Source organism: Plantibacter sp. H53, from assembly GCF_001650455.1.
Classification (GTDB): domain Bacteria; phylum Actinomycetota; class Actinomycetes; order Actinomycetales; family Microbacteriaceae; genus Plantibacter; species Plantibacter flavus_A.
Map to the genome: position 1 here is coordinate 226,984 of NZ_LWCT01000002.1, position 56,665 is coordinate 283,648.

The following is a 56,665-nucleotide window of genomic DNA, read 5'->3' on the forward strand; positions in this document are numbered from 1 at the left end:
ACCGCGGCGGACGTGCGCTCAGCTCGCCGTCTGCCGACGCGCCTCACGTCGGCGCTCGCGTTCGAGGTCGGCGGCTGCAGCCTCGGCAGGCGTGGGAGCCGTTCCGCCCAAGGCGCGAGGTTGCCACCACGCCCCGGTTCCATCGACGGGATAGTCGCGTTGCAGCTCGTCGACCATGCCCTGCAGACGGTCGCGGAGCTGCTCGGTACTCGTGCCGACGTCATCACCGGGCGCGACGATGATGGGCTCGCCGAACGAGAAGTGCACGGGGACCCCGAACCGCTCGCGGAAGCCGACCCGGTGGTTCTTCGTCATGAGGCGATGACCGCCCCAGACCGCGACGGGGATGATCGGCACGCCGGCCTCCTGCGCGAGGCGGACCGCGCCCGACTTGAGCTCGCGGACGGTGAACGAGGCGCTGACACCGGCCTCGGGGAAGACCCCGACCAGCTCGCCGCTGCGGAGCGCTGCGACGGCGTCGGCATAGGCGGCCGCACCGGCACGCATGTCGACGGCGATGTGCCGCATGCTCCGGAGGAGACGGCCCACGATGGGCTGGTCGAAGGCACCCTGCTTGGCCATGAAGCGGATACGGCGGCGGTTGTGGAGCACGGTCGCCCACTCGACGAGTGCGAACTCGAGGTACCCGAAGTGGGTCATCGCGATCACCGCGCCCCCCTCGTCGGGGAGGTGCTCGATGCCGGTGGCGTGACGGCGCAGACGCCAGAAGCCGAAGAGGGAGCGACCGACACCGACAGCGGTGTCGTACACGGGCTCGATGGGGCGTCTCATGGCGACACCGTACGACAGTGACCTGGGGAAGTACCGGGGTGGACACCTGGGGAAGGAGCGGGCTAGGGGTGTCTCGGGGACCCCTTCGTCGTCGGACCACACGCCCGATACGATCGCAGGATGACGGTGACGCAGACGGGCCGCTCCCGCGGCAGCTACGCCAAGACGGCGGCAAGACGTCGGGAGATCCTCGAGGCGGGGATGGACGTCTTCGCCGAGCAGGGGTTCCGCAGTGGATCGCTCCGTGAGGTCGCGGAGCGCGTGGGCATGAGCCAGGCCGGCCTCCTCCACCACTTCTCGACCAAGAACGACCTGCTCGCCGCGATCCTCGACTTCCGCGACGACCGGGATCGCGAGGAGTCCGGCATTGAGATCGGGAGCGGCATCGAAGGCATCCGCGGGCTCCTCCGCCTCGTCGAGCACAACATGCGCGTCCCCGGTCTCGTCGAGCTCCACTGCGTCCTGTCCGCCGAGGCGACCTCACCGGACCACCCGGCACACGAGCACTTCGTCCGGCGGTACAGCTGGTTGATCGACGGGATGACCGTCTCCTTCGAGGTGATGGCGCGTGAGGGACAGCTGGTGGCTGGCGTCGAGCCCGCGAGCGCGGCACGCATGCTCATCGCGATGATGGACGGTCTCCAGTTGCAGTGGCTGCTCGACCGGGATTCGGTGGACATGGCCGAGGAGACCCGCCGTTCGCTGCGGCCTCTGCTGACGGTCGAGCTGTAGCCCGGCACTCCCCCGCCGTGATCGGGAATTCTCCACATCCGACGGCATCCATCGGTCCACAACTCATATCTGATATTAGAGTTGGGGTGGCTGCGGGACAACGCGGAGGGGGAGTCCTTATTTTGACTAATTCAAAACAACTCGGTACGGTTGCTGCATGAACGGATCGGAGGTGGAGTCGGCGACGATCGACTTCAACACGAAGATCCGGGCAGCCGGGCTGCGGGTGACCACGGGACGCCTCGCCGTCCTCGAGATCCTCGCCCGGACACCGCACGCCGATGTGGAGCAGGTGGTCGCGTCCTTGAAGCCGCGAGCCCCGCAGACCTCCCCACAGGCCGTGTACAGCGTGCTCAACGCCTTCGTCGCAGCCGGTCTCGTGCGCAGGATCGAACCGGACGGCCATCCCGGCCGGTACGAGCTGCGCGTCGACGACAACCACCATCACCTGGTGTGCAGCTCGTGCGGCGCCGTGGTCGACGTCGACTGCACGCAGGGTGCGGCGCCATGCATGCACCCCGACGACACGGCGGGGTACGTCATCGACACGGCCGAGATCACGTTCTGGGGCGTATGCCCCGCGTGCCAGGCGGATGCTGCCTGACGCCGTTCCACAGACCACTCGACGGCACCTCCATGCCGATCGTCAGCTGTCACCGCCAAGGTGGCAGTGCTGAATCCATCCGACCGTCCGACCAGCCCCACCCTCGAGGAGAGACATGTCCGAGACCAGCTACACCACCACCAACAGCGGAGCACCCGTCGCGAGCGACGAGCACTCGCAGAGCGTCGGCGCAGACGGAGCGATCGCGCTCCACGACCACTACCTGGTCGAGAAGCTCGCGCAGTTCAACCGCGAGCGGGTGCCGGAGCGCGTCGTCCACGCCAAGGGCGGCGGTGCGTTCGGGCGGTTCGTCACGACCGGTGACGTCTCCCAGTTCACGCGCGCCGCGCTGTTCCAGCCGGGCGTCGAGACCGAGATGCTCGCACGCTTCTCCACCGTCGCCGGTGAGCAGGGCAGCCCCGACACCTGGCGCGACCCCCGTGGCTTCGCGCTGAAGTTCTACACGAGCGAGGGCAACTACGACCTCGTCGGCAACAACACGCCGGTGTTCTTCATCCGCGACGGCATCAAGTTCCCCGACTTCATCCGCTCGCAGAAGCGTCTCCCGGGCTCGCACCTGCGCGACCACGACATGCAGTGGGACTTCTGGACGCTCTCCCCCGAGAGCGCGCACCAGGTTACCTGGCTCATGGGCGACCGCGGCCTGCCGGGCTCCTGGCGGCACATGGACGGCTTCGGGTCGCACACCTACCAGTGGGTCAACGCCGCAGGCGAGCGCTTCTGGGTGAAGTACCACTTCAAGACCGACCAGGGCATCGAGATCCTCACGCAGGACCAGGCCGACCAGATCGCCGGCGAGGACGCCGACTTCCACATCCGCGACCTCTCCGAGGCGATCACCCGCGGTGAGCACCCGAGCTGGACGCTGTCCGTGCAGGTCATGCCCTACGCCGACGCCGCGGGCTACCGCTTCAACCCGTTCGACCTCACCAAGGTCTGGCCGCACAGCGACTACCCGCTCATCGAGGTCGGCAAGATGACCCTCGACCGCAACCCGGAGAACTACTTCGCACAGATCGAGCAGGCGACCTTCGCGCCGTCGAACTTCGTCCCCGGAATCGCTGCGAGCCCCGACAAGATGCTCCTGGCCCGTATCTTCAGCTACGCGGACGCACACCGCTACCGCGTGGGCACTAACCACGCACAGCTGCCGGTGAACGCCCCGCATGCGCCGGTGCACACGTACTCGAAGGAAGGCGCCATGCGCTACACCTTCAACGACGCGGACGCGCCGGTCTACGCACCCAACTCGGTCGGTGGCGCCCACGCCGACCCTGCGCGCGCCGCTGAGTCCAACGGCTGGCAGTCCGACGGCGAGCTCGTGCGGGCAGCCGCGACGCTGCACGCCGAGGACGACGACTTCGGTCAGGCCGGGACCCTCGTGCGCGAGGTGCTCGACGACGCCGCACGCGACCGTCTTGTCGGCAACATCATCGGCCACGTCTCGAAGGTGACGCGAGCGGATCTCCGCGAGCGGGTCATCGCCTACTGGACCGCCGTCGACGGCACGCTGGGCGCTCGCGTCGCAGCAGGCCTCCCGCCGCTCGTCTAGAGCCCGGCGCCCAATGTGCGGAAACGGTCGCCATCCCTCGCGGGTGGCGACCGTTCCTGTGCGTTCGCGGGGTCAGAACCCCATCGGGCCACCGCCACGGCGCGGCACGCCGCCGGTGCCCTCCGCGAGGCCTCTCGCGCGTTCGCGCTCGACCTCCGCGTCGTTGTCGTGCGAGTGGTGTTCGTCGGCCGAACGCGCGGCGCGGTCTCGCCGTGACACGTACCAGACGGCCGCGACCGCCAGGAGGACGAGCGCGGCGAGGATGACGATGGTGCCGATGTCCATGTGATGCTCCTCTCCTCGTCCATCGACCCTAACGAGGCCTCAGATGCACGCAACCCCCTCGCCCGACGGACGAGGGGGTTGCGAAAGGGGCGTGTGATCAGCCGGCGACCTGTTTGGCGCGGGCGAAGACCTTCTCGATCTCCTCGCGACGACCCGGCTGCTTCAGCGACAACGGCGAGGGGTGCGGAGCGTTGAAGGCGCTGTACGTGTTGCCGAGCAGTGGCTCGACGTGCTTCCACCAACCGTCCTGTGCGTGGGGTCCGCAGAGGACGACGACGCGCAGGTTCTTGAGGAGCGGCAGGAGGGCGCGCAGTTCCATCGCGCCCTGGGCGACCTCGGGTGCGTTCGGCTTCTTCCGCCCGGCGCTCAGGTACCACGGGACGATGTTCCACACCATGACGTCGTCGAAGCCGATGTCGTTCCGCAGATTCCAGAGGCTCTCGGCGATCGGGTCGTCGTTGTCGACCGAGGCGAACCCGGATCCCGGAGCGTCGAGGCTGTCGGGGGCGAGGGTCCCCGGGGCGTCGAGGAGGATCAGTGTCTTCGCGTTGACGGCCGCATCGGCCGGGTCGACGAGCGGGAGGACGAGGTCCGCCTGCCGCCGTCCTCTGCGGGTCATCATCGCGTCCGACCAGTCGCGCAGCGGCGCGAGTGCCGGCGACTCGGCCAGCATGCGGTGTCGTTCGGCCAGTTCGTCGGGGTCCTGCAGCCCGCGAGGGGCATCCATATGCATCTTCCGAGCGTAGCCCGTGACGGCTGCCCCGTCATCGTCTGCGCCGGTTCTGAGCCCGAAGATGCTGCACAGGACGGTGGATCCGCGCCCGTCAAGCCGGGGCGGACCGGGTTGACGCGGGCCTAGGCTGGCCAGGATGACTGACGAGCGAACCGCCCCCGACGACCGGACGAAATGGCGCGCGTTCGCCATCTGCGTGTCGGTCGCCGCCCTCACGATCCTCGACCTCTCGAAGGTCAACGTCGGACTGCCGTCGATCGAGCAGGCGCTCGACGCCGGCCCGACCGCCCTGCAGCTGATCGTCGCCGGGTACGCCCTGGCGTTCGGTCTGATCCTCGTGCCCGCCGGGCGCTACGGCGACCTGCACTCCCGGCGTCGCATGTTCATGATCGGCCTGAGCGTGTTCGGAGCGGCCAGTCTCGCCTGCGCCGTCGCACCGAACGTCGGGATCCTCATCGGCGGTCGGATCCTCCAGGGCATCGCCGCGGGCCTGCTGATGCCGCAGGTCATCGGGCTCATCCAGCAGCTGTTCGTCGGCAAGGAGCGTGGCCGCGCCTTCGGTCTCTTCGGAGCCATCATCGGCCTCTCGACGGCGTTCGGCCCGACGCTCGGCGGCCTGCTCATCGCCATCGGCGGCCCGGAGGACGGCTGGCGCCTGCTCTTCTGGATGAACGTCCCGCTCGCGATCATCCTGTTGCCGATCGCCGCGCGACTGCTGCCCAAGCAGCAGCCGCACGAGGCGGGCGCCGGATCGCTCGACCCGGTGGGCATCGTGTTCCTCGGTCTCGCCGTGCTGTCGCTCATGCTGCCGTTCGTCCTGACGACCGGTTCCCCGGGCGACGACCCGGCGCGCTGGTGGCTGCTGGTCGCGTTCGCCATCTTCGCCGGCCTCTTCGCGTGGTGGGAGGGTCGCTATCAACGCGCCGGGAAGACACCCGTCGTCGACTTCTCCCTGTTCAAGCTCGGCAGCTACCGCAACGGCGTCCTGATCTCCACGACGTACTTCGCGGCGATGCCGGCCACCTTCCTCACGCTCACGCTGTTCGTGCAGCAGGGGCTCGGGCTCGAGCCGGTCTTCGCGGGCATGATCACGATCCCCTTCGCCCTCGCCTCGGCCGTCAGCTCGTGGTTGAGCGGTCGGGTCGTCGACCGACTCGGACGCCCCCTGGTCGTCGGTGGGCTCGTGCTGGTCGTGGTGGGGTTCAGTCTCAATTCACTCCTCGCCTTCATCACGCCCCCGGAGATCACGCCGTACGCGATGGGTGCCGCGATGCTCCTCGCCGGCATCGGCGGTGGCGCGGTCATCTCCCCCAACCAGACACTGATGCTCGCGGACATCCCCGTGGCCTCCGGTGGTGTCGCCGGATCGATCGGCCAGCTCGGCCAGCGCATCGGGACCGCGGTGGGGCTCGCCGCCGCGACGGCGACGTTCTACGCGACGGTGTACTCCGAGAACGACGGCGGCGCCTCCGGTGCGTCGCTCGACGTCTATCACGACGCGTATCGCAACAGCACCCTCGTCACGATCGGCTTCGTGGTCGTGGCGCTCGTCTTCGCGTCGCTCGACGCCCGTTCCCGGAAGGTCGCCGCTGCCGAACCTGACGCCTCCAAGTAAGGGTGACCTGAGTTAGGGTAGCCTCAGTCGCGGCTGTCGGAGCCGCCTGAGGAAGGGGCTCGAGTGGCTCGCACGAATGCCGAGACGGCGCGCATCAAACCCGAGGCGGCGACCCTCCTCACGCTGCGGGTCGTCCGCCGCTCGCGCGTCTCACCGAACATCGCCAGGGTCACCCTCGGTGGCGGTGACATCGCCGACTTCACCTTCCTCGGGTACGACCAGTGGTTCCGGTTCTTCATACCGGTCTCCGAGGGCGGTCTCGAGCGGCTGCCGACCAAGCTCGACATGCTGGCCTACGCCAAGTACCTCGCGATCTCCAAGTCCGTGCGACCGGTGCTCAGGAACTACACGGTGCGGGATTTCCGTCGCGACGGCCCCGACGGGCCGGAGTTGGACATCGACTTCGTCATCCACGGGTCGGCCGCCGAGGGGACCGCGGGGCCCGCGGCGAGCTGGGCCCAGTCGTGCGAGGTGGGCGATGCGGTGGGGCTGCTTGACGAGGGGCGCATGTTCAACCTCCCGGCCGACGTGGATCGAGTGCTGTTGGTCTCCGACGAGACCGGGCTCCCCGCCGTCGCAGGCATCCTGACCTCGCTTCCGGCGTCGACCGTCGGGACGGCGATCGTCGAGATCCCCTCCGCGGAGGACGCGCAGGACGTGCGTGTCCCGGACGGGGTCGAGCTGCGATGGGTGGTCCGAGAGGATCCGCACGACGTCCCCGGACGAGCGGCGCTGGCCGCCGCGACGGCCCTCGGGGTGCCGCCCGCCCCGTGCTACGGGTGGGTCGTCGGAGAGCAGTCCCTGGCGGCGAACGTGCGTCGGCTCTGGGTCCGTGGTGGCATGCCCAAGGACCGTGTCATGTTCTGCGGCTACTGGAAGGTCGGCAAGGCGCACTGATCGGCTGACGGTGTCGGCGTCCGGGTCGGCCATGCGGTGAATTGGGTCGATCACCCGAATTCGGGGTGTCACCGACGTGCTGCGCTGACGGCTCCACTAACCTCACGACATGCCCTCTTCCGCCGGTGCGTCCGGAAACACGATCGGTGCGCTGCCGACCGGCGTCGCGACGGGTCTGATCCGGACGGTGACCGGCGGATCGGCCGACCGGGCGTTCGAGGTCGATGTCCCCGAAACGGCCTCGAGCGGTGTGGACACGTCGTCGGACTCGCACGACGCCCTCCGCAGCTGGGACGTCGTCCGCTCCACCTTCGGACCAGGTGAGGCGCTCACCTTCGACGAGCGCTACCGGTACGCCCAGCTCCCCCTGATCGACGCCGACCACCCGCTCGCGCTCGCCGCGAGTCCTGACGGCGTCTACCGTGACGGGCGGTACGACGAGGCGCGCCTGGCGGTCGTCGTCCCCGTCCCGGTCGAACGGCTGTTCGTCGATCCGATCTTCCTGAGCTACGAGGCCGACCTCGCCTCGGCACCCTTCGCACCCAAGCTCGCCCGAGGCATCGAGCTCCGACGCGCACACCGGTTGCACGCGACGCTCTCCTCCATCGACGCGGAATCCGGGTTCCTCGACGGGCTGCGGACGAGCGTCGGCGCGTTCACGCCCTTCCGGGTCAGGCTGGCGGGCCCCGTCATCGGTGGCTTCAACCGCGGACGCTGTTACCTCCCCGCCATCGCGGACGCCTTCGCCCCCATCCAGCGGGCGGTCGGCGGGCGTCCAGCACCGCTCGTCGGGGTGGGCCTGCACCACTTCCGCGATGAGCTCGACGCCGCCGAGACCGCGGCGCTCGCCGCATTCCTCGAGCGTTGGCGCGACGTCACCCTGTTCGAGTGGACGGTCACCGAGCTGGCGGTCACCTCGACCAACGACGACCTCGTGCTGAGCGGACGCACGCTCGCCCGCATCCCGCTCCACGCGGTCGAGTGACGCCCTGGGGCTCCGGGGTCAGCTCGCGGTGAGTCGCCCGACCATCGGGAGGTCGGGCGTCGCCCAGTCCAGCCCGAGGAGCCGTTCGCGGGTGACCCAGCGCAGTTCGTCGTGGTCCGTGCTGTGGACCGGGGGCGCGCCGAGGAAGGTGATTTCGTAGCAGGCGAGGTCGATCACGAGCTCGCCCACGGTGACGGTGGAGCGGTCCAGCAGCGCCCCCACAGCGACGTCGGCGTCGAGCTCCTCGCGCAGCTCGCGTGCCAGCGCGTCCTGCGGCCGCTCGTCGGCCTCGACTTTGCCGCCGGGGAACTCCCACAGGCCACCGGACGCCCGCCCGGGTGCCCGCCGGCACGCGAGCACGGTGTCGTCCTGCGTGGCGACACCCGCGACGACCTGGATCGTGGTGGTCATGATGCACTCCCGTCCCATGGCGTCGTGGTCCGTCTCCAGGCTAGGGGACGCGGGATCGAGCGCGCCCGACGCTGCTCCACAGACGGCTCCCGCTCGGCTGGCCTCACCCTGCGTCCCGCGGCGGCGCTGTGGTCGGTGGGGCGTGCCAGACTGACAGCGATCGGAGGCGGACCTGCCCCCGCAGCAGTCGTCTCGAAAGGCACCCACCGCACCGATGTTCCTCCTCGACGGTTCCGCCATCACGAGCGCCAGCGACCTCTCCAACGCCTCCCACTGCGAGTTCGCGTTCCTGCGCACGGTCGACGCGAAGCTCGGTCGGATCGAACCGATCGTCGAGCCGGAGGACGAGATGCTCATGCGGACCTCCAAGCTCGGCGACCAGCACGAGCTGCGGGTCCTCGAGTCGTACCGCGCCGAGTTCGGCACCGGCGTCGTCGAGCTCGACCGCCCCGACGTCCGAGACACGGTGGCGCTCGCCGCAGCCGTCGATTCGACGATCACGGCGTTCCGCGACGGAGCCCCGGTCGTCTTCCAGGCCGCGTTCTTCGACGGATCGTTCATCGGCTTCGCCGACTTCATCGTGCGCCGGCCCGACGGCCGGTATCGCGTGCAGGACACCAAACTCGCGCGCTCGCCGAAGGTCACCGCCCTGCTCCAGCTCGCCGCCTACGTGGAGCAGCTGGAGACGGCCGGGATCCCGGTCGACGACGACGTCGACCTCATCCTGGGAGACGGCACCGTCAGCACCCACGCGGTGGCCGACATCCTGCCGGTGTACCGTCGCCGTCGTGCGCGCCTGCCGCGGATCGTCGCCGAACGGCTCGAAGCCGACGCTCCGGTGGCCTGGGGCGACCAGCGCTACAGCGTCTGCGGACGATGCGCGTGGTGCGACGCCGAGATCACGGCCTCACGCGACGTCCTGCTGGTGGCCGGGCTCCGGTTGACGCAGCGCGACCGCCTGCTGGCGGCCGGCATCGCCACGATCGACGATCTGGCGTCGCTCACGCTCACCGGGTCGACCGAGCGACCAGGGCCGCACGGGCTGTCGGGTGGCGCCGGCGGGACGGTCGACGGCATCGCCGAGAGCACGCTCGCTGCGCTGCGCGAGCAGGCGCATCTGCAGCTCGAGCCGTCACCAGCCGCCGGCGTGCCGGCGTTCCGTGTGCACGACGCCACGGCACTCGGGCTCCTGCCGCAACCCGATCCCGGCGACGTCTTCTTCGACTTCGAGGGCGACCCGCTGTACACCGAGGGCGAGCCGGGTGACGCCCGCCGGGGCGACCGCACGAGGTGGGGCATCGACTACCTGTTCGGCCTGGTCGACACCGACGGCCGGTTCCGATCCTGGTGGGCGCACGACTTCCATGAGGAGCGGACGGCGCTGATCGACTTCCTCGCCTACCTCGCCGCCCGCCGTGCCGAGTTCCCGGGCATGCACGTGTATCACTACGCCGCCTACGAGCGGACGCACCTGCTCTCGCTGGCCGCCCGGCACGGGGTCGGGGAGGACACGATCGACGACCTCCTCCGCGAGGCCGTGCTGTTCGACCTCTACCCCTTCGTCCGCAAGACGGTGCGTGTCGGATCGCGGTCGTACTCGATCAAGAAGCTCGAGCCGCTCTACATGGGTGAGGAGCACCGCGACAGCGACGTCACCGACGCCGCGGCATCCATCACGGCCTACGCGGAGGCGCGCGAGCTGAGTCGGAGCGACGACCCGGAGCTCGTCGCCGAAGGCGAACGGAAGCTCTCGGAGATCGCCGAGTACAACGCGTACGACTGCGAGTCGACCCGTCGGCTGCGGAACTGGTTGCTCGACCTCGGTGCGGAACGGGGCGTGCTGCCCGGCACCTTCGTCACCGACGCACCCGAGCCCCTGGTGGACGAACCGACGCCACTCCACGACGCGCTGACGGCGTTGGCCGGCGACCCCCTCGACCCCGAACGCTCCGACGACGCCACCGCGTATGCGCTCGCGGCCGCCGCCATCGACTACCACCGGCGCGAGCACAAGTCGTTCTGGCAGGAGCACTTCTCCCGACTCATCGCCGCGCGCGACGAATGGGAGGACACCCGGAACGTCTTCACCGTCACCTCGGGAGTCGTCGAGCGCGACTGGTTCCGCGAGGGACGGCAGCGCAGCGACCGCCGTCACATGCGACTCCGCGGCCGATGGGCCCCCGGCAGCAGTGTGAAGGTCGGCGCCGACCCGTTCGCGGTCTACGACCACCCGGGACCGTACACGCTCCCCCGCGCCGAGCCCGGCTCCCGACCGGCCGGACAGATCACGGTCCTCGAGGTCGACGACGACTCCCTGCTCATCCAGGAGACGCTCAAGACGGATCGTGAGCCCTACACGGAGCTGCCGGTCGCACTCACGCCGTCTCCTCCCCCGCGACCCGGAACACAGGTCGATGCGATCGCCGAGTGGGGGCAAGCGGTCCTCGACACCGCTCCAGGGTGGCCGGACGACGGCGTCGTCGACATCCTGCGGCGACGACCGCCCCGCACGAGCTCGGGTGAGCCGCTCCCCCACCGCGGAGACGGGCGGACGATCGAGGACGTGACCGCCGCGTTGCTCGACCTCGACGACTCGGCGCTCGCCGTCCAGGGGCCGCCTGGAACCGGCAAGACCTACGTCGCCTCGCACGTCATCACGGCCCTCGTGCAGCAGCACGGCTGGCGGATCGGGGTCGTGGCGCAGTCGCACGACGTCGTCGAGAACCTCCTCGAGCGTGTGGTGAAGGCGGGGCTCTCCCCCGCGCTCGTGGCGAAGACCCTGCGATCCGGTGCCGACCCGGATGCTGAGCGCGGCTACACCGTCCTCCCGGCCAATGGTCATGGCGCGTTCATGGCCGAGCAGACCGGCGGCTTCGTCATCGGCGGGACGGCCTGGGACTTCAGCAACCCCAACCGGTTCGACCGGAGGTCGCTCGACCTGCTCGTCGTCGACGAGGCCGGTCAGTTCTCGCTCGCCTACACGATCGCGGCGAGCGTCGCCGCGCGGAACCTCCTGCTCCTGGGCGACCCGCAGCAGCTGCCGCAGGTGAGCCAGGGGACGCATCCCGAACCGATCGACACCTCGGCGCTCGGATTCGTGGCCGACGGGCGTGACGTCCTCCCTCCGGAACTCGGCTACTTCCTCCACGAGACCTGGCGGATGGACGCCGCGGTCACCGAGCCGGTCTCGCGGTTGTCGTACGGCGGCGAGCTGCGCTCGGCAGCGGCCACGACGAAGCGGCGTCTGGAGGGTCGTGTGCCGGGACTGCACGTCGTCCCGGTCCATCACGTCGGAAACGCGACGAGTTCGCAGGAGGAGGCCGACCGCGTCGCCGAGCTCGTCCGGTCGACGATCGGGCTCCGCTGGACCGATCCGGATGCCGGCCGCATCGACGACCCGGTGAGCGAGGCCGACATCATCGTCGTCTGTCCCTACAACGCCCACGTCGCCGTCGTCCGAGCGACGCTCGACGCGGCCGGGTTCGACGCGGTGCGCGTCGGGACCGTCGACAAGTTCCAGGGTCAGGAGGCCGTCATCGCGATCGTCTCGCTGGCCGCGTCCTCCCCCGCGGACGTCCCGAGGGGTATGTCGTTCCTGTTGATGAAGAACCGACTGAACGTCGGTATCTCCCGCGCCCAGTGGGCGGCGTACCTCGTGCACTCCCCCGCACTCACCGAGTACCTGCCGGTCACGCCGGAGGGCGTCGCCGAGCTCAGTGCCTTCATCCGGTTGGTCGACGGCCACTGACCAGTTCTGCGGCCGCAGCGGAGGAACGAGAACTCCGTCGCGCCGCGTCGGCACGACCGTTCTGTGCCGCCTTCGCGAGCCACCGCCGACGCTGCTCCACGGTCGAATCCTTCACCCGACCGAACCGGTTCACGGCGACGGGCTTGACCCCGCAGAACCTGAGGGTGGTGGTGCGGAGTTGCTTCACCGTCGTGTCGCCGACGAGCGGGAGGTACCACCACGGCGAGTCGGTCGTGACCATCACCCGCCCCGAGCGGCCGGCGAGCAGTCCCTCGGGGAGACCGTTGTCCTTGGTCCGGTAGGCGCGACGGGGAAGCAGCAGGCGATCGAAGAACCCCTTGAGCAGCGCCGGCACCGATCCCCACCAGACCGGCGCCACGATCACGAGGTGGTCCGCGGCGAGGATCTGCTCCCACGCTCGTTCGAGGTCGGGCTCCAGGTCTTGACGGCGGGTGTACCCGAGGCGGAGGTTCGGGTCGAACGCGAGGTCGCGCACGGCGAGGACGGTCGCGTCGCCGTGCGCCTCCGCGTAGTTCGCGGCGAGGGCGGCGCACAGAGGCCCGGGGTTCGGGTGTCCGTCGATGACGAGGGTGGGCATCAGTTCTCCATCAGTTGTAGGTCTGGACAGTGCCAAGAATCTGGACACTGTCCACTTTTGGTCGGAACCGACGGTACGGGTAGGATGTTGCTTGTGTCAAGATCGACGACGGCGTACCACCACGGCAACCTCGGGCCGGCGCTCGAGGACGCTGCGCTCGAACTCCTGCGGACGCACGGCCATGCCACGCTGAGCCTGCGAGAGGTCGCACGTCGCGCCGGAGTCAGTCACAACGCGCCGTACCACCACTTCGGCGACCGGACCGCGCTCCTGAAACGGTTGAGCGAACGCGGCATGGCCGAGCTCTTGGACGCCATGCGCGAGGAGCGGCACGCGACGGCGGGTCGAGACCCACAGGAGACGGCCGTCCGGATCGGTTCGACGTATGTGCACTACGCGGCGCAGCATCCGGAGCGGTTCCGCCTGATCTACGACCCCGAAGTCTGTGTCCCCGGCTCACCCAGCGAGGCTATGGCGCCACTCATCGGTGGCGTCGAAGCGCTGCTCGCCGAGACGACGGCGTCGCTGGCCCCCGGCGCCGAGCCGCAGATCATCGCCGCGCTGACCACGGCGGTCTGGGCCGCGGTCCACGGCCTCGCGGAACTCGTCGTCGCCGGACACATCTCCGAGGCTGAGGCCCGACCCGCGCTGGAGGCGTTGCTCACGCGACCCTGAGGTGGTGTCCCGCATGGAGCCTGTACACGATCGTCATCCGGGAAACGGTCGGGAAGCTCAAAGGTCGTTCATGGTCGAACCAGACGATTCACTCGGATTGCGGGAGTCAGATGATCTCAGCACCCCCGCCGAGAGGAACCCCCGTGAACACCACCCCAGACCCGGAACGCCCTGAGCCGCGTCCAACGGACGGCACCCGACCGGCGGAGACGCCGCAGTCGTCCCCCGCTCCCGATCCGTACCAGCCGCCCACCGGCTCGTACCAGCCCCAGCCCGATGTGGACGTCACTCCCCCGGCCGGCTACCCCGGCAACACGGCCGCGGGTGGCCCACGACGCGAGCCGACGACGCCCTTCGGTTACGCGACGGCTCCCCACGCGACGAGCGGTCACGTGCGGCCCGGTCATCACCAGGGCCCGCAGGGTCAGTACGGACCGTACGCCGCCGGCCAGGGCCAGTACGCCCCCTCCGGCACCTGGCAGCCCCGACCGTACGGACAGCAGACGATGCCCCAGCCGCCGTCGACCACCGGCACCCCGGCGAAGAAGCAGCCCATCGGGTGGATCATCGCCGCCGCGACGGCCGCCACGGTCGTGTCCCTCGTGACCGGTGGCCTCGGCCTCGCTTCGCTGGCGGCCGGCGCGTTCCAGAGTGTCGCCGCCTCCTCACAAGTGACGGAGACGGTGCCGGACGAGGGCGGTCAGAGCTTCCGCGCTCCCGGTGGGCAGCCTGGGCCACAGCAGGCGACGCCGGATGCCGCGACGGCGAACACCCGGAGCGCCACCGCCGCGGAGTCCGTGGGTGTCGTCGACATCGACACCGAGCTGGCCTATCAGGGGGCCGCCGCCGCAGGAACCGGGATGATCCTCACCGCGGACGGCCAGATCCTGACCAACAACCACGTCGTCGCGGGAGCGACGAGCATCGTCGTCACCGTCGTGGCGACCGGAGAGCAGTACGACGCGCGCGTCGTCGGGACGGATGCCACGAACGACGTCGCGCTCCTGCAGCTCGACGGCGCCTCGGGGCTGGACACCGTCACGATCGACGACGACGGCGGCGCAGCCGTCGGTGACGCCGTCACCGGGGTCGGGAACGCCGGCGGCACGGGTGGGACCCCCAGCGCTGCGGACGGGTCCGTGACCGCCCTCGAGCAGGACATCACGGTCCAGGATGAGACGACCGAGGCGGGCAAGCAGCTGACCGGATTGATCCAGACGGACGCGGACATCCAGTCCGGCGACTCCGGCGGACCGCTCTACGACTCGGAGGGCGAGGTCGTCGGCGTCGACACCGCTGCCTCCTCCGGTGGGACCGACATCGACGGATTCGCCATCCCGATCGACGACGCGTTGTCCATCGTCGACCAGATCCGTACCGGCGTCGAGACCGACACCGTCTCGATCGGCTACCCGGCCTTCATCGGAATCGGTCTGGCCGCGGCCGGCGCAGCCCAGACCGTGCCGGGTGCCGTGGTCGGTTCGGTGATCGAGAACACGCCCGCGGCGTCGATCGGCCTCGCAGCCGGCGACGTCATCACCGGCATCAACGGTGCCGCCATCGACTCCGCTCAGACCCTGACGGCGACCATGGCCACGCTCGAGCCCGGCCAGACGGTCTCCGTCACCTGGACCACGGCGAGTGGGACCTCCCAGACCGCTGACGTGACGCTGATCGAGGGCCCGGTCGGCTGATCGAGCGCTCGGGAGGCTCGACGGCTCCTCACCTCCGGCCCGCCGCCGGATCCGAGGAGTCGTCGACGTCTGCCCAGTAGGCTCGGGAGGCGGTGCCTCGCCGCATGCACCGGAAGGAACCGCTCGTGACCCGCTTCCTCGGAGTCGACCTCGCCTGGGGCGAGGGGACCGGCTCCCGCGCGGCGAACGAGTCGGGACTGGTGTGCATCGACGAGACCGGGACGGTCATCGAGGCCGGGTGGGCCGTGGGGATCGACGCCGTCGTCGCCTGGATCGTCGCCACCGCCTCACCGGGCTCCGTGATCGCGGTCGACGCCCCTCTGCTCGTCCGGAACGAGACCGGCATGCGTCTCTGTGAACGTGAGGTCGGGCAGCGGTACGGGCGCTGGCAGGTCTCGGCCTACCCGTCGAACCTCGGCCTGCCCGCGCTCGGTGGTGTCGCGCTCTTCACGGCGCTGGAGGCGGCGGGGTTCCAGTACTTCGACGGACTGAGCACGCCGGCGGCGGATGCCGTCGTGTTCTTCGAGGCCTATCCCCACACCACGTTGGTGGGTGCCGAGGAGTTCGGGTACCCGGATGCGCGGCCCCGGTACAAACGCCTCGACCCCGGTCTCCCCGCCGCCGAGCGACGGCGACGCCGCGCGGAGGTCTGTGACGACCTCGTCTCGCGCCTGCAGGCGCTGACCTCGGCGACGCCGCCACTCGACCTCGACACCCACCCGGTGACGGCGCTCCTCGCCGCGGAACCGTCGCCGCTGAAGGAATCGGCGCACAAGCATCGGGAGGACCTCATCGACGCGGCCATCTGCGCGTGGACGGCGTCCGCCTGGTCCCGTTGGGGCCTGGAACGGTTCCAGGTCCTCGGTGCCTCGGATGCTCCGGACGACCGTGGGCGTGTCCCCACGCTCCTCGCCATGGCGCGACCTGAACAGCGCCCCAAGCGGGACATTCCAATATCGGCATATATTAGGTCGGCTCCGCCGCTGGCATCTCCGCCGCTATCGGAGCCCATCGCCCGGCAAGCCACAACAATTCACGACCTCGATGAAGGACATATGAAGAAGAAGGCATACACTCCGGACGACACTCCGGCGGAATCGAACACGATCGAGTTCGTCCCCGGCGGAGCGGCGAACGCCGACGTCTCACCCGCGGCCTCGACGCGAGCGCCCTCCCCCGCTCCGACCACCGTCGAACTCCTGCGCAGTGCCACCTGGCACCTCGAGCATGCCCGGGTGGTGGGCCACCCCGACGACGTCGAGTTCGAAGCGGCGAGGTCGGCGTTGGCCGAGGCCGTCTTCGACCTCGAACACGTCCAGTACGGGGAGACGACTCGCGGCTAGGGCACTGGTCAGGCGGGTCCTGAGTCCGATCGGCGCCGTGTCTCCCGGTCCGCGCGTGCGCGTCGTTCGAGGATGTCGTTGCGAACCCAGCGGATCACCAGCGACATGGCGAGCGACAGGAACAGGAACGCCGCCGCGCCCAGGGCGTAGGAGATGAAGTCCGTCGGGATGAACGTCGTGCCCAGCACGAGCGCCGAGGGCGGCCACTGGTCCGCGAGTGCGGCCGGCACGCCCGTGGCCTGGAAGCACTCGATCGCCGCCGAGAAGCCGAACGCGCCGAGGGCGATCTGCCACAGCGGACGCCGTGGGGCGGCGAAGGCCAGCAGGAGCGCGACGAGGACCGTGTAGAGCGCGTTGGTTACGGGGTTCGCCCAGGCCGCTGCCACCGACCAGTGCACCGTCAGCCCGGCGACGATCGTGATGATGGCTGCGCCGAGGAGCAGCGCGCGCTTGAGCGAGGTGGCGGGGCGTGGCCCCTCATCCGTCTGGTCGGGTGCGTCGGTCATGCTTTCGTCCTCCGGGTGCGTCGTTGTCGCCCACGGGCCCAGTCACGGGCCTCGGTTCCGGAGAGGGCGAGGATGATGGAACAGTCGACCGCGAAGCCGATCAGGTTGGTCTGCAGCGTCAATCCGCCGGCGCCGGCGACATAGCTCGCGGCGAGGGTGGCGATGGACGTCGAGCTGAAGGTCATGGCGAGCAGGCGCGCGAGGTTGCCTCCCCGATGGACCCGCCAGGCGAGGACGAGGTAGCAGAGCGTCACCACGGCCGACAGGGCCAGCACGGCCCCGACGACCCACGGGATGAGGACGACGTCGTCAGCCGTCGCGGCCGTTGCACGGGCCTCCGAGATGACCTGCTTCCAATCGGAGACGAGGATGACGCCGGAGAGCACGGTGGACAGTGCCGCGACGACCATCAGGACCACGCCGACGGTGGTGTCCAGCGGCCGCGGGTCGCCGGCCCGGATGAGGGAGCGCGTCGGGGGAGCGTCGGCGGCCGGCAGGGTCGCCGCCGGCGGGACGACCACCGCGCTGAGATCGATGATCGGCAGGTCGCCGTCGGTGACGATCGCGTCGCCTCCGCCGTTCCGTGAGTGGTAGCCGGTGGAGAAGTTCTCGATCACGGACGTCGTCGCTCCGACGTCCGCTGCCGCGATCGACGCGACGATGTGATCGCGCTCGTCGTCGACGTCGTCGGCGATCCGGTGGGTCACCTGCAGCGTGAAAATGCTGATCCCGACCGATCGGTCGTACGTCCCGGCGGCCAACCAATCCGCCTGGTATCCGCCTGGCAGCAGCCAGCCCGCTGGTGTCGGCCAGAACCGGACGTGGTGCCGCTTCCCCGGACTGCCGTCGACCTCCTGCTGGTAGCAGAACGCCTGGCGGCGACCGAACAGGTAGAGCGACGAGACGGGCGCCTCCGAGTAGCTGCGCCTGGTCAGCGTCGAGGTCACGATCCGCAGGTTCGCGCGCAGCCCGAGGTCGTCGGCGAGCGTCCAGCCCGCCGAGAGCATCGCCATGTGGATCTGCTCCTCCCGACCCCGGAGGCCGAGGTTCACGGGATCACCGAGGATGCCCTCGCGCGTGCGAGTGCGTCCGATGAAGTAGTCGGGCAGGTAGACGCGCGACAGCACGGTGTGCAGGCGGGGGAGGACCAGGTAGGCGATGACGAGGTAGATGACGAGGATGAACCAGGCTTGGGCCCAACCGCGGGCGAACGCCTCGGTGAGCAGCACGTACGCCAGGAAGACGGCCGCAGCCGTGCCGAAGGCGAAGAACCAACCGTCGACGATGCGTGCGATCCGTCCGCGACGATCCTCGGACAGGCCGCTTGCGGGCCTGATGAGGTCGCTGCGGGTCTTCGTCACCCGTCCAGGGTAGGGCCTGGTGCATCCACGTGCCGGGTGCGTGGGTGGTGGGAGGATGGTGGGATGGACTCCGTCGCCCACATCACCGACCTCGCCGACTTCATCGTCGCCTCGCCCACCTCGTATCACGCGGTCGCGGAGAGCGCTCGGCGCCTCACGGCGGCCGGCTTCACCCGGCGGCTCGAGACCGAGTCCTGGGACGGTGGCGTCGGCCGGTTCTTCGTCGAACGCGAGGGTGCGGTGATCGCCTGGGTGCAGCCCGAGCAGGCGCGCGCCACGACGCCGTTCCGCATCCTCGGCTCGCACACGGACTCGCCGAGCTTCAAGCTCAAGCCGAAGCCGACGACCGGCGCCCACGGGTGGCTGCAGGCCGGGGTGGAGGTCTACGGCGGACCGCTCCTCAACTCCTGGCTCGACCGCGAGCTCGAACTCGCCGGACGCCTGGTGACGCTCGACGGGACCGTGCACCTCGTCCGGACCGGACCGTTCCTGCGCATCCCGCAGCTCGCCGTGCACCTCGACCGAAGCGCCAACGACGGCCTCGTCCTCGACCGCCAGCGTCACCTGCAGCCGGTGTACGGGGTCGGTGACCTCGGCCACGCCGACGTGCTCGCGCACCTGGCGTCGATCGCAGGCATCGATCCCACCGCGATCGCCGGGTACGACGTGCTCGTGGCCGACACCCAGGAGCCGCGGCGATTCGGACTCGACGGGCAGCTGTTCGCCGCCGGACGCATGGACAACCTGACCTCGGTCCACGCCGGACTCGCGGCGCTGCTGGCCGCGAGTGACGGGGGAGCGACGGACGACGCCGCACACATCACGGTGTTCGCCGCCTTCGACCACGAGGAGCTCGGTTCGGCCTCGACCTCCGGCGCCAGCGGTCCGTTCCTCGACGACGTCCTCACCCGCATCGGTGCGTCGCTGGGGGCGACGGTGTCCGAACGGCTCCAGGCCTATGCGGCCTCCTGGTGCCTGTCAGCGGACGCCGGCCACGCGATCCACCCGAACTACCCGGAACGCCACGACCCGGCCAACCGGCCGATCGCCGGTGGCGGTCCGCTCCTCAAGATCAATGCGAACCAGCGCTACGCGACCGACGCCCTCGGGGCCGCGCTGTGGGCCCGGAGCTGCGCCGCCGCAGGTGTGCCCTCGCAGGACTTCGTGTCGAACAACACGGTGCCGTGCGGCTCGACCATCGGCCCGCTCACCGCGACGCGACTCGGCATCCGGACGGTCGACGTCGGGACGCCGCTGCTGTCGATGCACTCCGCCCGCGAGCTGTGCCACATCGACGATCCGACCGCTCTGAGCGCGGCGGTCCAGGCGTTCTTCCGGGGCGCCTGAGCACCGCCGCAGCAGGAGATCCGCGCGTGAGCAGGACGCCCGAAGGCGGACGGTCCTGCTGCGAGGCTGATCTCCTGCGGCGGGCCCGGGCTCAACCCAGTTCGCGCAGCCGCAGACGTCGTCCGTCGGGACTCGCGTCCGGGTTCACCTCGACGAGGTCCGAGCGCGAGTTGATGAAGTCGCTGAACGAGCGGTAGCCGAGCGGCTTCTCCTTGAACGCCGGATCCATGCGGATCATCTGGTTCTTCACCTCGGCGTTCAGCAGCCAGTCCTCGTCGTCGTTCTTGGCGTGCACGAGGCGGAGTGCGCGCACCAGGAGCTCCGTCGCCGCGCGCTGTGCGTCGGGACCGGAGGGGTCCGCGGTCTCGTCGTCGGTGTCGTCCAGGTCGTCGGCGTCGCGGTGGCTGAACACCGGCTCGGTGAAGAGGCCGCCGATCCGCGGAGGTGTCTGGGCGGCCGGTGCTTCGGCCGTCGGCGCGGACCCGGACGAGGCGCGACGACGCCCTCCGGACTTGGGTGCGGACTTCGGTGCCTCAGAGGACACCTCCGCCGTGCTCTCGACGGCGGCAGGGGTGCGGGGCGTGCGCGTGACGACCGGGCGGACGATCCCGGGGATGTCGTCGTAGTCGGAGAACTCGTCGCACGCCGCCATGAGCGCACGACTCGTCGCACCGGCGACACCGATCCCGATCACGTGGCGTCCGAGGCGTCGGCAGCGCTGCGCGAGGGAGATGTAGTCCGAGTCGCCGGCGACGATCACGATGTGCGTGAGGTCGGGGAGGCGGAACAGGTCCTCGACGACGTCGACGGCGAGGCGGATGTCGGCACCGTTCTTCATCGCCTTCGTCGTGGGGAACATCTGCGTCAGGTCGACCGCGCGGTCCACGAGGTCCTTCTGGTACGCGGAGTTGACCGGCTCGGACCAGTCGGCGTAGGAACGGCTGATGACGATGTTCCCGAACGACGAGGTGTAGTCGAGGATGGCGCCGACGTCGACGCGAGCGGCCTGCAGGCGCTCGGAGATCTCGTCGCCTTCGGGTGCGGCGGAGGGCACGTGGGACCGCGCGCGATCCCGGCTGAACGCCGCCTTCCCGTAGAGCTGGTTGTAGCGCGAGATGACGATGTTGTCGAAGTCGATGTAGACCGCGACTCTGGGCGTTCCGGTTTCTGCCATGACTCCATCATCCTCTGGTGGCCTGCGAATCGGCGACTTCAGTCCTCCACAGCTCGGCTTGAGAAGCTCCTCTCCATTGCTGCTGCGCGGGCCAGGCCGTGACCGACCTGAGCTGCGTACCATGCGCCCCTGCCCAGTCACGCCGTCGACATCTCCAGCCCAGGGTCGCAACCCGAGTTATACCCGGTTATACTCCCATCTGTGAAGACCGCCATCTCGTTGCCCGACGAACTGTTCACCCGCGTCGAGGCTCGCGCCGCCGAGCTCGGTGTCAACCGGTCCGAGTTCTTCGCGGCGGCGGCGAGTCGGTATCTCGACGAGACCGATGCCGCCGGTCTCACTGACGCAGTGGACACCGCGCTGCGGCATGCGGGAGTCGCTTCAGCGGAGGAAGCACGGGGCGTCGCCGCGGCCGGACGCGACCGCCTTGCCGAACTCACTGCCGGAGACGATTGGTGATCCGCCGCGGTGACATCCGGTGGGTCGATCTCGGCCCTCGCGAACGGGGGAGTGCGCCCGCCGGTCGGCGCCCGGTCGTCGTTGTCCAACATGACGCCTACACGCGGAGCGCACTCCGGACCGTGATCGTCGCGGTCGTCACGTCGAACACGGCGCTCGCCGAGCTCCCGGGCAACGTGTTCCTCCCTGCGACGGCTTCCGGCCTGCCGAAGGACTCGGTCGTGAACACCACACAGCTGCTCACCCTCGATGAGGACGACCTCGGTCCGGCCGCCGGAAGGGTGCCCGTCGCGCTGTCACTGGATCTGGACGCGGGGCTCCGGCGAGTGCTGCACCTCTGAGGTGGTGCCGGAGCGATCGGCTCAGAGGTGGCCGGTGAGCTTCCCGTGGAAGGCCGAGCTGCGTTCGTCGAGTCCGGTGAACGCGACCTGCTTGCCGTGCGCGGCGTATTTCTCCTGCACGGCGTCGAGGACGGCGACGCTCGAGGCGTCCCAGATCTGCGAGGCGGTGAAGTCGACGACGACGTCCGCAGGGTCGGCCGCGTAGTCGAACTGCTCGACCAGGTCGTTGCTGCTGCCGAAGAACAGGGGGCCGATGACGCTGTACCGGACGGAGGTGGCGTCGTCCGCGAGGACCCGGCGGACGCGGATGACGTGGGCCACGCGTCGCGCGAAGAGCACCATGGCCAGGACCGCTCCTGCAGCGACGCCGATCGCGAGGTTGTGGGTGACGACGACCACCGCGACGGTCACCACCATCACGACCGTCTCGGGGATCGGCATGCGTCGCAGGGTCGCCGGGCGCACGCTGTGCCAGTCGACGGTCTTGATGGCGACGATCATCATCACGGCGGCCAGCGCGACCATCGGGATCTGCGCCATCACCGGGCTGAGCGCGGTCACGAGCAGCAGGAGGAAGACGCCGGCGACGAAGGTGGAGATCCTCGTCCGAGCGCGGCCCAGTTTGACGTTGACGACCGTCTGACCGATCATCGCGCAGCCCGCGATCCCGCCGTACCAACCGGCCAGGATGTTGGCGACGCCGAGGGCCCACGATTCGCGCCCCTTCGACGACGTCGTGTCGGTGATGTCGTCGACGAGTTTCGCCGTGAGGAGGGTCTCCATGAGCCCCACGAACGCGACGCTCAGCGCGGTCGGCCAGATGATGCCGAGCGTCTCGAGGTTCAGCGGCACGAGCAGCGCGGTCAACCCGGGGAGGCCGCCGGAGACGTCGCCCTGGTCGCCGACGGTCGGCACGGCGGCGTGCGCGATCATCGTGATCGCGGTGACGACGACGATGGCGACGAGCGGCGCCGGCACCGCGGTGGTGAGCTTGGGGAGCAGCAGGACGATCAGGACCGTGATGACGAACAGCGGGTAGACGAGCCACGGGACGCCGAGCAGGTGGGGGACCTGGGCGACGAAGATGAGGATGCCGAGCGCGTTGACGAAGCCGATCATCACCGAGCGGGGGATGAACCGCATGAGTCGGGAGAGACCGGTGACGCCGAACACGATCTGGATGAGGCCCGCGAGGATCACCGCGGGGAGCAGGTACTCCACGCCGTGTTCCTTGACGAGCGGCGCGACGACCAGGGCGACGGCGCCCGCGGCGGCCGTGATCATCGCCGGACGCCCGCCGAGGATCGACATCGAGATCGCGAGGACCACGGAGGCGATGAGGCTGACCTTCGGGTCGACGCCGGCGATGATCGAGAAGGAGATGACCTCGGGGATGAGCGCCAGCGTCGTGACGATCCCGGCGAGGATCTCGACGCTGAAGGCCCTGGGGTTCTGCAGGGTCGCGAGGACGCCGGGGCTCGGGCGGACGGCGGTGCGCATGGGGGCGTCGGGCTGACTCACCGTGCAAGCCTAGGCTCGTTCGCGACGCAGGACGCACCGGGCGAGTCGCTGGTAGCACCGAACGGAAGGGCCGCGACACGCGGCGACCGTCCTGAGTCGCGAACCGTCGGTCAGCTCCGCAACCAGGCCTCGAGACCGTCCGCGCTGATCGGGAGTGCCGCGGAGAGGACCTCGTGTCCGGTGGCGGTCACCAGCAGGTCGTCCTCGATGCGGACGCCGATGCCGCGCAGCTCCGGCGGCACGGTGAGGTCGTTCGCGTGGAAGTAGAGACCTGGTTCGACCGTCAGGACGGCGCCCGGCTGCAGCGGCTCGTCGAGGTACCGCTCGTCCCCGATGCGGGCGCAGTCGTGCACGTCGAGTCCGAGGTGGTGGCCGGTGCCGCTCGGCAGGTAGCGGCGGTGCTGTTGGCCGTTCGGCGACATCGCCTCGTCGACCGACACCTGCAGGATGCCGAGGTCGCGAAGGCTCGTGGCGATCTGCTCGTACGCCGTGTTCCGCATGTCGATGAACGACCGGCCGGGGCCGACCTGCGACATCGCGGCACGGTGGGCCCGCTCGACGTGGTCGTGGACCTCGCGCTGGGCCGCGGAATACGACCCGCTCGCCGGGAAGGTCCTCGTGACGTCGGCGGTGTACAGCGAGCGGGCTTCGACGCCGGCGTCCATGAGGATGAGGTGCTCGGGGAGGACCGGACCGTCGCAGCGCGTCCAGTGCAGCGTGGGAGCGTGTGGCCCGCTGCCGATGATGGTCGAGTACCCGACACCGTTGCCGAACGTGCGGGCGTGGCGCTCGAAGGTCGACTGCAACCAGCGTTCTCCGCCGAACTCGATGGCGGCGGGCAGTTCGCGCACGACCGAGCGGAACCCGCCGACCGTCGCGTCCACGGCGGCGCGGAGCTGCGCGATCTCCCAGTCGTCCTTGACGAGCTTCGCGGCGGACAGGGCGATGAGGAGCGCTCGCGACGCCGCGAAGCGACCGTCGACCCGGGGCTCCGGGGCGCCTGCGCGGAGTGCGTCGGCGGGCAGGAGCGCGAGGGACTCGTCCAGCACCTCGAGGGAGCGGACCTCGATGCCGAGCGCCTCCGCCCACTGGGGGAGTCCGGCGGACGGGCCGATCCAGAGCTCGCCGCGCATGGCGTCGGCGTAGAACGCCTCCTCACCGGGACCGACGGGCTCGGCGAGGTACAGCGTCGCGTCGTGCCCACCGGCGGTCGGCCGCATCACCAGGACCGCGCCCTCCGCCTGACAGGAGGTGAGCCACACGAAGTCGCTGTCCGGACGGAACGGGAACTCGGTGTCGTTCGCACGCGTCACGGCGCGTCCCGCGGTGACCACGAGCCAGTGGCCGGGGAACTGCGCGCTGATGGCGTCGCGGTGACGTCCGGCGGCTGCGCCGGCACCCTCGGCGAGGTCCACTGAGCGGTCCACCGCACCCCAGCCCGTCGCGAGGTACTCGCGGAACGCGTCGTCCCGGGGGAGTGGCTGGGTGCGGGGGTCGCGGAACTGCAGGCTGTCTGGACACATGGACATCAGTAAGCCACCCTCGGTGGACGCCGTCAAGCTGCGACCTCCGGAGCCAGCGGAACATCCCGCCCATGGGGTCCGATCCGTCGTTTCGTCCTGTGGGACCGGCTCACAAGATAGGTGGGATGGACGGATCGTCGGCAGGTTGACACCTGTTCGGACGCCTCCGCAGAATGACGACATGACAGGAACCGCCGACACCGGCACCAGCGCCACGCTCGACTTCAACCTCGACGCGAAGGTGTTCGACATGGTTTCGTCGTCCGCGAGCGTCGTCGACGCCGACGCGCCCACGCGATTCGTCTACCACGAGACGCACGGCGTGCTGTGGGGCGAATACGTCGGTGACACCGTCTCCGTCGGACGGTTCTGCGGGGTGCGCACCGGCGAACGCATCGACATCTCGTTCGTGCACCGCAACCGTGCCGGCGACCTGACGACGCGCGGCGAAGCGAGCTCGATCATCTCCCGCGCCGAGGACGGCTCGTTCATCCTCACCGAGGACTTCATCGGTCCGGACGGACAGGCTCATGTCAGTATCTGTCGGGAGATCGTCGCCGCCTGAACCGGTCGGGGGTCGGCACGCCACCGCCGACGGGTCAGCGTCCGCGTCGCTCCGGCACCCGCTGGGCGCGCTCGTCGCTCGTCCGGACGAATCGGGTCATGCCGAAGCGCTCGCCGGAGTCCTCGACGCTCGTGCGCTCGGACCTCGTCATGCGGAGCGACACGTTCGACCGCTCCTCGTCCATGAGGAAGACGGTCGTCGTCGCCTTGATGGACGGCCACTGTGCGAGCCGGGTGGCGACCAGTTCGTGGATCGCCGCCACGTCGGGGGCCCGGATCAGCATCATCGCGTCGTGCTCGCCGGTCGTCACTGCGAAGTACTCCAGCTCCGGGACCGAGGAGAGCCGTGCGCGGAAGTCGGCCCACTGGCTCTGGCGCAGCGTGATGAAGACCATCGCCGCGACACCGAGCCCGACCGTGGCCGGCTCGATCTCCGCGTGGACCCCCTTCAGGACGCCGGCGCGGAGCATCGCCTCGTAGCGCGAGTAGGCGTTCGAGCGGGAGATCCCGAGCTCCTCCGCGAGAGCGGCGACCGAAGCCCGCCCGTCCTCCCGGAGCAGCTCCAGCATGCGGATGTGGGTGTCGTCGAGTTGCATCGATTGCTCCAAACGTCCAGATTCGGCGGTGGTCCTGGCGGTCGATTGAGAGGATATGGCAGATTCACCGCGAAATCGAGACATTTCTTCTTTGGTAACGGCTTGTGGATTGACGAATGATCGCGTATCGCACTACTTTCAGCTCATCCCTCCAACCAGATAAGGAGCTCCACCTTGTCACGATCCTTCAGCCGCACCAGCCGGCGCGGCATGGCGGCCCTCGGCCTCGCCCTCGCCGCCGGCCTCGCGCTCAGCGCCTGCTCCTCCTCAGGTGGCTCCGATGACAGTGCGGGCAAGTCGCTCGTCGTCGACGCGTCCTTCGACCTCAAGACCGCCGACCCGAACCGCGAGTACGAGACCACCGGCTCGATCGTCGCGAAGGCGCTCTACGAGACCCTCCTCACCTTCAAGGACGACGACGTCACCGCCCCCGTCGACGGCCTCGCGAGCTACGAGATGAACGCCGACAACACGGTGATGACCCTCACGATGAAGGACGGCAAGAAGTTCTCCGACGGCTCCGACGTCACCGTCGACGACGCGGTGTTCTCGCTGCAGCGCGTCCAGGGCGTGAAGGGAAACCCGTCCTTCCTGCTCGACGGCGTCACGATCGAGAAGACCTCGGACACGACGCTCACGCTCACCTCGGCGACGCCGAACCCCGCCCTCCCGTTCATCCTTCCGAACCCGGCCCTCGGTGTCGTGAACAAGAAGGTCGTCGAGGAGAACGGTGGCACCGCGACCGCCGACGACGCGGCCGAGTCGTTCCTCAACACCACGTCCGCGGGCTCCGGCCCGTACAAGCTCGAGTCCTTCGACGCCGCCTCGCAGGTCGTCTTCACCGCGAACCCCGAGTACACGGGGACCAAGCCCGCGTACGAACGCGTCGTCCTCCGCAACGTGCAGGGCCCGACGCAGAAGCTCAACGTCGAGGCCGGTGACTCGCAGGTCGCCCTCGACCTGAACCCCGACCAGGTCTCCGAGCTCGACGACTCGAAGGTGAAGATCATCGCGAACCCCTCGCGCTACATGATCTTCCTCATGCTCAACCAGGACCCCGCGATCAGCGACATCACGAGCAACCCGAAGTTCCTCGAGGCCGTCAAGCTCGGCATCGACTACGACAAGATCGTCGACCTCGCGGGCGACGGTTCCGTCCGTCCCGGTGGCTTCATCCCCTCGATCTTCAACGGGGCGCTCGACGCCGCCGACGGCAATCAGTTCGACGCCGATGCGGCGAAGGCTGCGCTCAAGGAGTCCGGGTACGCCGGCGAAGCCGTCACCCTGAACTTCCCGAACGACATCACGGTGCAGGGGCTGTCGCTCCAGAGCATCGCCGAGTCGGTCCAGGCGCAGCTGAAGTCGGTCGGCATCACCATCACGCTGGCCCCGGCTCCGGTCGCCACCGAGCTGGACGCCTACCGCGACGGCAAGGAGACCGTGGGTCTCTGGTACTGGGGCCCGGACTTCCCGGACCCGTCGAACTACCTCGCGTTCACGCCGGGTGAGCTCGTCGGCCTCCGCGCGGGCTGGCCGGCAGGCGCCGACCCGACCGTGACCGACCTCGCGAACGCGGCGCTCGCCGCGACCGACACGGACGCCCGTGCCGCCGCGTACCAGGACCTCCAGAAGGCGCAGAACGCGAGCGGACCGTTCATCCCGCTCCTGCAGCCGGCGCAGAACGTGGTCACCGCGACCACGATCACCGAGGTTCCGCTGAACCCGACGTGGACCGTCGACCTTGCCGGAATCAAGTAGCGTCGCACCGACGACGTCCAGCGCGCGAGCGGGTCTCCACCCGCTCGCGCGCTACCTCGGCATCCGGCTCGGACTCACGGTCCTCCTGATGTTCGGGGTGACGCTCGTCACCTTCACGCTGACCAACCTCGTCCCCGCGGACCCCGTGCAGGCGGCGCTCGGTGAGCAGGCCGCAGCGGATCCGACGATCGTCGCGCAGTTCCGCGAGAACGCCGGCCTCGACAAGCCATTGCCCGTCCAGTACGTCACCTACGTCGCGAACCTGTTCCAGGGCGATCTCGGGACCTCGCAGCAGACCCGGGGCGCCGTCGCGGACGAACTCGGTCGCGCCTTCCCGGCCACGGCCGAACTGGCGCTCACCGCCATCGTCATCTCGATCGTCATCGGCGTCGGCCTCGGCATGTGGGCCGCGCTGCGCCGGAAGACGATCACCGACCAGGTCATCCGGGTCGTGAGCCTCATCGGCATCTCGGTGCCGTCGTTCTGGCTCGCACTCGTCGTCTACTTCGTGTTCTTCTCCCAGCTGCACTGGTTCCCGGGCTCCGGGCGACTCTCACCCGCGGCGATCCCGCCGCCGAAGGTCACCGGGATGTACACGATCGACGCGTTGCTCGCCGGCCAGTGGTCCACCTTCGGCGACGCCATGGCCCACCTCATCCTGCCCGCCTCCGTCCTGGCGCTCTACACGATCGGCCTGCTCACCCGGTTCGCGCGGTCGGCGATCCTGGAGGTGCTCGACCTCGACTACGTGCGGGCAGCGCGGGCGAAAGGCCTTCCCGGCCACGTCGTCGTGACCCGGTACGTGCTCCGCGGTGCGCTCGTCCCCATCATCACCGTGCTCGGCGTCGCCTTCGGATCGCTGCTGTCCGGAACGGTCCTCGTCGAGAAGGTGTACTCGTGGCACGGCCTCGGCGAGTACGCGTACTCCGCGGCGACCAAGCTCGACCTGCCCGCGATCATGGGCGTCGGGCTCATCGTCGGCTTCGTGTACATCGGCCTGAACTTCCTGGTCGACGTGCTGTACGGCTTCATCGACCCGAGAGTGAGGGTGGCATGACCGACGTCCTCGCCGTCCAGACCAAGCGCAGGGGCCGCCTCCGCATCTCGAAGCAGTTGCGCACTCCGCTCGCCGTCGCGGGTGGTGTCATCGTGCTCTTCTGGCTGCTCGTCGCGCTGCTCGCGCCGTGGATCCGGCCGTTCGACCCGCTCGCCCAGGACTTCGACCGGCTGCAGGCCCCGAGTGCCGCGCACTGGTTCGGCACCGACCAGGTGGGCCGCGACGTCCTGTCCCGGGTCGTCAGCGGCGCGCAGGTCTCGATCCCGCTCGCCCTCATGCTCGTGATCTTCGCGATGCTCATCGGTTCGCTGCTCGGCGCGATCGCCGGCTACTTCGGCAAGGCACTCGACGAGACCATCATGCGGATCGCCGACCTCGTGTTCGCGTTCCCGACGATCATCCTCGCGATGGTCATCGCCGCAGCGCTCGGCCCGAGCCTCACGAACGCCGTCATCGCGATGCTCATCGTGTCGTGGCCGGCGTACGCCCGCGTGACGCGTTCACTCGTCATCGGAGCCAGGGGAGCCGAGTACGTCATCGCCGGTCGTCTGCTCGGCAACGGGCCGTTCACCTCACTCGGCAAGGACATCCTGCCGAACGTCGTGTCGCCGGTCGTCGTGCTCGCCACGCTCGACGTCGGCACGGCCATCCTGCTGCTGTCGGGTCTCTCGTTCCTCGGTCTCGGTGCCGTCCCGCCGACGCCGGACTGGGGTGCGATGGTGTCCGACGGGGTGCAGAACTTCTCGTCGTGGTGGATCGCGGTCTTCCCGGGACTCGCCATCCTCACGGTGGTGCTCGCCTTCAACTTCCTCGGCGACGCCCTTCGCGACGCCCTCGACCCCCGGTCGCAGGAAGCCGTGCAGGGGCGCGCACTGTGAGCGGCGCACGCGGTGCGAGCGACCCGAAAGGACGCGACATGACGCAGGCAGCAGGCGGTGGCGGCGGGATCGTCATCGAGGGGCTCACGCTCGGCTTCGGTCGCGGCGCCGCCACCAAACAGATCCTCCGCGGCATCGACCTCGAGGTCCCCGCCGGTCGCATCACCGGACTGGCCGGTGAGTCGGGGTCAGGCAAGACTATGACCGGGCTCGCGATCTGCGGGCTCCTGCCGGCCGGAGCGGACCTCGGCGGCAGCATCCGCTTCGACGGTACCGAGCTGGTGGGCCTCAAGCAGCGCACCATGAACCGGTACCGCGGCACGGAGATCGCGATGATCTTCCAGGACCCGACCGCGAGCCTGCACCCCATGCTCACGGTCGAGGCCCAACTCGTCGACCACTACCGGCACCACACGGGAGCCTCGAAGGCGGCCGCCCACGCGCGGGCGCTCGAGATGCTCGGTCTCGTCGCCGTCCCGAACCCGGAGGCGGCGTTGCGCAAGTACCCGCACCAGTTCTCGGGCGGACAGCTGCAGCGCATCGCGATCGCCTCGGCGCTCATGTGCGAGCCGTCCGTGCTCATCGCCGACGAACCGACCACGGCCCTCGACGTCACGGTCCAGGCCGGCATCCTCCGCCTGCTGCGGAAGCTGTGCGACGAGCTCGGGATCGCGATCATCCTCGTCACCCACGACCTCGGGGTAATGTCGGCGCTCGCCGACACGATCGCGGTCATGCGGCTCGGCGAGATCGTCGAGCACGGCAGCCGGTACCAGGTCATCACCGCTCCGCAGCACGAGTACACCAAGGCGCTCATCGACGCGCTGCCCGACACGGGAACGGAGGCTGCGTCATGACGCTGCTGCACCTCGACGACGTCCATGTGACGTACAAGCTGCCCGGTCGCGGCACGCTGAACGCGGTCGACGGCGTGAGCTTCGACCTCGAGCCGCGACAGGTGCTCGGCCTGGTGGGGGAGTCGGGCTGCGGCAAGTCGACCCTCGCCCGAGCGGTCTGCGGGCTGGAACCGACCTCGGGTGGCGCGATCACGTTCAACGGGACACCCATCGGCAAGCTGGGTCTCCGGAAGCGCGCACCCGAGCTGCTGCGGATCCAGATGGTCTTCCAGAACCCGTACGCCTCGCTGAACCCGCGCCGCACGGTCGGGAGTCAGATCGAGGACGGCCTCCGGGTCAACCCGGTGCGCGACGCGTGGGATGTCGGTCAGCTGCTCGAGCACGTCGAGCTCGACGCAGCCAGCCGCACCCGCTATCCGCACCAGTTCTCGGGCGGCCAGCGGCAGCGCATCGCGATCGCCCGGGCGATCGCGGCGGGTCCCGAGCTGCTCATCGGTGACGAGCCGATCGCGTCGCTCGACGCCTCCCTGCAGGCACGCGTGGCGAAGCTCATGCGGAAGCTGGCGGTCGAGACGGGCGCGGCGCTCCTCTTCATCAGCCACGACCTGTCCGTCGTGCGGGTCATCGCGGACGACGTGGCGGTCATGAGCGCCGGTCGCATCGTCGAACACGGTCCGGTCGACCGCGTCTGGTCCGACCCGCAGGACGCCTACACGCAGCGGCTGCTCGCGGCGATCCCGGTCGTCGACGGACTCGGCACCCTCCCCGGCGCCTGACCGGACCCCTGCTCCGTCCCTGTCTCAGGAGCGTCTCGGCGTGTCGGGTCCCCCGCGCTCGACACGCCGAGGCGTTCCTGAGACAGGGAACCGGTCAGCGGAGGGTCGGCGGGCCGACGGGGCCGGGGGAGTCGTCGATGAACGGACGGTCGATCGTCTCCCGGACGAGCAGTTCGAGGAGGCGGAACGCGCCGACCGCCGCGAGGTGGACGAGGAGGAGCGGCCCGAGGAGCGCACCGGCGTAGGGCAACCAGACGAGGAGTCTCCGTTCCTCCCGCCAGCACACGGCGAGGACCGCGGGTGCCATCGCGAGGCCGAGCCACCCGGGCGTCGGAGCGCCGAGCACGGGCGTGACGAGTCCGATCGTCGCGACCCAGACGGCCAGGACCCCGAGGACCGACTGCCCGATCAGCACGGCGGCGACGCCTGGAGCGTGCCTGACGTACCGCTCGACCGACACGACGGCCCACATGAGCCAGGCCCGGAGGAGCGGCACCCGCTGCTGGCGGAGTCCGACGCGGAACTGTCGGTCGTCCTCGAACCGCTGCTCGAGTGCCTGGTCCGCCGGGAGCCCCAGTGCGAGGAGCGCGCGGTGGTCGTGCACGACGGCCGGCGCGGACTGTCGGCCGTAGCTGCCGATGAAGCTCCACAGGACGCCCGGGACGGACGCGAGGTCGGTCCAGCCCTCCGCGCGGTCGCCGTCGCGGCCGTCGTCGGACGCCGGTGCCCACACGACGGGACCGTCAGGGGCGTGCTCCTGGAACCCGATCCGCCGCTCAAGTCGGAACCGGCGTCCGGTCGGGGGGATCTGCGCCAGATCGATCCGCTGCAGCGGCTGCTCATCGTCGTCGAGGTAGGGCATGCGGACATCCTCCCGCAGCCCACCGTCAGGTGTGAGTCCCCTGGATGTCGGCTCCTGACCTTGCTCACGAGTTTCCCGCGTCGTAGCGTGGCGTTCCGTCGCCGTTCAACCGAGTCTGGTCAGATGGTCAAACAGCTGCGATGCGGTTCGGAGAGCATCGCTCGAACGAGAGTTGTCACGTGAGTCTTCGCACGGCCGAGTACCCGAGGCCCGATCACTTCCTGCTCCATGTGAGCGACACGCACCTCCTCGCCGGCGGGGGGAGCCTCTACGACAGTGTCGACAGCGAGACGCACCTGCGTCACCTGTTCGCCGAGTTCGAGGCGTCCGGCGGTCGGCCCGAAGCGATCGTCTTCACAGGTGACCTCGCGGACAAGGGCGAACCCGACGCGTACGACCGCATCCGCTCCATCGTCGAGCCGGTCGCCGAGCGCCTCGGATCGCAGATCATCTGGGTGATGGGCAACCACGACGACCGCCAGGCGTTCCGAGCCGGGCTGTTCGGAGAGGTGCCGACGACCCGCCCGGTCGACCGCGTCTACGACGTCAACGGCCTCCGTGTCATCACCCTCGACTCGAGCGTGCCCGGGCAACACCACGGTGAGGTGTCGGACGAGCAGCTCGACTGGCTCGCCGAAGAACTCTCGACGAAGGCGCCCCACGGCACGATCCTCGCGATGCACCACCCGCCCGTCCCGAGCGTGCTCGACCTCGCCGTGAGCGTCGAGCTGCGCGACCAGGCGAAGCTCGCCGAAGTGCTCGAGGGGACCGACGTCCGGAGCATCATCGCCGGGCACCTGCACTACTCGTCGACCGCGACCTTCGCGGGTATCCCGGTGTCGGTCGCCTCGGCCACGTGCTACACGCAGGACCTCAACGTGCCGGTCGGCGGGACGCGTGGTCGCGACGGCGCACGGGCGTTCAACCTCGTCCACGTCTACGGCAAGACGGTCCTGCACTCGGTGGTGCCGCTGGGGGAGACCCCGCCGCTGCACTACATCGACGCCGAGGAGAGTGCGCGCCTGCTCGCTCGCGACGGCATCGAGCTGCCCGTGTCGGACACGGTGCCGGTGCAGCCGGAGCCGCCGCTGACGATGCCGATCGGCGTCCTCGTCTGACGACGACCGGTCCCTGAGCTCGCCTCCGGTCCGGTCCCTGAGCGTGTCGAAGGGCTGCGCCCGGGCAGGGTACCGCAACCCGGCGGGTCCGCCGTTCCGGGAGTCTCCCCGGTCGGACGCGCCTATCGTGGACGGATGACCTCCCCAGAAGCACCCCGCACCGCACTCGTCGTCGGCGCCAGCGGCATCACCGGATCCGCGATCGTGTCGCAGCTCCTCGAGGACGGCGGCTGGCGGATCCTCGCCCTCTCTCGCCGCGCGCCCGCGGCCCACCCGCAGGTCGAACACGTCGCGGCCGACCTCCGGGACGCGGCCGACCTCGCGCGCGCCCTCGGCGGCACCGGTGTCACCCACGTCTTCTTCACCGCCTGGTCACGTCAGGACACCGAGGCCGAGAACATCCGGGTCAACGGCGGTATGGTCCGCGATCTGCTCGCCGCCCTCGCCGCCGAGCCCGTCCAGCACGTCGCCCTGGTCACCGGCCTCAAGCACTACCTCGGCCCGTTCGAGGCCTATGCGGCGGGGGAGATGCCCGACACCCCGTTCCACGAGGACGAGGAGCGACTCGACACGCCCAACTTCTACTACGAGCAGGAGGACGAGCTCTTCGCCGCGGCTGCGCGAGCGGGCTTCACCTGGTCGGTGCACCGTTCCCACACCGTGATCGGACATGCGGTGGGCAACGCGATGAACATGGCGTCCACGCTCGCGGTGCAGGCGGCGCTCTGCAAGCGACTCGACCGACCGTTCGTGTTCCCCGGTTCCGAGACCCAGTGGAACGGCCTCACCGACATGACCGACGCCGGACTCCTCGCCGAGCAGATGCTGTGGGCGGCGACCTCACCGGACGGTGCGGACGAGGCGTTCAACATCGTCAACGGCGACGTGTTCCGCTGGCGCTGGATGTGGCCGCGACTGGCGGCGCACCTCGGCGTCGAGCCGGAGGGTTTCGACACCGCGCCGCGTCCGCTCGAGCAGCAGATGGCGGGCGTCGAAGGCACCTGGGCCGAGGTGGTGGCCGAACACGGTCTCGTCGAGGCCGACCTCTCCCGCGTGGCGTCGTGGTGGCACACCGACGGCGACCTCGGCCGGGACATCGAGGTCGTCACCGACATGAGCAAGAGTCGACTCGCCGGCTTCACCGGCTACCGGCGGACGCTGGACGCCTTCACCGCGATCTTCGACCGACTCCGCGCAGAGCGCATCGTCCCGTAGCGGTCCCGGAGCACCCCTCCGGTCCCGGAGCTCCACTCCGGTCCCTGAGCCTGTCGAAGGGCGGTCAGCTGAGCTTGGCGGGCTCGATCTCGAGCGCGTTCGGCACGGCCGCCTCGCGCTCCCACGGCGCCGGGAACGGGAAGTACCGCTCGAGGAAGTCGATCACGGCGGTGGTGCGCTGCTCCACCGAGATCTCCGGCCGGCTGCCGTCGTTGAGGCAGAACATGTCCTGGTCGCGTCGCTTGAGGAGTCGCTCCATCTGCCCGAGCGACTGCTTGAGCGTCGTCTCGATGTAGCGGACCTTCGCCTGGGTCTGCTGGACCGCGCGACCCGTCATGAGGCCGTAGTAGTGGTAGAAGGAGTTGGTCACCGAGATGTTGTCCGCAGCGCGGAAGGCGCTGTGGGCGGTCGCGCGGAACTCCTCGGCGAACTCCCGCTCCATCTCCGCCATGATGCTCCGGCGGAGGGGGGCGGCGCAGTGCTCGAGGTGGCGGGTGGTGACGCGTCCGAAGCGCTCGTGCAGGAGCCGACGGTTCACGCGGGCCGCGTTCTCGAAGCCGCTGCGCGAGGGGTCGTTCGCCCCGAGGCCGATACGGGTGGTCGCCTCCACGAACTTGCTGATGCCGCCCGGTGAGAAGAACAGTTCGGGACTGATCGGTCGGCCGAGGAACATGTCGTCGTTGGAGTAGAGGAAGTGCTCCGACAGCCCCTCGATGCGGTGGAGCTGGCTCTCGACGGCCATGGAGTTGTGCGTCGGCAGGGCGTCGAGATCGCCGAAGAACTCCTCGCTGCGCACGATGGTGACCTTCGGATGTTCCGCCAGCCATTCGGGCGCGGGGGAGTCGGTCGCGATGAAGATGCGTCGGATCCACGGGGCGAAGGTGTGCACGCTGCGGAGGGCGTACTTGAGCTCGTTGATCTGGCGGAAGCGGGCGTCGGAGTCGTCGCCGTCGCCGACGACGTAGCTCTGCATCCGCTTGGCGCGGGCGCGCTGGAACTCCTCGGAGGAGCCGTCCACCCACGAGAAGACGAGGTCGATGTCGAAGGTGACGTCGCTCGCGAGTGCGCCGAACATGTGCTCGAGCGTCCGCCAGCTGCGGCCGTAGCGTTCGACGGTCGTCTCGACGGCCTCCGTCCGCGGCATGTACGTCCGCATGAGGACGTTCTCCACGGGCGCGGTGATCTCCTCGTCGCCGAAGCGCCAGAGTTCGAGCTGCAGGGCGGTCTCCATGCCGTAGCGGAGGCGGCCGAGCGGTTCGATGCGCGGCCGGTACAGCCGGAACACCTCAGCCTTGCGGGCACCGGTGAGCAGGCCATCGGAGAGGAGGTGCGGATCGCCGGCCGGCTTCACCGTCGACATGCGTGCTTTGAGCGGCACGCTGTAGAAGGGCTCGTCGGCGAACGCCTCCGCGAGTGCGGTCTGCAGGCGCTTGCGCAGGGAGCGGTCGACGACGATGACCGGGCGGTCGTGCTCGCCCCGGATGAGGAGGTACTCGATCTCGGCCGCATCGAGCACGTCGGCGACGGCGAGCAGGTCCTCCACCATCGACTGCTGTGGGGTCAGGTGACCGTTGATCAGGGTGTAGACGCCCTTGCGCTGCACGACGTCCGGTCGGTCGAAGCGCTGGGACCGTGAACTTCCGGTCACGAGGACGAGTTCAGGGGCGGTGGTGAACGGGAGTTCCGGCGGAATCGGGTCCTTCACGGTACTGGTGAAGGCCGTCGGTGCCTGAGTGCCGACGGTTGGCCGCTGGTCGTCGAGTTCGTTCGTGATCGTGTCCGCCTCTGGTCTGCTGGGGAGTGGGTTCCTCGTTATTGTACGGCCGTCGCCCAGGAGCGCTCGCGGCTTGACGGCGACGGGGTCGCGGGCGGCGTCCGGGTACGATTGACCCCATGGTGAGCGTGGCGGAATCCTTGGTGCGCCTGCAGGACCTGGCCTCGTCGCCCGTGGTCGCTCGGGTGGCGTCGGCGTTCGCCGAAGCCGGGTACGAACTGGCCCTCGTCGGCGGACCGGTCCGCGATGCGATGCTCGGTCGCACGGTGAGTGACCTCGACTTCACGTCGAACGCCTCGCCCGACCAGATCCTCGCGGTCCTCAAGCCGATGGCGAGCGCCTGGTGGGACGTCGGCCGCGACTTCGGCACGATCGGTGCGAAGGTCACCGTCACCGACGACGACGGCGTCGAGCACGCCGACACGGTCGAGATCACCACCTATCGGGCCGATGCCTACGACGGCGTGACCCGCAAGCCGGTCGTCGCGTTCGGTGACACCCTCGAAGACGACCTGCGTCGGCGCGACTTCACCGTCAACTCGATGGCGCTCCGCATCCCCGAGATCACCCTCGTCGACCCCTCCGGCGGCGTCGAGGACCTCGTCGCCCACCTGCTGCGGACGCCGAGCTCGCCCGAGGTGTCCTTCGGCGACGACCCGTTGCGCATGCTCCGGGCCGCGCGGTTCGCTTCGCAACTCGGCTTCCGGCCTGCCGACGACGTGATCGAGGCGATGGAGGAGCGTCGCGAGACCATCTCGATCGTGAGCCCCGAGCGCATCCAGGCCGAGCTCGGCAAACTGCTCGCGACGGACCACCCGCGCGCCGGCCTCGAGCTGCTCGTCGACACCGGCATCGCCGACCTGGTGCTGCCCGAGCTGCCGGCACTCCGGCTGGAGCCCGACGAGCACCATCACCACAAGGACGTCTACCAGCACTCGCTCACGGTGCTCGAGCAGGCGATCGGCTACGAGCACTCGCGGCACCCCGGTGAGGCGCCCGATCTCGTCCTGCGCTGGGCCGCGCTGCTCCACGACATCGGCAAGCCCGCGACGAAGAAGACCGGCCCCGGCGCAGCCGTCACCTTCTACCACCACGACCTCGTGGGTGCGAAGCTGGCCAAGAAGCGCCTCACCGCGCTCCGGTACGACGGCGACACGATCAAGAGCGTCGCGCGGCTCGTCGAACTGCACATGCGGTTCTTCGGCTACTCGGAGGGCGTGTGGGCCGACTCCGCGGTGCGGCGCTACGTCCGCGACGCCGGTCCGCTGCTCGAGCGACTGCACATGCTCGTCCGTGCCGATGTCACGACCCGCAACCGGCGCAAGGCCGACCGCCTCGGCTTCGCCTACGACGACCTCGAGCAGCGCATCGTCGAGCTCCAGGAGCAGGAGGAGCTCGAGTCCGTCCGGCCCGACCTCGACGGCAACCGCATCCAGGAGGTGCTGGGCATCGCACCCGGTCGCGAGGTCGGCGAGGCGTACCGCTGGCTGCTGGAACTGCGTCTCGACGAGGGCCCGCTCGGCGAAGAGGAGGCGACGCGTCGCCTCCTCGACTGGTGGTCCTCCCGGTGACGCCCCCACCTGCCCGCGAACTGTCACGAACGCACAGTCCGACGGCGTCACACTGACCGTTTCTGACAGCTCGCGGGCGTTCAGACTGAACTGCTAGCCTCCCTGAGGTTCACGGAACGAAGGATTCTCATGCTCAAGAGACACGCCGCCCTCGCGATCGCGGCCGCCTCCGCCCTGATGCTGAGCGGTTGCGCCGCCGGATCCACGGAGCGCACGACGGTCACCGTGCGTGTCTGGGATTCCGCCGTCGCCGACGCCTATGAGACCTCGTTCGCCGCCTTCGAGCGCGAGAACCCCGACATCCGCGTCCGCGTCGACGTCGTCGAGTGGGCGGACTACTGGACGAAGCTCCGCACCGACGTCGCGGCGGACAGCGCTCCAGACGTCTTCTGGTTGAACAACTCCTATCTCGCCGGGTACGCGGACAGCGGGAGCGTGCTCGACGTCGGTCAGACGCTCGGCAAGGACGCCTCGAAGGACTGGGCACCGAGCGTGGTCAGCCAGTTCACCCGGAACGACAAGCTCTGGGCCGTTCCGCAGCTGTCCGACGCCGGTATCGCGGTCTACTACAACGCCGACCTCCTCGACGCGGCCGGCGTGAAGCCCGCCGAACTCGGGGAGGCGACCTGGTCGCCCGATGCGACGAAGGACACGTTCCTGCCCTTGGCGAAGAAGCTGACGAAGGACGCGGCCGGGGTCTCGGCCGACCAGCCCGGCTTCAACCCCGCGGCGCCCGCGACCTACGGCACCGGCCTCGGGTACGACCTGCAGGCCGTGCTGCTGCCGTTCATCGGCTCGAACGGCGGGAAGTACCAGGACGGCGACGACTTCGCGTTCAACGACCCGAAGACGAGCGAGTCCGTGAGCTACCTCGTGAACGCGATCAACGGCGCCAAGGTCGCCCCGCCGGCCGCCTCCACGAACGCCGACGGTGACTTCGCCCGCGACGCCTTCATCCAGGGCAAGGTCGCGATGTTCCAGTCGGGGCTCTACAGCCTGAAGGCCGTGCACGACGGCGCCGACTTCCGCTGGGGTGTCGCCGAGCTCCCGGCCGGCCCCGCGGGCAAGGTCAGCGTCACGAACGGGATCGCCGCAGCGGGCAACGCGGCCACCAAGCACCCCGACCAGGTGAAGAAGGTGCTCGCCTGGCTGGGCAGTTCCGAGGGTAACGCGCCCGTCGGTGCATCCGGCTCGGCGGTCCCGGCCGTCACCGCCGCTCAGAAGCAGTACTTCGACTACTGGAAGGGCCAGGACGTCGACGTTCAGCCCTTCTTCGACGTGATCGCCGACGACGCGAAGACCATCGCACCGCCGACGGGTGCCGGGTATGCGAAGGGACTCGCCGCCTACGACCCGATCTTCAAGGAAATCTTCGCCGGCACGACGCCCGTCGCCGACGGCCTCAAGAAGGCGCAGGAGGCGGCCAACGCCGCCATCAACGACTGAGTCGGCACCGGGCCGGGCGCACGTCGAGCGCTTCCGAGTCCTGACGGGTCACCGCGCCCGAGGGCTCACACCGGTTCGACGACCGCTCCGTCGCTTGCAGCAGCGCGGGCGTCTCCGGCCAGTCGTTCGCTGACCCGCCCGTACCCGGAACCGATGTGCCGCTCGATGGTCTCGTCGATCGCACCCGAACGCCGTTCGACGAGCAGGTCGAGGAGTTCGGTGTGCTCCTGCACGATGATGCTGTGGTAGTCGTCCACCTTCACACGCCGGGTGAGCAGGAAGAGCGCGACCTGCCACTTGATGGCCTGCCAGGCGGTGTAGAGCCGTGAGTGGTCGGCGAGGAGGAACACCTGGTCGTGGAAGTCGATGTCGAGTCGGACGAGCTTCGCCTTCTGGTCCGTCTCCACGGCGACACGCATCTCCTCGATGATCGCGCGCATGGCCGCGACCTCGTCGTCGCCGGTGCGTTCGATCGCACGCGACCAGGCGAGCCGTTCGAGGGCGGTGCGGAGCGTGGACAGCTCGAGGAAGTCCTGTGGTGACAGCGTGACGACCGACGCTCCCTTGTACGGGAGAGACACGACGAGCCCCTCCTGCTCGAGGTGGAGGAGGGCTTCTCGCACCGGGGCGCGGCTGACGCCGAGGGTGGTCGACAGATTGACCTCGCTGAGGCGTTCACCTTGGACGAGGCGACCCTCGAGGATCGCCTCCCGCAGCTCGTTGACCGCGGCTCCTGTCAACCCGGTTCGTTCGAGAGTTTCCATGCCCGAATCCTAGCCCAAACGAATCGGTGTTGTCGATTGTCGACAGTGTGCAGTCTGTGATATCGTCCACCAACAGCACACGAACGTTCCGTCGGCGGCTCGCTTCCTCAGGAGGTCCGGCACAACCCTGACAGGAGAACTCAGTGAAGAAATCACTGCGAGGCGCGCTGCTCGGAGCAGCGCTCGCGGTCGCTCTGACGGCGTGCAGCGCTGGCGGTGCCGGCGGCGGCAGCACCTCCGCCACCGGTGGCGACCCCAAGTACGGCGGCACGATCACCACCGCCGCGGCGTCCGACCCCGAGACCTTCGACCCGGCCGTCTGCACGGGAGCGACGTGCTGGAACATGATGCGGATGATGTTCGACCGCATGTACGACTACGACCGCGACACCAGCGAGCTGAAGCTCCAGGCGGCCGAGTCGTTCCCGGAGGTCAGCGACGACGGGCTCACCTACACGATGAAGCTCAAGGAGGGACTCACCTTCAGCAACGGCGACCCGCTCACGGCCAAGGACGTCGCCTACTCCTACGCCCGGGTCCTCGACCCCGCGACGAAGGCGGGTCTCGCCGAGTTCTGGCGCGGTATCGCCGGCGCCGAGGAGTACGCGGCGAACCCGACCGGACTCCCGACCGGCATCGAGGTCGTAGACGATCAGACCCTGAAGATCACGCTGACGACGCCCAACTCCTCGTTCAAGTACATCCTCGCCATGCCCGCGGGCTCGATCATCCCCGAGGGCAGCGGCGGCACCGTCGCGACCGAGCCCGTCGGCTCCGGGCCGTTCACGTTGAACACCTTCAGTGCGGGCAAGGAGATCACGCTCGACCGCAACCCCGACTATTGGGATTCCCCGCGTCCGTACGCCGACCACATCCGCATGATCCTCGGCGTCGACCCCGACAACCAGGTGCTCATGCTGCAGAAGGGCGACATCGACCTGATGGGCAGCCCGATCCCGCCAGCCAAGTTCATCCAGGTGACCTCGGACCCGAAGCTCAAGGATCAGCTCGTCGAGATCGAGAAGCCGAGCACCTACTACCTCACGATGAACGTCAACACCGCCCCCTTCGACAACCCGAAGGTGCGTGAGGCCGTCTCCCTCGCCTTCGACCGAAAGGCGCTGCTCAAGCTCGTCAACGGCCAGGGCTCTGCGGCGACCGAGTTCATCCCACCGAAGGTCCTCGGCTACACGGGCGACGAGATGACCCACGAACAGGACGTCGAGAAGGCCAAGCAGCTGCTGGCGGAGGCCGGGTTCGCGGACGGCATCACGACCGACATGTACGCCTGGAACGTCCCGCCCTTCTCGGCCCTGGCGCCGCAGATGCAGCAGGACCTCAAGGCCATCGGCATCGACGTCAACCTCCAGACGCTGGCCCCGAACACCTTCAGCGAGTTGGCGGGAGCCGGCAAGGCGCCGCTCGCCCTCACCTTCTGGGTGGCCGACTACCCCGAGGGCTCGGACTTCCTGCAGGCGCTCATGTCGTGCGCCTCGGCGGTCCCGCAGGGCCACAACTACGCGTACTACTGCAACCCGGAGATGGACGACCTCGTCGCCCAGGCGCTCGCCGAGACCGACCCGGATGCGGCGACCGCGAAGTACGAGGAGGCGTCGAAGCTCATGCTCGCCGACAACCCGATCGTGCCGCTGTACTTCGGTACCAAGACCGAGCTCCACAGCACCGGCATCGAGGGGTACTTCCCGCAGCCGATCTGGGGCTGGGACATGGCCGAGTACTGGAAGTCAGACGGCACCGCCAAGCGGTAGCCACCGGATACGCATCACCCGGCGCACCGGCGCGCCACCCGCATCACCGCACCACGGAACCCGAACCGCGGGTGGTCCCTCGACGGACCACCCGCGGCGCCCCCACCGAAAGGACGCGACATGAGTGCGCTGCTCGACGTCTCCAACCTCGTGGTCGACTTCCCGACCTCCTCGGGGGACCCCTTCCACGCCGTCGACGGCGTCTCATTCCAGGTGTCCGCGGGTGAGCGCGTCGGCATCGTCGGGGAGTCGGGTTCCGGCAAGTCCCTGACGTCGCAGGCCGTGATGCGGCTCGTGTCGGACCCCGGTGTGATCGCCGGCGGATCGGTGCGGTTCGGCGGGGAGGACGTCCTCGCCTACTCCGACCGGGCGCTGCAGCAGTGGCGCGGTTCGCAGGTCGCGATGGTCTTCCAGGACCCGATGTCGAGCCTCAACCCGCTCATGCGGGTCGGCCGGCAGATCACGGAGTCGCTCGAGACGCACCTGGGCATGGGCCGCGTCGCCGCTCGCGCCCGCGCCGTCGACCTGCTGCGCCGGGTCGGGATCCCCGACGCGGAGGCGCGCATGAACGACTTCCCCGGGGCGTTCTCCGGCGGGATGCGGCAGCGCGTCTGCATCGCCATCGCGACCGCCTGCTCACCGAAGCTGCTGATCGCGGACGAGCCGACCACGGCGCTCGACGTGACTGTGCAGGCCCAGGTGCTCGACCTGCTCGACGACATGGTCTCCGAGCAGGATACGGGCGTCATCCTCATCAGCCACGACCTCGGTGTCATCTCCAGCTTCTGCGACCGCATCCTCGTCATGTACGCGGGGCGCATCGTGGAGGAGGGCACGGCCGAGCAGATCGTCGGCGACCCGCAGCACCCGTACACGCACGCGCTGCTCGGCTCCATCCTCAAGTTGTCCGAGCCGATCCCGCCGCGGCTCCGCACCATCTCCGGGGCGCCACCGACGGCCGGCCGTCGGCCGAGCGGGTGCGCGTTCGCGCCGCGTTGCCCAGCGGCCGTCGACGCGTGTCTGACGAACGACCCGGCGCTCGTCCAGGCGCCGCTCGGCGGTGTCGGGCAGCGGGTCGCGTGCGGCGTCGTCGCACCGGAGGCCTTCGTGGTCGAGCAGGAGTCGGCCGCATGAGCCGGCTCGACGGTTCGGACCTCGTCAACGGTCCCAGCAGCCGCTCGCGGGCCGGCGAGGCGCTGCTCGAGGTGCGGGACCTCGAGGTCACGTTCCGCCGCTCCGGTGGTATCGGTCGACGGGCGTCCCGCGTCCCCGCCGTGCAGGGCGTCAGTTTCCAGCTCCGTGCCGGCGAGACCCTCGGCATCGCCGGCGAGTCGGGCTCCGGGAAGAGCACCATCGCCAGGACGCTCATGGGCATCAACCAGGCCTCCGCCGGCAGCATGCGGCTGAACGGTGAGAACGTGGGAGCGCTGCGAGGACGTCGGCTCGCGGAGTACCGCCGCACGATGCAGATGATCTTCCAAGACCCCTACGACTCGCTCGACCCGCGGATGAAGGTGGGGGAGACCCTGCTCGAGGCGATCTCGCTCCGGACCACCAAGCCGACCGACCCGAAGCGAGCGGTCGAGGGCATCCTCGACCAGGTGGGCCTATCGCGGAGCTTCATCGATCGGCGTCCGCGCGAGCTGTCCGGCGGACAGCGGCAACGCGTGTCGATCGCTCGCGCGCTCTGCGTCGATCCGCGCCTCATCCTCTGCGACGAGGCCGTCTCCGCGCTCGACGTCTCGGTCCGGGCGCAAGTGCTCAATCTGCTCAAGGACCTGCAGGAGGAGCTCGGTCTCGCGTACCTCTTCATCTCGCACGATCTGTCCACCCTCCGATTCATGGCGGACCACGTCGGCATCATGTACCTCGGACGTCTGGTCGAGATCGGGACGCGCGACGAGATCTTCGAGAACCCGCAGCATCCGTACACGAGAGCCCTGCTGTCGGCGGTGCCGGAGCCGATCGTCCGCGATCGCTCGACCCGCCTGCCGCGCGTCCGTCTCACGGGCGAACCGCCGAGCGCCGCGAACCCGCCGAGCGGGTGCAGCTTCCACCCGCGGTGTCCGATGGCCCAGGAGGTCTGCCGGACCGTCGCCCCGCCGCTGCGGACCACGACATCGGGGCAGGACGCGGCGTGCCACTTCGCGGATCCCGTCCTGGTCCCGGAACCCGCTCGGATCGGAGCCGACGCATGAGTGAAGCGCTGCCTCCCGTCATCGGCCAGGGTGTCGACCTGGCGGCGACCGACGATGACCGACCGATGCGCGCCCGCGAGGTGCTGCGCAGTCTCCGACGCGACCCCGCGGCGTTCGTGTCGCTCATCGTGCTGCTCCTCATCGCGCTCATCGCGGTGCTGGCTCCGCTCATCACGCCCCACGACCCGTTGCAGACCTACAACGACATCGGACTCGGGCCGCAGGGGCAGCCGCTCCCGCCCGGGACGCCCGGGTTCCTCCTGGGGACCGATGCGCTCGGTCGCGACGTGCTCTCGCGGCTCATCTCGGGCACGCAGGTGTCCCTCGTGATCGGGATCGTGGCCAACGGACTCGCGACCATCGTCGGGGTGACGGTCGGGGTGATCGCCGGCTACTTCGGCGGCATCGTCGAGGCGGTGCTCATGCGCATCACCGACGTCGTCATCTCCTTCCCGATCCTGCTGCTCTGCACCGCCCTCATCGCGGTCACGACCCGGAGCACCACGAACGTCATCATCGTCATCGCCCTCATCTACTGGACGACGCTCGCCCGCATCATCCGCGGCATGGTGATCTCCCTGAAGCACCGCGAGTTCGTCGTTGCGACCAGGACGCTCGGTGTCGGGCACCTCCGCATCATGTGGAAGCACATCATCCCGCACCTGCTGCCGGCGATCATCGTGTACGCCACGCTCGGCGTCGCCTCCTCGATCCTCATCGAGAGCGCCCTGTCGTTCCTCGGCATCGGCGTCCCGATCCCACAGGCCTCGTGGGGGCAGATGATCTCCGACGGGAGCACCTACTTCCAGATCGCCCCCTGGATGCTCTTCATCCCCGGCATCTGCCTGATCGTGACGGTGATGGCGTTCAACCTCGTCGGCGACTGGTTGTCCGAGATGCTCGACTCAGCTGCACCGATGGCGAGGTAGACCGTGTTCTGGTGGCTTGCACGACGACTCGGCCAGATGGCCCTCGTCCTCTTCGGGGTGGTCAGCCTCGCGTTCCTCCTCGTCTACGCCGTCCCCGCGGACCCGGCGGCGACCCTCGCCGGGCCGAACGCGAGTGCCGAGACGATCGCATCCATCCGCGCACAGCTCGGCCTCGACGCCCCGCTGTGGGAGCAGTACCTCGGGTTCATCGGCCGGCTCCTGAGCGGCGATCTCGGCACCTCGTACGTCCTGCGGGAGACGAGTGTGTTCGAGCGGATCGTCTCCGCTCTGCCGACGACGGTCCTCGTGGCGATCGGCGGGCTCGTCTGGCAGATCATCCTCGGTGTCCCGGCCGGCATCTACGCCGCCTACCGTCGCGGTGGTTGGGTCGACCGCACGGTGACCTTCGTCTCGCTGATCGGACTGTCGGCGCCGTCGTTCTGGCTCGGCCTGCTCCTCATCTACTACTTCGCGTTCAGTTGGGGACTGTTCCCGCTCAATGGGCTCGGTGACCCGATCATCTGGTACCTCGTGCTCCCGACCTTCACGCTCGGGTCGGGCGGCGGTGCCTGGTACGCCCGCATGACGCGGACGAACATGATCGAGACGCTCGACTCGCCGTTCGTCCGGATGGCCAGGGCGAAGGGCATGCCCGAGCGGACCATCCTCTGGCGCCACTGCTTCCGGCACGTCGCGATCCCGCTCGTCACGATGATCGGACTCGACTTCGGATACTTCCTCGGAGGCGTCGTGATCGTCGAGACCGTGTTCGGACTGAACGGCATCGGCCGGCTCGCCTTCGACGCGATCTCCAACCTCGACACCCCGATGATCGTCGGCACCGTGCTCTTCTCGGCCCTCTTCATCGTGGTCGTCAACTTCATCGTCGACCTCCTCTACTCCGTCATCGACCCACGCGTCCGCCTGCAGCGCGCGTGACCTGAACCTCCGACCGATCCCACCACCGTCCGCGCATCGCACGATGCCGGCACCCGCAGAAGGAGAACCACCATGTCCGAGTCCGATCGCAAGCTCCGAGTCGCCGTCGTCGGTGCCGGCCGCTGGGCCGTCCGCTCCCACATCCCCGGCTGGCAGCGCGACCCGCGTGTCGAGGTCGTCGCGCTCGCCGAGATCGACGAGGAGGCGCTCGCGTCGGCGGCCGCGGAGTTCGGCGTCGAGCGTGCCGTGACCGACTACCGCGAACTGATCGACGACCCCGACATCGACGTCATCGACGTCGCGACCGGCAACGCCATGCACTTCGAGATCTCCATGGCGGCCATCGCGGCGGGCAAGCACGTCCTCTGCGAGAAGCCCGTGAACAGCGACTACACCGAGACCCGGCGCGCCGCGGCGCTCGCCGCCGAGCGTGGTGTCAAGACGAAGCTGGGCTTCACCTTCCGCTTCGCCCCCGCCATCCAGTACGCGAAGCACCTCATCGACCAGGGGTTCATCGGCGAGCCCTACATTTTCAACGGCTACGAGCAGAACAGTCAGTGGATCGATCCGAAGACGCCGCTGCGTCAGGTGGACCCGGACGCGGACCCCGAGGTCATCGCCGTCTCCTCCATCGAGGGCTACGGCGCGCCGATCATCGACATCATGCACTGGTGGCTCGATGCTCCGATGACGAGCGTCGTCGGGACGATGCGCAACTTCGTCCCGGAGCGGATGGTCCGCGACACGGGCGCGATGCAGCGGATGAACATCGACGACGGCGACATGTGGATCGCCGAGTTCGAGCAGGGCCGTCTGGCGTCGATCCAGTCGTCCTACGTCACCGTCGGCAACTTCCCCGGCATCGAGGCCCGCATCTACGGTTCGGAGGGCGCGATCATCGTCCGCCTCGTCGAGGAGGCGGGTATCTGCCAGACGATCAAGGTCGCGAAGAAGGACCAGGTCGAATTCGAGGAGCTCGAGATCCCCCAGGAGTTCTTCCCCGAGGGTGGGGCATCCACCGAGCCCTGGCCGTTCCTCTTCTACTCGAACCTCTGCAAGGACTTCGCCACCGAGATCCTCTCCGGTGAGGACTTCAACCAGGGCAACTTCGACCAGGGCGCGCTCGTCCAGGAGACGATCAACGCGTTCGAGCTGTCGTTCCGCACCCGCGCCTGGTGCGACTTCCCGCTCGCGCTCGCCCCGTCGGATGCGAACGACGCCGAGGCGGCCCGCGCGTGACGGACGCCGAGACGGTCGCGCCGCTCGCAGCGGTCGACGCGGCGGCCCACGCCTGGGGCGAACTCGCCGACGATCAGGCGGCGGCGACGATGCTCACCAGGGTGCTCGCAGCGGTCGACGTCCCGGGCGTGAGCTACGCCGACGCCCGGCTCATCGAGGCCGAGGAGGTGCGCCTGTACTCGACGCTCGAGTCCGGACTCGACGAGCGGATCGAGCACAACCTCGGTGTCGGCGTGCGTGTGCTCTTCAACGGCAGCTGGGGGTTCGCCTCCGTTCCGATCGACGACGCCGACGACCTCACGCTCGCGGCTCATCGCGCGCTCGCCAATGCACGCAACGCCGATCGGGTCTCCGACGCGCACCGCACGGAACTGCCGCCGATGCCGGCGGTGAGCGGCCGGTACGCGACCGACGTCGTGCTCGACCCCTTCGCGGTGTCGGCGTCGACCCGGCAGGCGCTGCTCGGCGACATCCTGAGCGCCGCGAGCGCGCCCGTCGAGGTGGTGATGGCCCAGGCCGGCCTGAACGCCAAGCGACAGCACCGGCACTTCGCCAACACGGAGGGCTCGATGCAGCACCAGCACCTCATCGAGAGCGGGGCGATGGCGCTCGTGAACGCGGTCGGCCACGGCACGATGCAACGGCGTTCCTTCCCGAACTCCTTCCACGGCAACACCGCGCAGGCGGGGTGGGAGTACGTCGAAGGCCTCCGGATGGTCGAGGAGGCCGATCGGATCGGGCGGGAGGCCGTGGAGCTGTTGACGGCGCCACTCGCGCCGCAGGGCACGGCCGACGTCATCATCGGCCCGGCGCAGATGGCCCTCCAGATCCACGAGTCGACGGGTCACGCCCTGGAACTCGACCGGATCCTCGGTGACGAGGCGAACTACGCGGGCACCTCGTTCATCGGGCCCGACGCGGTCGGCTCGCTCCGATACGGCTCCGAGGCGGTGAACATCACCTCCGACCCGACGGTGCCCGGCACCCGAGGCTCCTTCGCGTTCGACGACGAGGGTGTCCCGGCGTCGCGCCAGCCGCTCATCTCGGAGGGGATCATCCGCAACTTCCTCTCGACGCGCGACTCGGCCGCCCGGATCGGGGTGCCATCGATCGGCGCAGCCCGCTCCGACGGCTGGGGGTACATACCCGTGTGCTTCGCGACGAACGTGTTCCTCGAACCCGGCAGCGGGTCGACAGAGGAACTGCAGGAGCGTCTCGGCGACGGCTACTACATCGACGACAACCGCAGCTGGTCGATCGACGAGCGTCGACACAACTTCCAGTTCGGCACCGAGGTCGCGTACGAGGTGAAGGACGGCGTCCGAGGCCGTCTGCTCCGCGGCTTCTCCTACGGCGGCACGACGCCCGAGTTCTGGCAGTCCGTCGAGGCGGTCGCCGGGCCGGAGGAGTTCAAGGCCTTCGGCATGCCCTGCGGCAAGGGCGAACCCAAGCAATGGGGCTTCCTCGGGCACGGCGCCTCGCCGACGCTCGTGCGGAACCTTCGGATCGGAGTGGACCGATGAGCGACACCGACAGCACGACCACGACCGCCTTCGAGCCCGTCGTCGGCGGCGAGCGAGCCGCCGAGGCGCTCGAGGCAGCCCTCCGCGACGCCCCGGCCGACCGGATCGAGGCGTTCCTCACCGGGCGGCGCGGCGACTTCACCCGCTTCGCCGGTCGCCGGGTGCATCAGAGTCAGGCCATCGACGAGGTGCAGATCATGGTCCGCGCCGAGGTCGACGGGCGGGCGTCGCTCGCCGCGGCCAGCTCGATCTCCGGGCTCGGCCGGGCGGTCGCGAACGCCAGCGCCGCCGCGCGCGAACAGGCCAGACAGGGGCTCCCCGCCGCGCCACCGCGAGCCGAACCGGGCCCTGTCGACGAGCCGGTCGTGTCCGGTCGCACCGCGTCCGGCGCCCTGCTCTGGGGCGAGGACACGGCGGCCTGGGACGTCGGCGAGCACGTCGCCCTCGCCGACCGGGCGATGGCGGAGGCCGATCGCGCCGGTGGTGTGGCCGCAGGCATGTTCGGCCGGGCGGTCACGGAGGTCGCCTTCCACGACCGCGAGCGCGGGACCTCCCGGTACGCCGCGGCGACCGAGGCGCAGGGTTCCCTCACCGTCCGCATCGACGACGGTTCCTCCCACTGGAAGGACCTCTCCCGGTCGTCGGACCGCCTGCTGGCGGCGGAGTCCGTCGAGCGGACGCTCTCGGAGGCGTCCGCCACCCGGGGTCGCGCCCCGCTCGCCCCCGGCGAGTACGACGTCGTGCTCGGGGCGCTCGCCGCCGGAGAGTTCCTCGACTTCTTCGGCGCCTTCGGGTTCACGGGCGGAGCCCTCGCCTCGGGATTCGGCACGGCCGCGACCCGCGCCGGGGAGCAGGCGGCCTCGTCGCTCGTCTCGGTGCACGACGACGCGACGGCCGACCTCGGACTGCCGTTCCCGTTCGATTTCCAGGGCACCACGAAGCGCGACGTCCCGTTCCTCGACCGCGGACGGGTCGCGGAGGTCGTCACCGACCGGGAGACCGCCTTCGCGCTCGGGACCGCGTCGAGCGGCAACTTCCACATCGCTCGCGAGGAGGCTCCGCACGCCATCCCGATGAACGTCATCCTCCGCGCGGCCGACACGACCGAGCTCGACCTCATCGCGGGCGTCGAGCGCGGGGTGTACCTGCAGCGCTTCTGGTACACGCGCACCGTCGATGCGGTCCGCTCCACGATCACGGGGGTCACGCGCGACGCGTGCTTCCTCATCGAGAACGGTCGCATCACGCGGCCGGTCGAGTCGCAGCGCTTCACGGTGAGCGTGCTCGACAGTCTCGCGCGGGTCGACGGCGTCGGATCGGTCTCACTGAGCCAGCCGCTCATGAACGTGTTCAACGGTGCCGCGACCGCGCCACCACTCCGCATCCGCGGCTTCGCCCTCGGCACAGCCCCGGCCCCGAAGGGAGCGACGGCATGAGCCTCAGGACCAACGAGGACCGCCTGGTCACGCAGATTCTCACCGGAGAGGTCTGGCCACCCCAGGCCGACCGGCACGGCTACCGGGTCGACCCCGACGGCCACCCCTTCATCCTGCCCGGCATGGGCGGGGTCACGATGGGTGCGCACGTCGGAGAGGCCGCCACGGGGCACGCGAGCGACCATCTCGAACCCGGGCTGTCGATCCGGCACGCGGGTGCCGAGGCGAACGCCGCACTGCAGTTCCTCAGCTGCGTCGGCAACGTCGTGACCGTGCGCTCGGGGGCGGCGGCAGGAGCCGAGGGTGTCGTCATCGGCCAGCACGCCTACGTCCTCGCCGACTTCGCCGACGGGGCGCTCCGCCAGGTGACGACCGGCGACGCCGTGAGCGTCGAGGCCCGCGGGCAGGGCCTGCGCCTCCTCGACCACCCGGACGTCCGGGTGAAGAACCTGGACCCGCGGCTCCTGCCGCACCTGCCGTTCTCGACGGCGGCCGACGGCACACTCGAGGTCGGCGTCGCCATGCGCGTCCCGGCCGAGGCGGCGGGTGCAGGAGGCGGCATGCTCTCCGAGTTCGCCAACACCGATCTGATGGGTGCCTACCCCGGTCTCAGCGAGGACCTGTCGCTCGGCCTGGAGTCGCTCCGCATCGGCGACATCGTCGTGCTCGAGGACCAGGACCACTCCTACGGACGCGGCTACCGGCCCGGTTGGATCACCATCGGCGTCATCTCCACGGGGGAGTGCCGCCTCTTCGGGCACGGCCCCGGCCCGTCCACCCTGCTGTCGGGACCGGCGTCGGCGTTCACGGTCGTCGACGACCGGGCCGCCAACCTCGGCACCGCGCTCGCCGGCATGGGCCGGGCGACGACCACCACCACGACCACGACGGAGACGGCCGCATGAGCTCGATCATCGCCAACAACCTGCTCGGCTTCGTCGAGCACGCCGGCCTCACCCCCATGGTGTCCTACCGGATCGACCGCGACGGACACCCCTACGTGCCGATCGGCGACGGCGGGGTCGTCCTCGGCGTGCACCTGGGAGACTCGGTCTTCGCCTCAGACACCGACCACGTCGCACCCGGGGTCACGCTCGTGCACCCGGACGCCGGGTCGCGCTTCGGACTGTCGTCCTTCGCCTGCATCGGGAACCGCGCGACCGTCCGGTCCGGCGCGGCGACGGGGGCGACGGGGTCCGTCGTCGGCAAGCGCGGCGAGGCGGGCCGGGTCATCGTCTCCTTCGACGACGAGACGATGGCCGCCCTGCTGCCCGGGGACCGGATCGCGGTGCACGCCATGGGTCAGGGGCTGCGCCGCGAGGACCTGCCCGAGGAGATCGTCCTGCTGAACATCGACCCCGCCCTGCTCGACGCGCTTCCACTGCGCGTCGAGGACGGTGTCGCCGGCTTCGACGTGGTCGGGGTGCTGCCGGGCAAGGTGGCCGGGAACGGTATCGGCCGACCCGCGCACCAGTGGGACGTCGACCTCGCCGTGGTGCCGGAATCGCCCGAACTCGCCGGGGTCGACATGCGGCTCGGGGACCTGTTCGCGGTCGAGCACCTCGACGTCCGCCACAACATGGGGTACCGGCGCGACTGGATCACCGTGGGGATCATCGTCCACGGCGGCTCGCCCATGCCCGGTCACGGTCCCGGATTCGTGCCGATCGCCTGCGGTCCTCGATCGGTCCTCCAGCCCCGGATCGTCAGCGAGGAGGCAGGCGGTGTCCGGCCTGCGCTCACGGCGGAGCGGCTCGCGGCGGTCGCGCCCTGGCCGACCGACTGACCGACCGAAGGAACGCGCGACGCACCGCGCCGCGACCGACGCATCGCCGCACCCGCGGCAGGATGGACCATCATGCAGATCCTCATCGCCAGCCACCTCGAAGCCGAGCACGTCGAGGCGATCCGCGCCTCGCACCCGGACGTCGAGGTGCTCTACGACCCGTCGCTCATCGGCGTCCCGCAGTACGTGGCCGACCACCACGGTCCGACGCCCCGGCTCTCCGCCGCTGAGCAGCAGCGATGGGAGGACATGCTCGCGCGGGCCGAGGTCGCGTTCGACTTCGACTGGCAGGATCCAGCGGCCCTGCCGCAGCGGGCGCCGAACCTGAAGTGGATCCAGGCCACGAGTGCGGGCATCGGCGCGTTCATGCGTCGCACGGGTCTCGACCGGAGCGGCATCGTCGCGACGACGGCCGGTGGCGTGCACGCCGTGCCGCTCGCCGAGTTCGCCCTGACCGGCGCGCTCTTCGTCGTGAAGGGCCTGCCGTACCTGCAGCGTCAGCAGCGCGAGCACCGGTTTGAGCGGTACACCACGAGGCAGCTCGCCGGCATGCGCGTCGCGGTCGTCGGCGTCGGCGGGATGGGCTCGAACGTGGTCCGGACCTTCGACGCGATCGGTGCCCGCGTGACCGCGGTGGGTCGCGTGGGCGGGAGCTACGAGCTGCCGGAGGGCGTCGAGCTGAGCGATGTCGACCGGCTCGACGAGGTGCTGCCGGCCACGGACGTGCTGGTGCTCTGCACGGCGCTCACCCCCGAGACCGAGAACCTCATCAGTGCGGACCGGATCGCGCTCCTCCCCGAGGGGGCCGCCGTCGTCAACATCTCGCGCGGTCAGGTGATCGACGAGGACGCCCTCATCGAGGCCCTCCGCTCGGGTCGACTCGGCGGTGCCGCCCTCGACGTGTTCCGTGAGGAGCCCCTGCCCGCCGACTCGCCCCTCTGGGACCTCGACAACGTGCTCATCTCACCGCACTCCGCGTCCACGGTGGAGAGCGAGAACGCGACGCTCACCGCGCTCTTCATCGAGAACCTCGCCCGGTACCGCGCGGGGGAGCCGCTGCTCAACCGCTTCGACGCCGACCGGGGCTACTGACCCGTCGACCCACGGTCACCGCTCGCGGATCGCCCGCCAGTCGTGCCGCGCGGCGAAGCGGCCGTCGATGAACACGTCGATGTAGCGTGCGCCACCGTCGATCGGTTCCTGGATGATCACCCGAATCGACACCATGTGTCGTTCCTGCACCCCGACCTCGACGTCGAAGACGTTCGGCATGATGCGCCCCAGATTGCCCCCGCTGTCGGCCGCCAGCCACCCGTCGACCTCGATCGTCACCCGGTTCCGGATCCCGGCGACCCGCACGGTGACGTGATGGGGCTCGTCGACCCCGACGGTGAAGCTGAATGAGACGGCCATGACCACCATCAGACCACACGCGTCGACCGCTGGGCGCTGATCAGGTGATCGGCCCGCCGGTGCATCGCGCGACGAGCTGGATCTCGACGGGTGCATCGCCGGGAAGCGCGGCGACCCCGAGGGCAGCACGGACGGGGAGCTCGGCGTCCGGGAACCGTTCGACGACCACGGCGCTCGCCGCGTCGGCGATCTCACTCAGCCGGACGAAGCCGTCGGCCACGGCGAGGTAGACGGTCAGGGAGACCACTTCGGTGAGGAAGGCACCCTCGGGGACCGCGTTCGCAGCGGCAGCGAGCGCCCGCTCGGTCGCGATCCGGGTGGCGGACAGCGCCTGGGCGTCGTCGAGTTCGCGACCGATCCGGCCGGTCGCCACGAGCGCGCCGTCGACCCGCGGGGTCATGCCGGCGGTGTGGACGAGCTCGCCGACGAGGCGTGCGACGGAGTATGCGCCGGCCGGCTGGAGCCTCGCGTCGCGAGGCACGCCGTCGGTCACGCGTCGATACCGGCTGCGGTCGCGAGGCCGGTCAGGCACACGACCATCCGCTCGAGCGCCGCAGCCCACTCCGTCTCGTCGCGGGCGTAGCAGATCCGGAAGTGCCCGCTGCCGGAGGGGCCGAACTGGTACCCGGGCGAGACGACGACCTGCGCCTCGCGCTGGAGGGCTCCGGCGACCTCGACGTCCGACACCCCGAACGCCGAGACGTCGAGGAACAGGTATGCGGTCCCGTCCTGCGGCGTCATGCGTAGGCCGGGGACCCGCGACAGGCTCTCCACGGTGGTGCGCTTGATCGCCTCCAGGTCGGCGATGCGTTCGTGGAGGAAGTCGTCGTCGTCGACGAGCCACCGGGCGAGCATGCGCTGCGCGTAGGCGGGGGCGCGGAGCGAGGTCATCGCGAGCGTCTGCTCGACCGACGCGATGACGTCCTCCGGGGCGACCACGACGCCGATCCGGAAGCCGCTCATGGACTCGGTCTTCGACGGGCCGAGCAGGGTGATGGTGCGGTCGGCCATGCCGGGCTCGGAGCGGAGGTGCGGGAACGGGGTGTCCGTGTAGAGCAGGCGACTGTACAGCTCGTCGACGAGCACGCGGAAGCCGCCGGCGACGGCGAGCTCGGCGACGCGGGAGATCATCTCCGCGGGATAGACGGCGCCGGTCGGGTTGTTCGGGTGCGAGAACATGAGCAGCTTCGGCTGCTCGGGCAGGAACCGTTCGACCACGTCGAGGTCGAGGCCGGGGCGCTCGCCGTCGAGGATGAGCGGGATGCGCTCGACCCGTGCTCCGAGGAACGCGAGGATCCGCTCGCAGAACAGGTAGTCCGGGTCGGCGAGGAGGACGAGGTCGCCCTCGTCGACGATCGAGGACAGTGTCGTGAACAGGGCGCCCTGCGTCCCGGGGGTCAGGGCGAGGTTGCCGGGACCCACCGGGCTGCCGAGGAAGCCGCTGATCGCCGAGGCGAGGTCGGTGAGCACGCCGGGGTCGCCTCGGTACGGGGTGTACGCCCATTCGCCGGTGGCGACGGCCTCGCGGATGGCCTGGTCGGCCCAGGCCGGTGGTGGGAAGCGGACGGTGTCGAAGTGCGTCGTGTCGAGGAGCCCGTGACCGCCGCCGTCGAGTCTGAGCGACAGGTCCGCTGCACGGACGGAGAGCCCGGGAGCCGCCTCCCGATAGGTGAGGTGCGTCCGCGCCACGCGAGCGCTCTGCGCCGGGCGCAACTCGGGAGCGGCGGGCGTGTCGCCGCCCAGCTGGGCGGTGGTGGCCGCAGGCGGGTGCACAGACATACGAGCTCCTCAGAGTCTTGAGGTCCGCCTCATCCGGACCTGTCATCTGTAGACTGTATACTATCGACAACCGGTGATCCATGATCGGTGCGAGATGGCGAGTTCCACGGAGTGCGGGCCAAACGCGCGGTCCTTGCGCGACAGCTGCCGCATGCGCACGTTTCGTGCTCGTAACGAATCAGCACCGGAAGCCTTCTGGGTTTGAGGGATTTGTTCGGAGCGTGCTGTAATCCTCTACAAGCACGTGCGAAGAACCTGCACACAGCCGTGCCGTCTCTCACACACAGAAAACGAGGTCGACATCAATGTCATCCCCACGTAGCGGATTCCGGAAGAGCGCCGTCGCGCTCGCGGGTCTCTCCATCACCGCCCTCGCCCTCGCCGGCTGCGCCGCCGGCGGCGGGAGCGGCTCCAGCAGCGGCGCCAGTGGCACGATCGTCATCGGCACGACCGACAAGGTCACGACGCTCGACCCGGCCGGATCGTACGACAACGGCTCCTTCGCCGTCATGAACCAGGTCTTCCCGTTCCTCCTGAACACGCCGTACAACAGCCCCGACGTCGAGCCCGACATCGCCGAGTCGGCCGAGTTCACCTCGCCGACCGAGTACACGGTGAAGCTCAAGAAGGGCCTCAAGTGGGCCAACGGCAACGACCTCACCTCGTCCGACGTGAAGTTCAGCTTCGACCGTCAACTCGCCATCGCGGACGACAACGGACCGTCCTCGCTCCTCGGCAACCTCGAGAAGACCGACGCGCCCGACGACCTCACCGTCGTCTTCACGCTGAAGACCGAGAACGACCAGACCTTCCCGCAGGTGCTCTCGAGCCCCGTCGGCCCGATCGTCGACGAGGACGTCTTCTCCGCCACCGAGATCACCCCGGACGCCGACATCGTCAAGGGCAAGGCGTTCGCCGGCCAGTACACGATCGACAGCTACAAGTTCAACGAGCTCATCTCGTACAAGAAGTACGCCGACTACCAGGGCCTCCTCGGCGCGGCGAAGAACGACACCGTCAACGTGAAGTACTACACCGACGAGTCCAACCTGAAGCTCGACGTCAAGCAGGGCAACATCGACGTCGCGTCGCGCAGCCTCTCCGCGACCGACATCGAGGACCTGAAGAAGGACAAGAACGTCAAGGTCGTCGACGGCCCCGGTGGCGAGATCCGCTACTTCGTCTTCAACTTCGACACGATGCCCTACGGTGCGACCACCGCCGACGCCGACCCGGCGAAGGCGCTCGCCGTCCGCCAGGCCGCTGCCGACCTGATCGACCGCGCCGCGATCGCCAAGGACGTCTACAAGGACACCTACACCCCGCTCTACTCCTACGTGCCCGCCGGCCTGACCGGTGCCACCGAGTCCCTCAAGGGTCTCTACGGCGACGGCGACGGCGGCCCCGACGCCGCCAAGGCGAAGGAGACCCTCGAGGCTGCCGGCGTGACCGTCCCGGTCGCGCTCAACCTCCAGTACAACGGTGACCACTACGGTTCCGG

The 56,665-nt window shown here is 69.5% G+C and carries 52 protein-coding genes (1 of these 52 cut by a window edge); 35 read left to right on the forward strand and 17 right to left on the reverse strand.

Annotated elements, in window-relative coordinates:
• Window positions 1–18: 18 nt before the first annotated feature.
• A complete protein-coding gene (locus A4X17_RS02470) occupies window positions 19–792 on the reverse strand; it encodes a 1-acyl-sn-glycerol-3-phosphate acyltransferase (protein ID WP_064294064.1) in 774 nt (257 codons plus the stop codon).
• Window positions 793–912: 120 nt separating this feature from the next.
• On the opposite strand from A4X17_RS02470, the gene A4X17_RS02475 reads away from it, so the two are divergent.
• The 3 genes from A4X17_RS02475 to A4X17_RS02485 all read left to right on the forward strand — a co-directional run bounded on the left by A4X17_RS02475 (window position 913) and on the right by A4X17_RS02485 (window position 3,701).
• Complete coding sequence (locus A4X17_RS02475; RefSeq protein ID WP_064294065.1) at window positions 913–1,524, forward strand: TetR/AcrR family transcriptional regulator; 612 nt, start codon at window positions 913–915, stop codon at window positions 1,522–1,524.
• Between the two features lie 157 nt (window positions 1,525–1,681).
• Complete coding sequence (locus A4X17_RS02480; protein WP_064294066.1) at window positions 1,682–2,128, forward strand: Fur family transcriptional regulator; 447 nt, start codon at window positions 1,682–1,684, stop codon at window positions 2,126–2,128.
• Between the two features lie 115 nt (window positions 2,129–2,243).
• Complete coding sequence (locus A4X17_RS02485) at window positions 2,244–3,701, forward strand: catalase (RefSeq protein WP_064294067.1); 1,458 nt, start codon at window positions 2,244–2,246, stop codon at window positions 3,699–3,701.
• A 72-nt stretch (window positions 3,702–3,773) separates the two neighbouring features.
• Here the strand turns inward: A4X17_RS02485 and A4X17_RS02490 are convergent, their stop codons facing one another.
• Window positions 3,774–3,986 (reverse strand): hypothetical protein, encoded by a 213-nt coding sequence (locus A4X17_RS02490; protein ID WP_064294068.1) that lies wholly within the window; start codon window positions 3,984–3,986, stop codon window positions 3,774–3,776.
• 97 nt (window positions 3,987–4,083) lie between these two features.
• Window positions 4,084–4,719 (reverse strand): uracil-DNA glycosylase, encoded by a 636-nt coding sequence (locus tag A4X17_RS02495; protein ID WP_158596626.1) that lies wholly within the window; start codon window positions 4,717–4,719, stop codon window positions 4,084–4,086.
• Window positions 4,720–4,855: 136 nt separating this feature from the next.
• On the opposite strand from A4X17_RS02495, the gene A4X17_RS02500 reads away from it, so the two are divergent.
• From A4X17_RS02500 to A4X17_RS02510, 3 genes are all read left to right on the forward strand, one after another.
• Window positions 4,856–6,334: an MFS transporter gene (locus A4X17_RS02500; protein WP_064294069.1), complete on the forward strand. Its 1,479-nt coding sequence runs from the start codon at window positions 4,856–4,858 to the stop codon at window positions 6,332–6,334.
• Between the two features lie 63 nt (window positions 6,335–6,397).
• Entirely contained in the window at window positions 6,398–7,231 is an 834-nt protein-coding gene (locus A4X17_RS02505; RefSeq protein ID WP_064294070.1) for a siderophore-interacting protein, read from the forward strand.
• 109 nt (window positions 7,232–7,340) lie between these two features.
• Window positions 7,341–8,216 (forward strand): hypothetical protein, encoded by an 876-nt coding sequence (locus A4X17_RS02510; protein ID WP_064294071.1) that lies wholly within the window; start codon window positions 7,341–7,343, stop codon window positions 8,214–8,216.
• 18 nt (window positions 8,217–8,234) lie between these two features.
• On the opposite strand, the gene A4X17_RS02515 is transcribed toward A4X17_RS02510, so the two are convergent.
• Window positions 8,235–8,627 (reverse strand): (deoxy)nucleoside triphosphate pyrophosphohydrolase, encoded by a 393-nt coding sequence (locus tag A4X17_RS02515; RefSeq protein WP_064294140.1) that lies wholly within the window; start codon window positions 8,625–8,627, stop codon window positions 8,235–8,237.
• 214 nt (window positions 8,628–8,841) lie between these two features.
• Between A4X17_RS02515 and A4X17_RS02520 the strand changes: the two genes are divergently transcribed.
• Window positions 8,842–12,375 (forward strand): bifunctional RecB family nuclease/DEAD/DEAH box helicase, encoded by a 3,534-nt coding sequence (locus tag A4X17_RS02520; RefSeq protein ID WP_064294072.1) that lies wholly within the window; start codon window positions 8,842–8,844, stop codon window positions 12,373–12,375.
• Here the strand turns inward: A4X17_RS02520 and A4X17_RS02525 are convergent.
• Window positions 12,350–12,973: an NAD(P)H-dependent oxidoreductase gene (locus A4X17_RS02525; protein WP_064294073.1), complete on the reverse strand. Its 624-nt coding sequence runs from the start codon at window positions 12,971–12,973 to the stop codon at window positions 12,350–12,352. The genes A4X17_RS02520 and A4X17_RS02525 overlap by 26 nt on opposite strands.
• A 93-nt stretch (window positions 12,974–13,066) precedes the next feature.
• Here A4X17_RS02525 and A4X17_RS02530 point away from each other — a divergent pair, with 93 nt between their 5' ends.
• The 3 genes from A4X17_RS02530 (at window position 13,067) to A4X17_RS02540 (ending at window position 16,685) form a co-directional block, all read left to right on the forward strand.
• Window positions 13,067–13,648, forward strand: a complete 582-nt coding sequence (locus A4X17_RS02530) for a TetR/AcrR family transcriptional regulator (RefSeq protein WP_064294074.1) — start codon at window positions 13,067–13,069, stop codon at window positions 13,646–13,648.
• Window positions 13,649–13,791: 143 nt separating this feature from the next.
• A complete protein-coding gene (locus A4X17_RS02535; protein WP_064294075.1) occupies window positions 13,792–15,342 on the forward strand; it encodes a S1C family serine protease in 1,551 nt (516 codons plus the stop codon).
• 125 nt (window positions 15,343–15,467) lie between these two features.
• Window positions 15,468–16,685 (forward strand): DUF429 domain-containing protein, encoded by a 1,218-nt coding sequence (locus tag A4X17_RS02540; RefSeq protein WP_082915880.1) that lies wholly within the window; start codon window positions 15,468–15,470, stop codon window positions 16,683–16,685.
• A gap of 8 nt (window positions 16,686–16,693) precedes the next feature.
• On the opposite strand, the gene A4X17_RS02545 is transcribed toward A4X17_RS02540, so the two are convergent.
• Window positions 16,694–17,191: a DUF2809 domain-containing protein gene (locus A4X17_RS02545; RefSeq protein WP_064294077.1), complete on the reverse strand. Its 498-nt coding sequence runs from the start codon at window positions 17,189–17,191 to the stop codon at window positions 16,694–16,696.
• The gene (locus A4X17_RS02550; RefSeq protein ID WP_231884270.1) at window positions 17,188–18,552 is read right to left on the reverse strand and encodes an LssY C-terminal domain-containing protein; all 1,365 of its coding nucleotides are present in this window, start codon (window positions 18,550–18,552) and stop codon (window positions 17,188–17,190) included. Before A4X17_RS02550 ends, A4X17_RS02545 begins: the two co-directional genes overlap by 4 nt.
• 63 nt (window positions 18,553–18,615) lie before the next feature.
• On the opposite strand from A4X17_RS02550, the gene A4X17_RS02555 reads away from it, so the two are divergent.
• The gene (locus A4X17_RS02555; RefSeq protein WP_064294078.1) at window positions 18,616–19,899 is read left to right on the forward strand and encodes a M18 family aminopeptidase; all 1,284 of its coding nucleotides are present in this window, start codon (window positions 18,616–18,618) and stop codon (window positions 19,897–19,899) included.
• 91 nt (window positions 19,900–19,990) lie between these two features.
• Here A4X17_RS02555 and A4X17_RS02560 read toward each other — a convergent pair whose 3' ends face one another.
• Entirely contained in the window at window positions 19,991–21,073 is a 1,083-nt protein-coding gene (locus tag A4X17_RS02560) for an NYN domain-containing protein (RefSeq protein WP_064294079.1), read from the reverse strand.
• Between the two features lie 201 nt (window positions 21,074–21,274).
• Between A4X17_RS02560 and A4X17_RS02565 the strand changes: the two genes are divergently transcribed.
• Window positions 21,275–21,532, forward strand: coding sequence for a CopG family ribbon-helix-helix protein (locus A4X17_RS02565; protein ID WP_064294080.1), 258 nt, complete (start codon window positions 21,275–21,277; stop codon window positions 21,530–21,532).
• Window positions 21,529–21,873 (forward strand): type II toxin-antitoxin system PemK/MazF family toxin, encoded by a 345-nt coding sequence (locus tag A4X17_RS02570; RefSeq protein WP_304440857.1) that lies wholly within the window; start codon window positions 21,529–21,531, stop codon window positions 21,871–21,873. Before A4X17_RS02565 ends, A4X17_RS02570 begins: the two co-directional genes overlap by 4 nt.
• A 21-nt stretch (window positions 21,874–21,894) precedes the next feature.
• On the opposite strand, the gene A4X17_RS02575 is transcribed toward A4X17_RS02570, so the two are convergent.
• Together A4X17_RS02575 and A4X17_RS02580 are read right to left on the reverse strand one after the other, a co-directional pair.
• Entirely contained in the window at window positions 21,895–23,373 is a 1,479-nt protein-coding gene (locus A4X17_RS02575; protein WP_064294082.1) for a SulP family inorganic anion transporter, read from the reverse strand.
• Window positions 23,374–23,504: 131 nt separating this feature from the next.
• Window positions 23,505–24,923 (reverse strand): aminopeptidase P family protein, encoded by a 1,419-nt coding sequence (locus A4X17_RS02580; protein ID WP_079003726.1) that lies wholly within the window; start codon window positions 24,921–24,923, stop codon window positions 23,505–23,507.
• A 175-nt stretch (window positions 24,924–25,098) separates the two neighbouring features.
• On the opposite strand from A4X17_RS02580, the gene A4X17_RS02585 reads away from it, so the two are divergent.
• A complete protein-coding gene (locus tag A4X17_RS02585; protein WP_082915870.1) occupies window positions 25,099–25,482 on the forward strand; it encodes a hypothetical protein in 384 nt (127 codons plus the stop codon).
• Window positions 25,483–25,516: 34 nt separating this feature from the next.
• Here the strand turns inward: A4X17_RS02585 and A4X17_RS02590 are convergent, their stop codons facing one another.
• Window positions 25,517–26,077 (reverse strand): Lrp/AsnC family transcriptional regulator, encoded by a 561-nt coding sequence (locus A4X17_RS02590; RefSeq protein ID WP_079003723.1) that lies wholly within the window; start codon window positions 26,075–26,077, stop codon window positions 25,517–25,519.
• Between the two features lie 174 nt (window positions 26,078–26,251).
• Between A4X17_RS02590 and A4X17_RS02595 the strand changes: the two genes are divergently transcribed.
• The 5 genes from A4X17_RS02595 to A4X17_RS02615 are packed head-to-tail and all read left to right on the forward strand — an operon-like array spanning window position 26,252 to window position 31,403.
• Window positions 26,252–27,835: an ABC transporter substrate-binding protein gene (locus A4X17_RS02595; protein ID WP_197478998.1), complete on the forward strand. Its 1,584-nt coding sequence runs from the start codon at window positions 26,252–26,254 to the stop codon at window positions 27,833–27,835.
• Window positions 27,819–28,892, forward strand: coding sequence for an ABC transporter permease (locus A4X17_RS02600; RefSeq protein WP_064294084.1), 1,074 nt, complete (start codon window positions 27,819–27,821; stop codon window positions 28,890–28,892). The genes A4X17_RS02595 and A4X17_RS02600 overlap by 17 nt, the downstream gene beginning before the upstream one ends.
• Window positions 28,889–29,770 carry an ABC transporter permease gene (locus A4X17_RS02605; protein ID WP_064294085.1) on the forward strand — a complete coding sequence of 294 codons (882 nt, stop codon included), beginning with the start codon at window positions 28,889–28,891 and terminating at the stop codon, window positions 29,768–29,770. Before A4X17_RS02600 ends, A4X17_RS02605 begins: the two co-directional genes overlap by 4 nt.
• 38 nt (window positions 29,771–29,808) lie before the next feature.
• Window positions 29,809–30,627 (forward strand): ABC transporter ATP-binding protein, encoded by an 819-nt coding sequence (locus A4X17_RS02610; protein ID WP_064294086.1) that lies wholly within the window; start codon window positions 29,809–29,811, stop codon window positions 30,625–30,627.
• Window positions 30,624–31,403, forward strand: a complete 780-nt coding sequence (locus tag A4X17_RS02615) for an ABC transporter ATP-binding protein (RefSeq protein ID WP_079003721.1) — start codon at window positions 30,624–30,626, stop codon at window positions 31,401–31,403. Before A4X17_RS02610 ends, A4X17_RS02615 begins: the two co-directional genes overlap by 4 nt.
• Window positions 31,404–31,497: 94 nt before the next feature.
• On the opposite strand, the gene A4X17_RS02620 is transcribed toward A4X17_RS02615, so the two are convergent.
• Window positions 31,498–32,265: a DUF1353 domain-containing protein gene (locus tag A4X17_RS02620; RefSeq protein ID WP_064294087.1), complete on the reverse strand. Its 768-nt coding sequence runs from the start codon at window positions 32,263–32,265 to the stop codon at window positions 31,498–31,500.
• 179 nt (window positions 32,266–32,444) lie between these two features.
• On the opposite strand from A4X17_RS02620, the gene A4X17_RS02625 reads away from it, so the two are divergent.
• Both A4X17_RS02625 and A4X17_RS02630 read left to right on the forward strand, forming a co-directional pair.
• Entirely contained in the window at window positions 32,445–33,383 is a 939-nt protein-coding gene (locus A4X17_RS02625; RefSeq protein WP_231884271.1) for a phosphodiesterase, read from the forward strand.
• A gap of 135 nt (window positions 33,384–33,518) precedes the next feature.
• The gene (locus tag A4X17_RS02630) at window positions 33,519–34,598 is read left to right on the forward strand and encodes an SDR family oxidoreductase (RefSeq protein ID WP_064294089.1); all 1,080 of its coding nucleotides are present in this window, start codon (window positions 33,519–33,521) and stop codon (window positions 34,596–34,598) included.
• A gap of 64 nt (window positions 34,599–34,662) precedes the next feature.
• Here the strand turns inward: A4X17_RS02630 and A4X17_RS02635 are convergent, their stop codons facing one another.
• Complete coding sequence (locus A4X17_RS02635) at window positions 34,663–36,303, reverse strand: stealth family protein (protein ID WP_369808441.1); 1,641 nt, start codon at window positions 36,301–36,303, stop codon at window positions 34,663–34,665.
• Window positions 36,304–36,491: 188 nt separating this feature from the next.
• On the opposite strand from A4X17_RS02635, the gene A4X17_RS02640 reads away from it, so the two are divergent.
• Together A4X17_RS02640 and A4X17_RS02645 are read left to right on the forward strand one after the other, a co-directional pair.
• Entirely contained in the window at window positions 36,492–37,943 is a 1,452-nt protein-coding gene (locus A4X17_RS02640; RefSeq protein WP_064294090.1) for a CCA tRNA nucleotidyltransferase, read from the forward strand.
• Window positions 37,944–38,072: 129 nt separating this feature from the next.
• A complete protein-coding gene (locus A4X17_RS02645) occupies window positions 38,073–39,389 on the forward strand; it encodes a sugar ABC transporter substrate-binding protein (RefSeq protein ID WP_064294091.1) in 1,317 nt (438 codons plus the stop codon).
• Between the two features lie 65 nt (window positions 39,390–39,454).
• Here the strand turns inward: A4X17_RS02645 and A4X17_RS02650 are convergent, their stop codons facing one another.
• Entirely contained in the window at window positions 39,455–40,153 is a 699-nt protein-coding gene (locus A4X17_RS02650) for a GntR family transcriptional regulator (RefSeq protein WP_064294092.1), read from the reverse strand.
• Window positions 40,154–40,296: 143 nt separating this feature from the next.
• Here A4X17_RS02650 and A4X17_RS02655 point away from each other — a divergent pair, with 143 nt between their 5' ends.
• The 11 genes from A4X17_RS02655 (at window position 40,297) to A4X17_RS02705 (ending at window position 53,064) form a co-directional block, all read left to right on the forward strand.
• Window positions 40,297–41,922 carry an ABC transporter substrate-binding protein gene (locus A4X17_RS02655; protein ID WP_064294093.1) on the forward strand — a complete coding sequence of 542 codons (1,626 nt, stop codon included), beginning with the start codon at window positions 40,297–40,299 and terminating at the stop codon, window positions 41,920–41,922.
• 120 nt (window positions 41,923–42,042) lie between these two features.
• Entirely contained in the window at window positions 42,043–43,056 is a 1,014-nt protein-coding gene (locus A4X17_RS02660; protein ID WP_064294094.1) for an ABC transporter ATP-binding protein, read from the forward strand.
• The gene (locus A4X17_RS02665) at window positions 43,053–44,120 is read left to right on the forward strand and encodes an ABC transporter ATP-binding protein (RefSeq protein ID WP_064294095.1); all 1,068 of its coding nucleotides are present in this window, start codon (window positions 43,053–43,055) and stop codon (window positions 44,118–44,120) included. The genes A4X17_RS02660 and A4X17_RS02665 overlap by 4 nt, the downstream gene beginning before the upstream one ends.
• Entirely contained in the window at window positions 44,117–45,049 is a 933-nt protein-coding gene (locus tag A4X17_RS02670) for an ABC transporter permease (protein WP_197478999.1), read from the forward strand. Before A4X17_RS02665 ends, A4X17_RS02670 begins: the two co-directional genes overlap by 4 nt.
• 3 nt (window positions 45,050–45,052) lie before the next feature.
• A complete protein-coding gene (locus A4X17_RS02675; protein WP_071262055.1) occupies window positions 45,053–45,988 on the forward strand; it encodes an ABC transporter permease in 936 nt (311 codons plus the stop codon).
• A gap of 72 nt (window positions 45,989–46,060) precedes the next feature.
• Window positions 46,061–47,227: a Gfo/Idh/MocA family protein gene (locus A4X17_RS02680; RefSeq protein WP_064294097.1), complete on the forward strand. Its 1,167-nt coding sequence runs from the start codon at window positions 46,061–46,063 to the stop codon at window positions 47,225–47,227.
• Window positions 47,224–48,750 (forward strand): TldD/PmbA family protein, encoded by a 1,527-nt coding sequence (locus A4X17_RS02685; RefSeq protein ID WP_197479000.1) that lies wholly within the window; start codon window positions 47,224–47,226, stop codon window positions 48,748–48,750. Before A4X17_RS02680 ends, A4X17_RS02685 begins: the two co-directional genes overlap by 4 nt.
• The gene (locus tag A4X17_RS02690) at window positions 48,747–50,186 is read left to right on the forward strand and encodes a metallopeptidase TldD-related protein (protein ID WP_064294098.1); all 1,440 of its coding nucleotides are present in this window, start codon (window positions 48,747–48,749) and stop codon (window positions 50,184–50,186) included. Before A4X17_RS02685 ends, A4X17_RS02690 begins: the two co-directional genes overlap by 4 nt.
• Complete coding sequence (locus A4X17_RS02695; RefSeq protein ID WP_079003710.1) at window positions 50,183–51,091, forward strand: DUF4438 domain-containing protein; 909 nt, start codon at window positions 50,183–50,185, stop codon at window positions 51,089–51,091. Before A4X17_RS02690 ends, A4X17_RS02695 begins: the two co-directional genes overlap by 4 nt.
• Entirely contained in the window at window positions 51,088–51,972 is an 885-nt protein-coding gene (locus A4X17_RS02700; protein ID WP_064294099.1) for a DUF4438 domain-containing protein, read from the forward strand. Before A4X17_RS02695 ends, A4X17_RS02700 begins: the two co-directional genes overlap by 4 nt.
• A 72-nt stretch (window positions 51,973–52,044) precedes the next feature.
• Window positions 52,045–53,064, forward strand: coding sequence for a D-2-hydroxyacid dehydrogenase (locus tag A4X17_RS02705; RefSeq protein WP_064294100.1), 1,020 nt, complete (start codon window positions 52,045–52,047; stop codon window positions 53,062–53,064).
• Window positions 53,065–53,079: 15 nt separating this feature from the next.
• Here A4X17_RS02705 and A4X17_RS02710 read toward each other — a convergent pair whose 3' ends face one another.
• The 3 genes from A4X17_RS02710 to A4X17_RS02720 are packed head-to-tail and all read right to left on the reverse strand — an operon-like array spanning window position 53,080 to window position 55,164.
• Entirely contained in the window at window positions 53,080–53,385 is a 306-nt protein-coding gene (locus tag A4X17_RS02710; protein WP_139205474.1) for a hypothetical protein, read from the reverse strand.
• Window positions 53,386–53,425: 40 nt separating this feature from the next.
• Window positions 53,426–53,878 (reverse strand): RidA family protein, encoded by a 453-nt coding sequence (locus A4X17_RS02715; protein WP_197479001.1) that lies wholly within the window; start codon window positions 53,876–53,878, stop codon window positions 53,426–53,428.
• A complete protein-coding gene (locus A4X17_RS02720; protein WP_082915872.1) occupies window positions 53,875–55,164 on the reverse strand; it encodes an aminotransferase class I/II-fold pyridoxal phosphate-dependent enzyme in 1,290 nt (429 codons plus the stop codon). Before A4X17_RS02720 ends, A4X17_RS02715 begins: the two co-directional genes overlap by 4 nt.
• Before the next feature lie 305 nt (window positions 55,165–55,469).
• On the opposite strand from A4X17_RS02720, the gene A4X17_RS02725 reads away from it, so the two are divergent.
• Window positions 55,470–56,665, forward strand: the 5' portion of a protein-coding gene (locus A4X17_RS02725; protein ID WP_064294102.1) for an ABC transporter substrate-binding protein. It continues 436 nt past the right edge of the window; 1,196 of the gene's 1,632 nt are visible here — the first part of the coding sequence; it begins with the start codon at window positions 55,470–55,472; its stop codon lies off the right edge, out of view.

Bases quoted from the DNA above. Each gene is read 5' to 3' on its own strand.
- A4X17_RS02585 (WP_082915870.1), top strand. From the start codon at position 25,099: ATGACAGGAACCGCCGACACCGGCACCAGCGCCACGCTCGACTTCAAC.
- A4X17_RS02705 (WP_064294100.1), top strand. From the start codon at position 52,045: ATGCAGATCCTCATCGCCAGCCACCTCGAAGCCGAGCACGTCGAGGCG.
- A4X17_RS02480 (WP_064294066.1), top strand. From the start codon at position 1,682: ATGAACGGATCGGAGGTGGAGTCGGCGACGATCGACTTCAACACGAAG.
- A4X17_RS02695 (WP_079003710.1), top strand. From the start codon at position 50,183: ATGAGCCTCAGGACCAACGAGGACCGCCTGGTCACGCAGATTCTCACC.
- A4X17_RS02710 (WP_139205474.1), bottom strand. From the start codon at position 53,385: ATGGCCGTCTCATTCAGCTTCACCGTCGGGGTCGACGAGCCCCATCAC.
- A4X17_RS02665 (WP_064294095.1), top strand. From the start codon at position 43,053: ATGAGCCGGCTCGACGGTTCGGACCTCGTCAACGGTCCCAGCAGCCGC.
- A4X17_RS02640 (WP_064294090.1), top strand. From the start codon at position 36,492: ATGGTGAGCGTGGCGGAATCCTTGGTGCGCCTGCAGGACCTGGCCTCG.
- A4X17_RS02700 (WP_064294099.1), top strand. From the start codon at position 51,088: ATGAGCTCGATCATCGCCAACAACCTGCTCGGCTTCGTCGAGCACGCC.
- A4X17_RS02645 (WP_064294091.1), top strand. From the start codon at position 38,073: ATGCTCAAGAGACACGCCGCCCTCGCGATCGCGGCCGCCTCCGCCCTG.
- A4X17_RS02630 (WP_064294089.1), top strand. From the start codon at position 33,519: ATGACCTCCCCAGAAGCACCCCGCACCGCACTCGTCGTCGGCGCCAGC.
- A4X17_RS02680 (WP_064294097.1), top strand. From the start codon at position 46,061: ATGTCCGAGTCCGATCGCAAGCTCCGAGTCGCCGTCGTCGGTGCCGGC.
- A4X17_RS02720 (WP_082915872.1), bottom strand. From the start codon at position 55,164: ATGTCTGTGCACCCGCCTGCGGCCACCACCGCCCAGCTGGGCGGCGAC.
- A4X17_RS02475 (WP_064294065.1), top strand. From the start codon at position 913: ATGACGGTGACGCAGACGGGCCGCTCCCGCGGCAGCTACGCCAAGACG.
- A4X17_RS02660 (WP_064294094.1), top strand. From the start codon at position 42,043: ATGAGTGCGCTGCTCGACGTCTCCAACCTCGTGGTCGACTTCCCGACC.
- A4X17_RS02560 (WP_064294079.1), bottom strand. From the start codon at position 21,073: ATGGCAGAAACCGGAACGCCCAGAGTCGCGGTCTACATCGACTTCGAC.
- A4X17_RS02580 (WP_079003726.1), bottom strand. From the start codon at position 24,923: ATGTCCATGTGTCCAGACAGCCTGCAGTTCCGCGACCCCCGCACCCAG.
- A4X17_RS02515 (WP_064294140.1), bottom strand. From the start codon at position 8,627: ATGACCACCACGATCCAGGTCGTCGCGGGTGTCGCCACGCAGGACGAC.
- A4X17_RS02545 (WP_064294077.1), bottom strand. From the start codon at position 17,191: ATGACCGACGCACCCGACCAGACGGATGAGGGGCCACGCCCCGCCACC.
- A4X17_RS02470 (WP_064294064.1), bottom strand. From the start codon at position 792: ATGAGACGCCCCATCGAGCCCGTGTACGACACCGCTGTCGGTGTCGGT.
- A4X17_RS02500 (WP_064294069.1), top strand. From the start codon at position 4,856: ATGACTGACGAGCGAACCGCCCCCGACGACCGGACGAAATGGCGCGCG.
- A4X17_RS02525 (WP_064294073.1), bottom strand. From the start codon at position 12,973: ATGCCCACCCTCGTCATCGACGGACACCCGAACCCCGGGCCTCTGTGC.
- A4X17_RS02590 (WP_079003723.1), bottom strand. From the start codon at position 26,077: ATGCAACTCGACGACACCCACATCCGCATGCTGGAGCTGCTCCGGGAG.
- A4X17_RS02610 (WP_064294086.1), top strand. From the start codon at position 29,809: ATGACGCAGGCAGCAGGCGGTGGCGGCGGGATCGTCATCGAGGGGCTC.
- A4X17_RS02495 (WP_158596626.1), bottom strand. From the start codon at position 4,719: ATGCATATGGATGCCCCTCGCGGGCTGCAGGACCCCGACGAACTGGCC.
- A4X17_RS02605 (WP_064294085.1), top strand. From the start codon at position 28,889: ATGACCGACGTCCTCGCCGTCCAGACCAAGCGCAGGGGCCGCCTCCGC.
- A4X17_RS02575 (WP_064294082.1), bottom strand. From the start codon at position 23,373: ATGCGCACCGCCGTCCGCCCGAGCCCCGGCGTCCTCGCGACCCTGCAG.
- A4X17_RS02620 (WP_064294087.1), bottom strand. From the start codon at position 32,265: ATGCCCTACCTCGACGACGATGAGCAGCCGCTGCAGCGGATCGATCTG.
- A4X17_RS02490 (WP_064294068.1), bottom strand. From the start codon at position 3,986: ATGGACATCGGCACCATCGTCATCCTCGCCGCGCTCGTCCTCCTGGCG.
- A4X17_RS02520 (WP_064294072.1), top strand. From the start codon at position 8,842: ATGTTCCTCCTCGACGGTTCCGCCATCACGAGCGCCAGCGACCTCTCC.
- A4X17_RS02670 (WP_197478999.1), top strand. From the start codon at position 44,117: ATGAGTGAAGCGCTGCCTCCCGTCATCGGCCAGGGTGTCGACCTGGCG.
- A4X17_RS02485 (WP_064294067.1), top strand. From the start codon at position 2,244: ATGTCCGAGACCAGCTACACCACCACCAACAGCGGAGCACCCGTCGCG.
- A4X17_RS02690 (WP_064294098.1), top strand. From the start codon at position 48,747: ATGAGCGACACCGACAGCACGACCACGACCGCCTTCGAGCCCGTCGTC.
- A4X17_RS02510 (WP_064294071.1), top strand. From the start codon at position 7,341: ATGCCCTCTTCCGCCGGTGCGTCCGGAAACACGATCGGTGCGCTGCCG.
- A4X17_RS02615 (WP_079003721.1), top strand. From the start codon at position 30,624: ATGACGCTGCTGCACCTCGACGACGTCCATGTGACGTACAAGCTGCCC.
- A4X17_RS02650 (WP_064294092.1), bottom strand. From the start codon at position 40,153: ATGGAAACTCTCGAACGAACCGGGTTGACAGGAGCCGCGGTCAACGAG.
- A4X17_RS02555 (WP_064294078.1), top strand. From the start codon at position 18,616: ATGGACTCCGTCGCCCACATCACCGACCTCGCCGACTTCATCGTCGCC.